Annotated in this window: 54 protein-coding genes (1 of these 54 cut by a window edge); 26 read left to right on the plus strand and 28 right to left on the minus strand. The window is 71.3% G+C overall.

Features of this window, described 5'->3' with window-relative positions:
* Nucleotides 1-146 precede the first annotated feature (146 nt).
* From fliP to MFF13_RS06825, 3 genes are all read left to right on the plus strand, one after another.
* The gene (gene fliP, locus MFF13_RS06815) at nt 147-908 is read left to right on the plus strand and encodes a flagellar type III secretion system pore protein FliP (RefSeq protein WP_238271576.1); all 762 of its coding nucleotides are present in this window, start codon (nt 147-149) and stop codon (nt 906-908) included.
* Nucleotides 909-976: 68 nt separating this feature from the next.
* Nucleotides 977-1,228 carry a DUF4926 domain-containing protein gene (locus MFF13_RS06820; RefSeq protein ID WP_147828269.1) on the plus strand — a complete coding sequence of 84 codons (252 nt, stop codon included), beginning with the start codon at nt 977-979 and terminating at the stop codon, nt 1,226-1,228.
* Nucleotides 1,225-1,572 (plus strand): DUF6883 domain-containing protein, encoded by a 348-nt coding sequence (locus MFF13_RS06825; protein ID WP_147815716.1) that lies wholly within the window; start codon nt 1,225-1,227, stop codon nt 1,570-1,572. The genes MFF13_RS06820 and MFF13_RS06825 overlap by 4 nt, the downstream gene beginning before the upstream one ends.
* Nucleotides 1,573-1,671: 99 nt before the next feature.
* On the opposite strand, the gene MFF13_RS06830 is transcribed toward MFF13_RS06825, so the two are convergent.
* The 4 genes from MFF13_RS06830 to MFF13_RS06845 all read right to left on the minus strand — a co-directional run bounded on the left by MFF13_RS06830 (nt 1,672) and on the right by MFF13_RS06845 (nt 6,734).
* The gene (locus tag MFF13_RS06830; protein ID WP_238271578.1) at nt 1,672-5,088 is read right to left on the minus strand and encodes a tetratricopeptide repeat protein; all 3,417 of its coding nucleotides are present in this window, start codon (nt 5,086-5,088) and stop codon (nt 1,672-1,674) included.
* 198 nt (nt 5,089-5,286) lie between these two features.
* A complete protein-coding gene (locus tag MFF13_RS06835) occupies nt 5,287-5,676 on the minus strand; it encodes a hypothetical protein (protein ID WP_238271580.1) in 390 nt (129 codons plus the stop codon).
* 79 nt (nt 5,677-5,755) lie between these two features.
* A complete protein-coding gene (locus tag MFF13_RS06840; protein WP_147828271.1) occupies nt 5,756-6,457 on the minus strand; it encodes an invasion associated locus B family protein in 702 nt (233 codons plus the stop codon).
* A gap of 106 nt (nt 6,458-6,563) precedes the next feature.
* Nucleotides 6,564-6,734, minus strand: a complete 171-nt coding sequence (locus MFF13_RS06845) for a hypothetical protein (RefSeq protein ID WP_187273585.1) — start codon at nt 6,732-6,734, stop codon at nt 6,564-6,566.
* 380 nt (nt 6,735-7,114) lie between these two features.
* Here MFF13_RS06845 and MFF13_RS06850 point away from each other — a divergent pair, with 380 nt between their 5' ends.
* The 8 genes from MFF13_RS06850 (at nt 7,115) to MFF13_RS06885 (ending at nt 13,946) form a co-directional block, all read left to right on the plus strand.
* Nucleotides 7,115-8,572 (plus strand): homospermidine synthase, encoded by a 1,458-nt coding sequence (locus MFF13_RS06850; protein WP_147828272.1) that lies wholly within the window; start codon nt 7,115-7,117, stop codon nt 8,570-8,572.
* A gap of 72 nt (nt 8,573-8,644) precedes the next feature.
* Nucleotides 8,645-9,205 carry a Uma2 family endonuclease gene (locus MFF13_RS06855; protein ID WP_147828273.1) on the plus strand — a complete coding sequence of 187 codons (561 nt, stop codon included), beginning with the start codon at nt 8,645-8,647 and terminating at the stop codon, nt 9,203-9,205.
* Nucleotides 9,206-9,278: 73 nt separating this feature from the next.
* Entirely contained in the window at nt 9,279-9,845 is a 567-nt protein-coding gene (locus MFF13_RS06860) for a Uma2 family endonuclease (RefSeq protein WP_147828274.1), read from the plus strand.
* Nucleotides 9,846-9,919: 74 nt separating this feature from the next.
* Entirely contained in the window at nt 9,920-10,261 is a 342-nt protein-coding gene (locus MFF13_RS06865) for a hypothetical protein (RefSeq protein ID WP_147751003.1), read from the plus strand.
* A complete protein-coding gene (locus MFF13_RS06870; RefSeq protein WP_238271582.1) occupies nt 10,258-11,130 on the plus strand; it encodes a DUF1206 domain-containing protein in 873 nt (290 codons plus the stop codon). The genes MFF13_RS06865 and MFF13_RS06870 overlap by 4 nt, the downstream gene beginning before the upstream one ends.
* A 50-nt stretch (nt 11,131-11,180) precedes the next feature.
* Nucleotides 11,181-13,172, plus strand: a complete 1,992-nt coding sequence (locus MFF13_RS06875) for an SDR family NAD(P)-dependent oxidoreductase (protein WP_147828275.1) — start codon at nt 11,181-11,183, stop codon at nt 13,170-13,172.
* Between the two features lie 107 nt (nt 13,173-13,279).
* Nucleotides 13,280-13,609 carry a PepSY domain-containing protein gene (locus tag MFF13_RS06880; RefSeq protein WP_238271584.1) on the plus strand — a complete coding sequence of 110 codons (330 nt, stop codon included), beginning with the start codon at nt 13,280-13,282 and terminating at the stop codon, nt 13,607-13,609.
* Nucleotides 13,610-13,682: 73 nt separating this feature from the next.
* Nucleotides 13,683-13,946 carry a hypothetical protein gene (locus MFF13_RS06885; protein WP_147751001.1) on the plus strand — a complete coding sequence of 88 codons (264 nt, stop codon included), beginning with the start codon at nt 13,683-13,685 and terminating at the stop codon, nt 13,944-13,946.
* Here the strand turns inward: MFF13_RS06885 and MFF13_RS06890 are convergent.
* From MFF13_RS06890 to MFF13_RS06900, 3 genes are all read right to left on the minus strand, one after another.
* Nucleotides 13,940-14,875 (minus strand): NAD-dependent epimerase/dehydratase family protein, encoded by a 936-nt coding sequence (locus MFF13_RS06890; protein ID WP_238271594.1) that lies wholly within the window; start codon nt 14,873-14,875, stop codon nt 13,940-13,942. The two genes, MFF13_RS06885 and MFF13_RS06890, sit on opposite strands and share 7 nt — an antisense overlap.
* Nucleotides 14,872-15,879, minus strand: a complete 1,008-nt coding sequence (locus MFF13_RS06895) for an MraY family glycosyltransferase (RefSeq protein WP_238271597.1) — start codon at nt 15,877-15,879, stop codon at nt 14,872-14,874. Before MFF13_RS06895 ends, MFF13_RS06890 begins: the two co-directional genes overlap by 4 nt.
* 77 nt (nt 15,880-15,956) lie before the next feature.
* A complete protein-coding gene (locus tag MFF13_RS06900; RefSeq protein ID WP_147750998.1) occupies nt 15,957-18,008 on the minus strand; it encodes an ethylmalonyl-CoA mutase in 2,052 nt (683 codons plus the stop codon).
* A 519-nt stretch (nt 18,009-18,527) separates the two neighbouring features.
* Here MFF13_RS06900 and ccrA point away from each other — a divergent pair.
* Both ccrA and MFF13_RS06910 read left to right on the plus strand, forming a co-directional pair.
* Complete coding sequence (ccrA, locus tag MFF13_RS06905) at nt 18,528-19,826, plus strand: crotonyl-CoA carboxylase/reductase (RefSeq protein ID WP_147750996.1); 1,299 nt, start codon at nt 18,528-18,530, stop codon at nt 19,824-19,826.
* Nucleotides 19,827-19,965: 139 nt separating this feature from the next.
* A complete protein-coding gene (locus MFF13_RS06910) occupies nt 19,966-20,265 on the plus strand; it encodes an alkylphosphonate utilization protein (RefSeq protein ID WP_147828278.1) in 300 nt (99 codons plus the stop codon).
* Nucleotides 20,266-20,278: 13 nt separating this feature from the next.
* Here MFF13_RS06910 and MFF13_RS06915 read toward each other — a convergent pair whose 3' ends face one another.
* From MFF13_RS06915 to MFF13_RS06950, 8 genes are all read right to left on the minus strand, one after another.
* Nucleotides 20,279-20,452, minus strand: a complete 174-nt coding sequence (locus MFF13_RS06915; RefSeq protein WP_187273586.1) for a hypothetical protein — start codon at nt 20,450-20,452, stop codon at nt 20,279-20,281.
* A 216-nt stretch (nt 20,453-20,668) separates the two neighbouring features.
* Nucleotides 20,669-21,181 (minus strand): 5,6,7,8-tetrahydromethanopterin hydro-lyase, encoded by a 513-nt coding sequence (gene fae, locus MFF13_RS06920; RefSeq protein WP_147750994.1) that lies wholly within the window; start codon nt 21,179-21,181, stop codon nt 20,669-20,671.
* Between the two features lie 222 nt (nt 21,182-21,403).
* Nucleotides 21,404-22,252, minus strand: coding sequence for a triphosphoribosyl-dephospho-CoA synthase (locus tag MFF13_RS06925; RefSeq protein ID WP_147750993.1), 849 nt, complete (start codon nt 22,250-22,252; stop codon nt 21,404-21,406).
* Entirely contained in the window at nt 22,252-23,160 is a 909-nt protein-coding gene (locus tag MFF13_RS06930) for an ATP-grasp domain-containing protein (RefSeq protein ID WP_147828280.1), read from the minus strand. The genes MFF13_RS06925 and MFF13_RS06930 overlap by 1 nt, the downstream gene beginning before the upstream one ends.
* Nucleotides 23,161-23,413: 253 nt before the next feature.
* Nucleotides 23,414-24,382 (minus strand): methenyltetrahydromethanopterin cyclohydrolase, encoded by a 969-nt coding sequence (gene mch / locus MFF13_RS06935; RefSeq protein WP_147828281.1) that lies wholly within the window; start codon nt 24,380-24,382, stop codon nt 23,414-23,416.
* Complete coding sequence (locus MFF13_RS06940) at nt 24,318-25,517, minus strand: ATP-grasp domain-containing protein (RefSeq protein WP_147828282.1); 1,200 nt, start codon at nt 25,515-25,517, stop codon at nt 24,318-24,320. Before MFF13_RS06940 ends, mch begins: the two co-directional genes overlap by 65 nt.
* Nucleotides 25,518-25,524: 7 nt before the next feature.
* Nucleotides 25,525-26,418, minus strand: a complete 894-nt coding sequence (locus MFF13_RS06945) for an NAD(P)-dependent methylenetetrahydromethanopterin dehydrogenase (RefSeq protein WP_147828283.1) — start codon at nt 26,416-26,418, stop codon at nt 25,525-25,527.
* A gap of 95 nt (nt 26,419-26,513) precedes the next feature.
* Nucleotides 26,514-27,491, minus strand: a complete 978-nt coding sequence (locus MFF13_RS06950) for a beta-ribofuranosylaminobenzene 5'-phosphate synthase family protein (protein ID WP_238271655.1) — start codon at nt 27,489-27,491, stop codon at nt 26,514-26,516.
* 356 nt (nt 27,492-27,847) lie between these two features.
* Here MFF13_RS06950 and MFF13_RS06955 point away from each other — a divergent pair, with 356 nt between their 5' ends.
* The 6 genes from MFF13_RS06955 to MFF13_RS06980 all read left to right on the plus strand — a co-directional run bounded on the left by MFF13_RS06955 (nt 27,848) and on the right by MFF13_RS06980 (nt 33,325).
* Nucleotides 27,848-28,876 carry a molybdopterin-binding domain-containing protein gene (locus MFF13_RS06955; RefSeq protein WP_147828284.1) on the plus strand — a complete coding sequence of 343 codons (1,029 nt, stop codon included), beginning with the start codon at nt 27,848-27,850 and terminating at the stop codon, nt 28,874-28,876.
* On the plus strand, nt 28,876-30,519 hold the full coding sequence (locus MFF13_RS06960) for a formylmethanofuran dehydrogenase subunit A (protein WP_147828285.1): 1,644 nt from the start codon (nt 28,876-28,878) through the stop codon (nt 30,517-30,519). Before MFF13_RS06955 ends, MFF13_RS06960 begins: the two co-directional genes overlap by 1 nt.
* Before the next feature lie 33 nt (nt 30,520-30,552).
* On the plus strand, nt 30,553-31,506 hold the full coding sequence (gene fhcD / locus MFF13_RS06965) for a formylmethanofuran--tetrahydromethanopterin N-formyltransferase (RefSeq protein ID WP_147750987.1): 954 nt from the start codon (nt 30,553-30,555) through the stop codon (nt 31,504-31,506).
* Entirely contained in the window at nt 31,503-32,297 is a 795-nt protein-coding gene (locus MFF13_RS06970) for a formylmethanofuran dehydrogenase subunit C (protein ID WP_147828286.1), read from the plus strand. The genes fhcD and MFF13_RS06970 overlap by 4 nt, the downstream gene beginning before the upstream one ends.
* A gap of 308 nt (nt 32,298-32,605) precedes the next feature.
* Nucleotides 32,606-32,812, plus strand: coding sequence for a hypothetical protein (locus MFF13_RS06975; RefSeq protein ID WP_147750985.1), 207 nt, complete (start codon nt 32,606-32,608; stop codon nt 32,810-32,812).
* 117 nt (nt 32,813-32,929) lie between these two features.
* Nucleotides 32,930-33,325 carry a hypothetical protein gene (locus tag MFF13_RS06980; protein ID WP_147828288.1) on the plus strand — a complete coding sequence of 132 codons (396 nt, stop codon included), beginning with the start codon at nt 32,930-32,932 and terminating at the stop codon, nt 33,323-33,325.
* 7 nt (nt 33,326-33,332) lie between these two features.
* Here the strand turns inward: MFF13_RS06980 and MFF13_RS06985 are convergent, their stop codons facing one another.
* The 11 genes from MFF13_RS06985 to MFF13_RS07035 all read right to left on the minus strand — a co-directional run bounded on the left by MFF13_RS06985 (nt 33,333) and on the right by MFF13_RS07035 (nt 45,547).
* A complete protein-coding gene (locus MFF13_RS06985) occupies nt 33,333-33,509 on the minus strand; it encodes a hypothetical protein (protein ID WP_187273587.1) in 177 nt (58 codons plus the stop codon).
* Nucleotides 33,510-33,601: 92 nt separating this feature from the next.
* Nucleotides 33,602-34,318 (minus strand): cache domain-containing protein, encoded by a 717-nt coding sequence (locus MFF13_RS06990; protein WP_147828289.1) that lies wholly within the window; start codon nt 34,316-34,318, stop codon nt 33,602-33,604.
* A 266-nt stretch (nt 34,319-34,584) separates the two neighbouring features.
* Complete coding sequence (locus tag MFF13_RS06995) at nt 34,585-35,019, minus strand: GlcG/HbpS family heme-binding protein (protein ID WP_147750982.1); 435 nt, start codon at nt 35,017-35,019, stop codon at nt 34,585-34,587.
* A 163-nt stretch (nt 35,020-35,182) separates the two neighbouring features.
* A complete protein-coding gene (locus MFF13_RS07000; protein WP_147763488.1) occupies nt 35,183-36,157 on the minus strand; it encodes an HpcH/HpaI aldolase/citrate lyase family protein in 975 nt (324 codons plus the stop codon).
* A gap of 114 nt (nt 36,158-36,271) precedes the next feature.
* Nucleotides 36,272-39,031: a phosphoenolpyruvate carboxylase gene (locus MFF13_RS07005; RefSeq protein WP_147828291.1), complete on the minus strand. Its 2,760-nt coding sequence runs from the start codon at nt 39,029-39,031 to the stop codon at nt 36,272-36,274.
* A gap of 180 nt (nt 39,032-39,211) precedes the next feature.
* Nucleotides 39,212-40,102, minus strand: coding sequence for a succinate--CoA ligase subunit alpha (gene sucD / locus MFF13_RS07010; protein ID WP_147750979.1), 891 nt, complete (start codon nt 40,100-40,102; stop codon nt 39,212-39,214).
* Nucleotides 40,103-40,131: 29 nt separating this feature from the next.
* Nucleotides 40,132-41,304 (minus strand): malate--CoA ligase subunit beta, encoded by a 1,173-nt coding sequence (locus MFF13_RS07015; RefSeq protein WP_147750978.1) that lies wholly within the window; start codon nt 41,302-41,304, stop codon nt 40,132-40,134.
* Between the two features lie 233 nt (nt 41,305-41,537).
* On the minus strand, nt 41,538-42,164 hold the full coding sequence (gene fchA / locus MFF13_RS07020) for a methenyltetrahydrofolate cyclohydrolase (RefSeq protein WP_147828292.1): 627 nt from the start codon (nt 42,162-42,164) through the stop codon (nt 41,538-41,540).
* An 18-nt stretch (nt 42,165-42,182) separates the two neighbouring features.
* Nucleotides 42,183-43,043: an NADP-dependent methylenetetrahydromethanopterin/methylenetetrahydrofolate dehydrogenase gene (locus MFF13_RS07025; protein ID WP_147750976.1), complete on the minus strand. Its 861-nt coding sequence runs from the start codon at nt 43,041-43,043 to the stop codon at nt 42,183-42,185.
* A 211-nt stretch (nt 43,044-43,254) separates the two neighbouring features.
* Entirely contained in the window at nt 43,255-44,193 is a 939-nt protein-coding gene (locus MFF13_RS07030; RefSeq protein WP_147750975.1) for a D-2-hydroxyacid dehydrogenase, read from the minus strand.
* Nucleotides 44,194-44,335: 142 nt separating this feature from the next.
* Entirely contained in the window at nt 44,336-45,547 is a 1,212-nt protein-coding gene (locus MFF13_RS07035; protein ID WP_147763491.1) for an aminotransferase class V-fold PLP-dependent enzyme, read from the minus strand.
* Nucleotides 45,548-46,243: 696 nt separating this feature from the next.
* Between MFF13_RS07035 and MFF13_RS07040 the strand changes: the two genes are divergently transcribed.
* The 3 genes from MFF13_RS07040 (at nt 46,244) to rnhB (ending at nt 48,852) form a co-directional block, all read left to right on the plus strand.
* Complete coding sequence (locus tag MFF13_RS07040; protein ID WP_238271599.1) at nt 46,244-47,065, plus strand: UDP-2,3-diacylglucosamine diphosphatase; 822 nt, start codon at nt 46,244-46,246, stop codon at nt 47,063-47,065.
* On the plus strand, nt 47,062-48,132 hold the full coding sequence (locus MFF13_RS07045) for a glycosyltransferase family 4 protein (protein WP_147828295.1): 1,071 nt from the start codon (nt 47,062-47,064) through the stop codon (nt 48,130-48,132). The genes MFF13_RS07040 and MFF13_RS07045 overlap by 4 nt, the downstream gene beginning before the upstream one ends.
* Before the next feature lie 63 nt (nt 48,133-48,195).
* A complete protein-coding gene (rnhB, locus tag MFF13_RS07050; RefSeq protein WP_238271602.1) occupies nt 48,196-48,852 on the plus strand; it encodes a ribonuclease HII in 657 nt (218 codons plus the stop codon).
* 306 nt (nt 48,853-49,158) lie between these two features.
* Here the strand turns inward: rnhB and MFF13_RS07055 are convergent, their stop codons facing one another.
* Nucleotides 49,159-50,277 carry a PA0069 family radical SAM protein gene (locus MFF13_RS07055; RefSeq protein WP_147832371.1) on the minus strand — a complete coding sequence of 373 codons (1,119 nt, stop codon included), beginning with the start codon at nt 50,275-50,277 and terminating at the stop codon, nt 49,159-49,161.
* Between the two features lie 176 nt (nt 50,278-50,453).
* Here MFF13_RS07055 and MFF13_RS07060 point away from each other — a divergent pair, with 176 nt between their 5' ends.
* Nucleotides 50,454-50,972, plus strand: coding sequence for a hypothetical protein (locus MFF13_RS07060; RefSeq protein ID WP_147832372.1), 519 nt, complete (start codon nt 50,454-50,456; stop codon nt 50,970-50,972).
* Between the two features lie 3 nt (nt 50,973-50,975).
* Here the strand turns inward: MFF13_RS07060 and moaB are convergent, their stop codons facing one another.
* Nucleotides 50,976-51,530 carry a molybdenum cofactor biosynthesis protein B gene (gene moaB / locus MFF13_RS07065; RefSeq protein ID WP_147832373.1) on the minus strand — a complete coding sequence of 185 codons (555 nt, stop codon included), beginning with the start codon at nt 51,528-51,530 and terminating at the stop codon, nt 50,976-50,978.
* A gap of 143 nt (nt 51,531-51,673) precedes the next feature.
* On the opposite strand from moaB, the gene selD reads away from it, so the two are divergent.
* From selD to MFF13_RS07080, 3 genes are all read left to right on the plus strand, one after another.
* On the plus strand, nt 51,674-52,723 hold the full coding sequence (gene selD, locus MFF13_RS07070) for a selenide, water dikinase SelD (RefSeq protein WP_238271604.1): 1,050 nt from the start codon (nt 51,674-51,676) through the stop codon (nt 52,721-52,723).
* Nucleotides 52,724-52,808: 85 nt separating this feature from the next.
* Nucleotides 52,809-54,923, plus strand: a complete 2,115-nt coding sequence (locus MFF13_RS07075) for a glycosyltransferase (protein WP_238271606.1) — start codon at nt 52,809-52,811, stop codon at nt 54,921-54,923.
* On the plus strand, nt 54,920-55,933 hold the 5' portion of the coding sequence (locus tag MFF13_RS07080) for a glycosyltransferase (RefSeq protein WP_147831921.1). The gene runs 72 nt beyond the window's last position; 1,014 of the gene's 1,086 nt are visible here — the first part of the coding sequence; the start codon lies at nt 54,920-54,922; its stop codon lies off the right edge, out of view. Before MFF13_RS07075 ends, MFF13_RS07080 begins: the two co-directional genes overlap by 4 nt.

Raw genomic sequence — 55,933 nt, forward strand, 5'->3', positions numbered from 1 at the left:
ATGAGCCCGCAAGAGACGCGATGAGCCCGCAAGAGACGCGATGAGCCCGCAAGAGACGCGATGAGCCCGCAAGAGACGCCGTGAACCTGCTCGGGCCGCCGGGAAGGCTTGCACGGTCGCCGAACCCGCCCCAGGGTGCCGGCGCCATGACCCCTGCCCGCCCCCACCCTCAGCTTCGGACCCTGCGCCGCCTCGCCCTGGCCGCCCTCGCGTTCGGGCTCGGGGCGGGTCCGGCCGCGGCCCAGAGCCTCACCGTCGACCTCGGGACGGGCGGCGCGAGCGAGCGCGCGCTGCAGCTCGTCGCGCTTATCACCGTGCTGGCGCTGGCGCCTTCGGTGCTGATCATGGCGACCTCGTTCACGCGGATCGTGGTGGTCCTGTCGATCCTGCGCTCGGCGCTCGGCACCCAGACCGCGCCGCCGACGACGGTGATCGTCAGCCTCGCCCTGTTCCTCACCGCCTTCGTGATGGCGCCGACCGGCCGCGAGGCCTACCGCGCCGGCATCGAGCCGCTGCTCGCCAACCAGATCACGCAGGTGCAGGCCTTCGAGCGGGCCTCGGCGCCGTTCAAGACCTTCATGCTGAAGAACGTCCGCGAGAAGGACCTGAAGCTCTTCCTCGACATGGCCAAGGTGCCGGTGCCGTCGGGCCCCGAGGCGGTGGGCCTCGAGATCGTCACCCCCGCGTTCTTGATCTCGGAGCTGCGCCGCGCCTTCGAGATCGGCTTCCTGCTGTTCATCCCCTTCCTGATCATCGACCTCGTGGTCGCCTCGGTGCTGATGGCGGTGGGCATGATGATGGTGCCGCCGGCGACCGTCGCCCTCCCCTTCAAGCTGATCTTCTTCGTGCTCGTCGACGGCTGGACCCTGGTCGCCGCGTCGCTGGTGCAGAGCTACGGCGGGAGCTGACGCGCGTCGCCCCTGCGTTTCCCGCCCGACGCGATTTGACGACCCGGCCGGCCCGGCCCATCCTCGCCATGTCGGTCGACACCATCCATCTCATGCGGCGGACCGATCCTAGCGCTCCGCTGCGGGATCTCGACGACGTGCGCGTGCTGGCCAGCGTCGTGACCCTGGACGGCGACACGATCCCGGCGGGCACCGAGGGAACCGTGGTCGCGGTCTGGGGAGCGGGCGAAGCCTCCGAGGTCGAGTTCTCCGAACCGCTCGGCCCACTCGCCACCGTCGGCGCTGCTCAGCTCGCTCGCACGGAGCGCGCGATTCCGTGATCGACGAGGGCTGGTGGCCGGTCCTGGAAATCCCGGACCGCAAGCTGGTCGATTATCTTCTGAACCTCGCTCATCCGATCGGCGGACCCAAAGCGCGCTTCTTCCTGTCCTTCGGGTTCGATCGGGCCAAGCCTGACGAGATTGGCCGTGCCTCGCTGGCACAGGCCGACGCGCTGTTCGGCACGGATGCGCTCCGTTTCGTTGAAATCGACGGACGGATGCGCCTCGTCGTCGAGGGGCCGGTCGTTGCCCCGGACGGGCGGCGGCCGCACGTCCGCGTCGTCTGGCAGCGACAGGCGACGATCGCTTGGCGCCTCATCACCGCGGTGCCGCTGACGCGCTGAGATCGCCGGCCATGCAACGGGGCGACCGATCAGCGGGGAACGCTCGCGGCAACCGCATTCATCCCGACACGGATCAGAGTTCGATCGGTCGCGTGATGCTCAGCCCGGCGGAGTCCCCTGCCCGTCGGCGCGCTTCTCGGCTTCGCCGCGGGGGGGAAGCGCGGTGTCCGGGTAGCGCTTGCGGTATTCGGCCAGGAAGGCCGCCAGCGTCTCGGCGTTCGTCGCCTTCTGCGCGATCTCGCGAAAGCCGGGCTTTCTGGTCGCGTCGGCGCTCGTCAGCAGCGCGAAGGTGCGGGCGTCCGCGCTCTCGGCCATGGCGCCGGCGAACTTGGCCTTCAGCCGCTCCAGCCCGATCGGCTCGCCCGCGAGGTCGTAGGCGATGCCGGCGCGGATCACGTCGGAGCGGGTGGCGTCGTCGAGCGCCTTGCCGGTCCGCCACGCGTCGCCGAGCAGGGCCTCGTGCGCCTCCCCGGCCTCGCGCCAGCGCCGGGCCGACCACAGGATGTCGGCCCGCAGCCGCACCGCATCGGGGCCGGCCTCCCCCTCGATCGTCTCCAGCGCCAGATCGGTCCGCGACAGGTCGGAGAGCGCGCGCGCGCGCAGCAGCGCCCGTGCGCGCCGCAGGTCGCGCGGGAGCTCGGGCAGGTAGGTCCCCTCGATCGCCTCCAGCGCCTTCAGCGGCTTCCCGTCCATCAGGCGGATCGTGGCGAGCTGGGTCGCGACGCTCGACCGGGCCGGGCCGGTGAGGCGGTGGTCGAGCTGGTATTGCAGCAGCTCGGCCGCCGGATCGAGCAGGTCGAGGCCGACGAGCCGTTCGGAGAGGCGCCGCACGATCGCGTCGCCGCGCCGCCCGATCGGGGCGAACTCCTTGAAGTCGAAGTACAAAGCCACCGCGTCCACGCCGCCCAGGGCATCGCCGCGCGGCGAGAGGTACAGGTCGTCGAACAGGGACGCCGCCTCGTCGTGCAGGGCCCGGTTCGACGCGGCGTCCGGCGCGATGGCGTCGATCGCGCGGACGGCGGTGAAGGCCTCGCGATAGCGCCCGGCCGCCATATAGAGGCGGGCCAGGCCCGCGGTGATCGCGTCCTCGATCTCCCCGCCGTGCCAGGTGATCGCTTGGCGTTCGAGGCGATCGATCGCCTCCGCGGGTGTGAGGTTGCCGGCGTCGCGGCCGAGCAGCGTGCCGCGCAGGGCCGCCGCCGCAGCCACCGGGCGCTCGCCCGATTCGGCCAGGCTGTCGTAGGCCTCGAGCGCCGCCTTGGTCCGGTCGGTCGCCTCGTCGATGCGCGCGCGGACCAGGGCGACGCGGTCGCGATCCAGGTGCGACAGGTCGGACGTCGTGAGCAGTACGATCCGCCGCGACGCGGCGTCGATGTCGCCGGTCTCGATCGCCGCTTCCGCCGCAAGCGTGCGGAGCGTCGCCTGGAGGGCGAGCGGGTAGCGCTCGAGCAGCGGCATCGCTTGGGAGAGCCCCTCCTCGGCCTCGCGCCAGCGGCCCGCCTGCCCGTCGGCGACGGCGCGCCACAGCACGGCTTCCGGGTCGCGCGCCAGCGTCCCGGCTGCCAGCGCCTTCCGCACTTCGGCGTTGCGGCCCATGCCGGCGAGCGATGCGGCGCGCAGGATCGCGGCCTCGCGGCTGCTCGCCACCACCGGGTCGTCGGCGCAGGCCAACTCCAGAGTCGTCAGGGCCTCGGCGGCGAGGCCGTTGGCGAGCAGCGTGCGCGCCAGCATCACGCGCATCGGGCCGAGCGTACCGGCCGAGGCCGCGATCGAGGCCGCGAACTGCGTCCGGATCGTCTCGCGCACGTCGCCGAGCCGCGCCTGCTCCCAGGGCTCGCGCTGGATCGCCAAATCCGACACCTCGGCGAGCGGTGCGTCGGGCGGGCGTGCCACGGCCGAGATCGCGAGGCCGCCGTCGCGCCCGACGACGACGCCGTCGAGGTCGGGGCGGACGGTGAGGTCGTCGGCCTGGGCCAGCACGGCGACGCCGAAGCGGCTCGGCAGCAGCTCGAAGTCGACGAAGCGCTGCCGCTTGGCGATGCCCGCGGGCTTCCAACCCCGCGCCGTCACGACGGCGACGCGTTCGCCGTCGAGGTCGAGCCAGGCGGCGCCCCCCGGCTGCGGCAGGCCGATCGCGACGCGGGAGCGCCCGGCGGCATCGGGGAGGCGCGTCGGGGCCAGGGTGTCGCTCGGGCCGAGGTTGTCGCCCGCGATCAGCTCCCAGGCGCCGGCGGCGGCGCCGGCCCTCACCGGCACGAGGTCGAGCAGGGCGCCGGCGGGCACCGCGAAGCGAAGCACCGTCTGCCCTCCCATCCGCAGCGGCTCGCCGACGGCGCGCAGGGTGCCCGTTCCGGCAGCCGGGAGGGCGACCGGCTCGGCGGTCTCGAAGACGAGGTTGGCGATGCCGCCGCGCTCGAAAAGGGCGACCGGCGGGCGCTTGGCGAAGGGGAAGACCAGGCCGGAGCCGGCCTGACGCTCGGGCGGCTCGGCCAGGGGCGGACGGGCGGCGGCCTCCGAGGCGCCGGAGCGGGAACCGGGCGCCGGAAGGTCGGCCTTGGTGGGGCTCTTGGCTCCCTCACCCTTGCCTCCGTCACCCTTGCCTCCGTCACCCTTGCCTCCGTCACCCTTGCCTCCGTCACCCTTGGACGCTTCGCTTTTCGCCGCTTCCTTGGGCTCGGCCTTGCCGGCGCCCTCGGCCCTGGCGGCGGCGAGCTTTACGACCTCGAACGCGGTCGCGTCGGCCTTGGCCGGGTCCTTCTTCGCGACGATGTCGAACACCACGGCGCCGTCGTCGCGGTCGGTGGAGACCGTGAACCCGTCGGCGACCGCGACCGCGAGGCCGGCCGAGGCGTCGTCCGCGGTCGCGGTGAGGCGCGCCATGTCCGGCCGCAGGCGGCCTCGGGTCTCGGACAGGTCGAAGCTGTAGGCGCCGGGCACGCGCAGGCGAGTGGCGCCGCCCTCCGGGTCGATCGTCGCCGCGACGCCCTCGGGCAGGCGCACCGTCAGGCGGGTGAGCGTCGGCAGCTTCGCGACCTCGACGCCGAGCGGGCGGCGCACGGGGGCGGGGTTGCGCGCCTTCAGGATCGCCTCGGCGGCCCGGGCGCGGCGGGCGAGGTCGGCGACGACGTCCGGCGGCAGGGGCGGCGGCAGGGCGGTCCAGTTCTCGGGCAGCAGGTCGACGAAGACCTTCTCGCCGGCCTCCTGCACGTTGACGCGGATCGGCCGCTGCAGGGCCAGCCGCAGCCCGCTGCCGTCGGGATCGCGCCGGACGGCGGCGAGGTAGCCGGGCAGCTCGGAGACCAGCCGCTCCGGTCCGGCCTCCGTCCGCTCGTCGTAGTTAAGCACCAGCACGCCGCCGGAGAGCCGCGCCTTGATCGAGACCGCGCCGTCGAACGTGAAGGCGATGCGGGCGTAGCCCTGCGCCTCGGTGCCGGAGACGGCGAGGAGCTTGGCGGCCTCGGCCGGAAGCCCGAGGCCTGCCAGCATCGCGAGCGCGAGGCCCGCGCGGCGGGGCATGCGGCGGACCCTTGGTCCCGTCTCGAGCCACCCGCCCATCGATACGCCGCACCCGGGGGCGGCGGGCGCCCCGGACAAGGGACGCAACGCTCCGACGCCGCTGAGGGCCGACACTGCCGGATCGCGGCTAACGCACGCTTAATCGTGGTTTCGGACGCCGTCCCGCGCCGTCCCCGCGCGCCTCAGTCGAGACGAGGGTCAGCGTTTCACGATGAGGTTCGGGACGATCCGGCTCGACGGGCCGAACGTCTCGATCGCGCGCCTGCAGTTCGCCGGCACGTCCTTCTGGTAGGTCTCGGAGAACGAGCGCGCGACCATCGCCAGCTCGCCCTGCTCCAGGTCCTTGGGGTCGATCCCGAGGCGCTCGACGGCGCCCTTCAGGAGGACCGGATCGCCCTGCAGGTCCGGGCATGAGCTGTTCGTAAAGCCGACCAGCCCGGTGAGGCGCGCGGCCATGACGCGCTTCTTGTCCATCGGAGGGGCGTCCGGCATCGAATCGGGCGGGCCGCCGGAGGGAGCGGCCTCCTGCGCGACGAGGGGGGTGGCGAGGCAGGCCAGCAGCCCCGCCAGGATCATCGTGTCGCGCATGCTCGGCCCTCTCGTCGTCTCGCCTGCCCGGGTCGGCGGCCTTGCCGGCCGCTCTCGGTGTCTGCCGTCCGTCGTCGGATCAGTTGGTGAAGGCGATCGCCCGGTCCCAGACCGCCGCGAACCCGCCGAGCGGCACCGCGATCGGCTGGGGCTCCTCGTTGCTCGGTTTCACGCCGATCACTTGGAGGGTCTTGGCGGTCCGCATCGCGTCGGTGGCAAGCGTCGGGAAGCTGATCGGCACGAGGCAGCCTTCCGCGCTGCACGAGATGTAGGGCGCGCCCTTGCCCAGCACCACGTCGTCGAGCTTGAACGTGACGCCCGGGTCGATCGAGAGACCGAACGGCATCAGGATCAGGCCCTCCGCCCGCCCGTCCTTCGGCGTCCGCAACTCGAAGGCGAACAGGCGCTTGCCGGTCTTGTTGTCCCCTTGCGACTGCATCAGCATGCAGGCCGTATTCGTCTCGGGCCGGGTGCAGGTGAGGGTCCACTCGCCGTAATTCTCGGTGATCGAGAGCGCGCCTGCGGGCCAGACCGGTGCCGGCTTGGCGGCGGCTTTGGCGTCGGCCGCCGACGCGGGCGTCGCGGCCGGACTCGCCTTCGGTGCCGGCTTCGGGGCGGGCGGGCGCGGCTTCGGCTTGACCTTGGGGGGCGCTGCAGGCGCGGCGTCCGGCGCTTCTTCCTGCGCGGCGGACGGGACGGCGCCCACGGACAGCGCGATCAGGGAGGCCGCGAGGAGCGCGGCGAGGCGCGCAGAATGGCGAGATGCGCGGATCGGCGACATGCGAGACTAGGCCCCCTCGGCCGACATGGCTTCGAGGAAGGCGCCTAAAGCCCGGGGCGGGGCGGCGCAATCCGGCGCCGCCGGATTTTCCGGCGCGGCGGTCGGATCAGGCGTGCGGAAGCGTCTCGGCGGCGCGGGCGCAGCGACGCTCGAACGCGTTGCGGCCTTCGCGACGGAGGGCGCGGACCACCGTGAAGGCGAGGGTCAGGAAACCGGGATCGCGATCCTGGGGCTCGTCGGCGGGGGCCGGGACGTGCGCGGTGAGGACGGACAGCATGGGCGACTCCGTGCGACCTGCGACCCGGGACGGGTCTTCGATCGATCTTGCGATGCAGCATGCGATCGTTGTGCGGTGCACGCAACGCACCGGTTCGAAGGTCTCGCATGCAGAGGTCGCATGCATGCGCAACACTTCGTCAACACCTCTGCGGTTCGCGCGGGCGCCGTGCGGTTGACCCTTGCGGCATGAGGCGGCACTAGGTCCGGCATCCACGCGGCGCCCTGCGACGGCCGAGAGCCCGGAACGGCAGCGCCGCCGGGCGGCCTGAGGGGACGTCGCGTTCGCGGACGGGCCCGGCCTGTCGCCCCATCGTCACATCGGCCGCCTAACCCGAGCCGCCTCTGCGCGCCGCGCACATCCGAAGGACCGCCCCCGCCATGACCGATACGCCGCAGCCAGGTTCGAACAAGGCGCCCGTCCACGGCCGCATCAGCGGGCCCATCGTGATGATCGGGTTCGGATCGATCGGCCGCGGCACGCTGCCCCTCATCGAGCGCCACTTCGAATACGACCACGCCCGCTTCACCGTGATCGACCCCGACGATTCGCATCGCGCGCTCGCCGACAAGCACGGCCTGCGCTTCGAGACGGTGGCCCTCACCCGCGAGAACTACCGCGACGTGCTCACCCCGCTCCTCACCGAGGGCGGCGGCCAGGGGTTCTGCGTGAACCTGTCGGTCGACACCTCGTCGCGCGCGATCCTGGAGCTGTGCCGCGAGCTCGGCGCCCTCTACATCGACACCGTCGCCGAGCCGTGGCCGGGCTTCTACTTCGACAAGGACAAGAGCCAGGGCGACCGCACCAACTACGCCCTGCGCCAGGACATCCTCGACGCCCGCGCCGCCAGCCCCGGCGGCACCACCGCGGTCTCGTGCTGCGGCGCCAACCCCGGCATGGTGTCGTGGTTCGTGAAGCAGGCGGTGCTCAACATTGCGAAGGATACCGGCGTCACGACCCCCGAGCCGAAGTCCCGTGAGGAATGGGCCGCGCTGATGCGCGAGGTCGGCGTCAAGGGCGTGCACATCGCCGAGCGCGACACGCAGCGGGCCAAGCACCCCAAGCCGCAGGGCGTGTTCGTCAACACCTGGTCGGTCGAGGGCTTCGTCTCCGAGGGCAACCAGCCGGCCGAGCTCGGCTGGGGCACGCACGAGACCTGGATGCCCGCGAACGCGCGCGAGCAGGAGAAGGGCTCGCGCTGCGCGATCTACCTGCTGCAGCCCGGCGCCGACACCCGCGTACGCTCGTGGACGCCGACGGCGCAGTCGCAGTTCGGCTTCCTCGTCACCCACAACGAGGCGATCTCGATCTCGGACTACTACACGGTCCGCGAGGGCGATCGGGCCGCCTACCGCCCGACCTGCCACTACGCCTACCACCCGGCCAACGACGCCGTGCTCTCGCTCCACGAGATGTTCGGCAACGCCGGCAAGGTGCAGGAGAAGCACCACATCCTCGACGAGGACGAGATCGAGGACGGCATCGACGAGCTCGGCGTGCTGCTCTACGGCCACAAGAAGAACGCCTACTGGTACGGCTCGCAGCTCTCCATCGAGGAGACCCGCCGGATCGCGCCCTACCAGAACGCCACCGGCCTGCAGGTGACCTCGGCCGTGCTCGCCGGCATGGTCTGGGCGCTGGAGAACCCGGAGGCCGGCATCGTCGAGGCCGACGAGATGGACTTCCGCCGCTGCCTCGAGGTCCAGACCCCGTATCTCGGGCCCGTCGTCGGCGTCTACACCGACTGGACCCCGCTCGCCGGCCGCCCCGGCCTGTTCCCGGAGGACATCGACGCGAGCGACCCCTGGCAGTTCCGCAACGTGCTCGTGCACGGCTGAAGCCGGCCGTCCGCGATCGTTGCGGACGCCCCCCGGAATGCTACCATCGCGGCCTCACCGGAGGAGGCCGCGATGGCTGTTGCCCGACGGCGCGACACGCGCATGGGCGTCGCCGAGTACCGGGACTGGGTCGAAGCCAAGCCGGATGGCGAGCGCTGGGGACTGCTCGACGGCGTGCCGGTGCTGATGTCGCCGACGAGCGGGCGGCACCAGCGCATCGTCGCGAATCACGCCCGGCGCCTCGACGACCTCGCCGAGCGGAGGGACGCGCACGCCCTCCCCGGCCTCGCCGTCCTCAGCGAAGCGATGGACGACTTCGCGCCGATTCCCGACATCGTCGTGCAGTGCGGGCCGCTGCCGCGGGACGGCTACACGCGGGACCCGCTCGTCGTCGCGGAGGTGCTCTCGCCGTCGACGATGAGCATGGATCGAGGCCGCAAGACCGACTTCTTCCGGACGGTCGCATCGATCCGGACGTTTCTGATCGTCTACCAGGACGCGCATCGCGTGGAGGTCTTGCAGCGGGACGCCGGCTGGGCGATGCGGATGCTCGGCCAGGGCGAGGCCGTCGACCTTCCCGAACTCGGCGGCACGCTCGCGGTCTCCGACATCTATGCCCGGGTGGAATTCTGATCGTTCGCGGATGACGTCGGTCGCACGCCGACCCATCTCGTGACATTCTCGCCCACGTGGTTCGGAGGCTCGCATGGCAGTCGCGGCAAAGCGGGACGACCGCATGGGCGTCGCCGAGTACCAGGACTGGGTCGCTGGCCGCCCGGACGACGAGCGCTGGGAACTGCTCGACGGCGAGCCGGTCCTGATGCCGCCGCCGAGCGAGCGGCACCAGACCATCGTTTTCACCTTGTCACGAAGGCTCGCCGAACTCGTGGAGCCGAAGGGCTGCCGCGTCGTCCCCGGCATCGCCATCGTGAGCCGGCACATGCACGACTTCGCACCGATCCCCGACGTGGTGGTGCGTTGCGGTCCGATCCTCCCGGACGGCTACGCTTCCGATCCGGTCCTCGTCGCCGAGGTGCTGTCGCCCTCGACCATGAGCGCCGACCGCGGCCGCAAGACCGACTTCTACCGCGCCGTCGAAAGCCTTCAGGTCTTCCTGATCGTGTACCAGGACGAACCGCGGGTGGAGGTCTGGCGGCGCCAGGAGGGAAACGCCTGGCGCAAGCAGGCGCTCGACCTCGACGGCGCGATCGAGCTGCCCGAGTTCGGCGGCGCCCTGCCCGTCGCAACCGTCTTCGCCGGTCTGTCGTTCTAGAGCATCCTCCTCACGCGAGCCGGCATCCACCGCGTTCGCCAGTACTTTGACAAACTCCCAGCAGGTCGTCGCCCTTGCCCCATTTCGAAGACTTCTACGCCGACAAGCTGCGCGGCGGCCTCGGCCTCACCGATGCGGAATCGGTGATGGACCTGCGCGGCGCCAACCGGGCCACGGCGGAGGCGTCGCTCAACGAGATGCTGGAACGCAGCCGCTTCGCCAAGGGCAAGACCGTGGCGATCCGCCTCGACCCGCCGCCCGAGGGGGGCGGGGAGACGCTGTTCCAGCCGGCCGGACGCCTGCTGCTGGACGCCAAGCGCCGCGGCTTGGTCGACCGCCTGCAGACGCTGCCGGCCGGCGACGGCCTCGGGTTCTACGTGGCATTGTCCGGGAAGCCGCAGCGCGATCCGGCGTGAGCGGCCCTTCCGGTCGCTCGTCCACCCGCTTTGCTGGGCGCAACACGATCGAGCGCCTGGCCCGCTTCGGCTTCTGCGCCCGCGGCGCCGTCTACTGCGTCGTCGGCATGCTGGCGGTGCTCGCGGCCGTCGGCGCCGGCGGCAAGGCCGGCGACAGTGCGGGTGCGCTGCGCTTCGTGCTGCTCGGCCCGCTCGGCCCCTGGATCGTCGGCCTGATCGCGCTTGGGCTCTGGGGCTTCGCCGCCTGGCGGCTGGTCGAGGCCGTGACCGACGCCGACCGGCGCGGCACTTCCCCCAAGGGTCTCGCGGTGCGGGGCGCTCACCTGATCAGCGCCGGCATCTACGCCGGCCTCGGCTTGACCGCGGCGAGCCTCGCCCTCGGTCTCGGGCTGCAATCGGACGGCGATGGCCTGCAGGACTGGACCGCCTGGCTGCTGGCGAAACCCTATGGCCGGGTCGCGGTGGCGCTGATCGGCCTCGGCGTCGTCGGGGGCGGCGTCGGCTTCCTGGTGAAGGCGGCGCGGGGCGACGTCACCGAACGGCTCGCCCTCGACGCGGCGCGGCAGGCCTGGGCTGAGCCGGTCGGCCGGTTCGGCTACGCCGCCCGCGGCATCGCGTTCCTGATCATCGGCGGCTTCGTCGTCGTCGCGGCCTGGTACCAGGCCTCCTCGGAGGTGAAGGGCCTGTCGGGGGCGTTCCAGGCGCTGCGCGCCCAGCCCTACGGACGTGTCCTGCTGGCGATCGTGGCGGCCGGCCACGTGGCGTTCGGCGCCTTCGGCCTGATCCAGGCGCGCTACCGGCGGATCGACGCACCCGACATCGACCAGGCCGACGACGCGGTGGCGCGGGTGGTGCGCCCGGGGGCCTGACGCCCGCGTTGACACCGCCCGAGGCGGAGCCGATACCGCCGCGGAACATCATGCAGCAGCGTACCTACAAGACCGCGGTGATGGTGGTCCACGACCTCGTGGCGACCGCGCTGGCCGTGGTCCTCACCTTCGTGTTCCGCTTCACCGGCGACGCCCTCGCCGAGCGCCTTCACGCGCTTCCGGTCCTGCTGCCGCCGTTCCTCGTCGTGGCCGGCCTCGTCTACCGGCAGTTCCGGCTCTACCGCACCAAGTGGCGCTTCGCCTCGCTGCCAGACCTCGCGGGCATCGTCCGCGCCGCGAGCGTGCTCGCCTTCGGGCTGCTGGTGCTCGACTACGTGCTGGTCTCGTCGGACCTGTACGGGTTCTACTTCTTCGGCAAGATCGCCATCGTCCTGTACTGGGTCTTGCAGATCTTCCTGCTCGGCGGCACGCGGCTCGCGTTCCGCTACCTGAAATACGCCCGCTCCAAGCAGTCGAGCGCCCGGTCCGCTACGGTGCCGACCTTGCTGCTCGGCCGCGGCGCCGACATCGAGACCCTGCTGCGCGCCATCGAATCCGGCTCGGTGCGCAAGCTCGTCCCGCGCGGCATCCTCTCGCCGCGCGCCGACGAGGCCGGGCAGACCATGCGCGACGTGACCGTGCTCGGCGGCTTCGCCGACCTGGAGCGGGTGGTCGGAGAGCTGGCCGCCCGCGGCCAGCCGGTGCGCCGCCTCGTCGCGACGCCGAGCGCCCTGGCGCCGGAGGCCGAGCCCGACGACCTGATCGCCCGCGCCCGGCGCCTCGGCTTGCCGCTTGCGCGGGTCGTCAGCCTCGGCGAGGGCATGCGCGACGCCGAGCTGGCGCCGCTGGAGATCGAGGACCTGTTGCTGCGCCCGACCGTCGCGATCGACCGGCCGCGGCTCGAACGGTTCCTCGCCGGCAAGCGCGTCCTCGTCACCGGCGGCGGCGGCTCGATCGGCTCGGAAATCTGCGCCCGGGCGCTCGCCTTCGGCGCCTCGGCGCTGATGGTGGTGGAAAGCTCGGAGCCCGCACTCCACGGCATCCTGAGCCAGCCGGCCCTGCTCAACGCCCAGGCCGAGGTTGCCGGCTCGCTCGCCGACATCCGCGACCGCGAGCGCCTGCACGCGGTCTTCACCGAATTCCGCCCCGACTACGTCTTCCACGCCGCCGCCCTGAAGCAGGTGCCCTACCTGGAGCGCGATTGGAGCGAGGGCGTCAAGACCAACGTGTTCGGCTCGATCAACGTCGCCGACGCGTCGGTGGCGGCCGGCGCCCGCGCCCTGGTGATGATCTCCACCGATAAGGCGATCGAGCCGGTCTCGCAGCTCGGCGTCACCAAGCGCTTCGCCGAGATGGTGGCGCAGGCCCGCGACGCCGAGCAGGCGGCGATCCCCGGCCACCCGACCCGGCTGATCGCCGTGCGCTTCGGCAACGTGCTCGGCTCGGTCGGCTCGGTTGTGCCGGTGTTCAAGGCTCAGATCGCTCGCGGCGGCCCCGTCACCGTCACCCATCCCGACATGGTCCGCTACTTCATGACCGTGCGGGAAGCCGCCGACCTCGTCCTCACCGCAGCCTCGCATGCCGACGGCGAGGCGCGCAGCCTCGTGCCCGGCGCTGCCGACCAGCGCGCGGCCGTCTACGTCCTCAAGATGGGCCAGCCGGTGAAGATCGCCGAGCTCGCCGAGCGCATGATCCGGTTGGCCGGCTTCGAGCCCGGCGCGGAGATCGAGCTGGTGTTCTCCGGCGCCCGGCCCGGGGAACGCCTGAACGAGATCCTGTTCGCCCGCGAGGAGCCCCGCGTCAGCCTCGACGGCATCGACGGGGTGATGGCGGCCAAGCCCGTCTTCGCCGACCGCGCCCGCCTCGACGTCTGGACGGCATCCCTGCGCGAGGCGGTGGCGCGCGGCGACCGGGCCGCCGCCGAGGCGGTGTTCGAGGCGGCGATCCCGCATTTCCGCGAGCGCTTCGACAAGCCGGTCGAAGCCGCCCCGGCGAGCCCGGACCAGCGCGCGACCGGAACAGTCCACGCCGAGCCCTGTTGATTCGCGAACGTCCCGGTCGGGAACTATTCCTCGCCCCGCAGATTGAGGCGACGACCGAACCGAGCGCAGTTTCCGAACAGGGAGCGTGCCGAGAGAAGGACGAAGCAATGCGGACGAAGACGGTACTCGCTGGCCTGATGATGGTTGCCGGACTGGGAGTCGCCGGGCTCGCCGCCCCCGCCTCGGCTCAGGGCATCCAGATCGGACCCGGCGGCGTCCGCGTCGACCCCGGCTATCGCGAGCGCGGCCCGCGCGACGACGTCGACCTCAGCCGCGGCGAGGCGATCCGCATCGCGCGCCGCCAGGGTCTCACCGACGTCGACAACGTCGATCGTCGCGGTCCGCGCATCATCGTCCGCGGTTCGGACCGGCGAGGCGACGACATCACCGTGGTGGTGGACAGCCGCTCGGGCGACGTGATCGACGTCCGCCGCTGACATCGGCGCCTCGGCATCGTAACAAAGACCCCGGCCGCGAGGCCGGGGTTTTCTTTTGGCCGAGGCCTGATCGATGATGTCGTCCCGCGCCGGTGCATTCGTCGTCGCCGTCTCGGTGGTGACCTTCGGGTCCGTCGCCGCCCGGGCCGAGAGCTGCCGCGCCAGCGTCGGCGAACGCGACTCCGCCCGCCTCGTCGAACGCTGCCTCGCCGTTTCGCCGGCGACGCATCCGCCCTGCAACGCGTCAAACGCTTGCGCGCTGATCGAATCCGAGATCGTCCGCAGCTGCCGCCTGTTCGACGACGGCACCGCACCCGCATTCTGCCGGGACTACTGATTTGCGGACGCGTGTCCCCGCGCGAGCCGGGCGAGGCCGTCGCGGGTCGTGCCGGCCGGCGCCCAGCCCAGCGCCGACAATCCGTCGCTGCGCGCGACCAGGTTCTCGGCCAGCCGCGAGAACAGGGCCTCGCGCCCGGTGAGCCGGCAGGCGAGCCCGATCGCGGCGGAGGGCAGCGGAACGAGGCCGGGCCTCCGGCCGAGTCCGGCGCGCAGGGCCGTCAGCATCTCGGGCAACGTCTGGGCATCCGGGTCGGCGACGACCAGCGGCCGGTTCGGCGACGTGTCCGTTCGCAGCACCGCGTCGATCGCGGCCGACAGGCTCTCCACCGAGACCAGCGATCGGCGCCCGGCGAGCGATGCGAGCGGCAGCGGATACGGCGAGCGGGCGAGCCGCACCAAGGCGGCCATGTTGCCCTTCACCCCCGCGCCGTAGACGAGGACGGGCCGCAGCGCGACCCAATCGATGCCGATGGCGGCGAGCGCCCGCTCGGCGTCGAGCTTGGACCGGCCGTAGGCGTCGGTCGGGGCCGGGTCGTCGGCCTCCGTCACCATGCCGGGCGCGGTCGGGCCGGCTTGCGCGCGGATCGAGGACAGGAACACGAAGCGGCGCACCCGCGCGCGCGCGGCGGCCTCGGCCAGGCGCTGCGTCGCCTCGGTGTTCAGCGTGCGGTAATCGTCCTCCGGCGCGCCCGACATGGCGTGCGCGAGCCCGGCCGAATGGACCACCGCGTCGACGCCGGCCAGCGCCGCCGCCATGTTCATCGGCCGGGTCAGGTCGCCGACGACGGCGCTCGAAGCGCCCTCCGGCATCGCGTCGACCGGGCGGCGCAGGAGCAGGCGGACGCGGTAGCCCCGCGCGGTCAGGTCCCGCAGGACATGCCGACCGATGAAGCCGGTCGCCCCGGTCAGCGCGATCAGTTGGCTCAAGGCACCCTCGTTCCGTCCGCCGTCGGCGCCCGCGAGAACCGGATCAGCAGGGCCGCGACCAGCCCGCATCCGGCCGCCAGCGCACCGAGCGTGACGACCGGCGACGGCCAAAGCAAGGTCGCGGCCGCGAGGGCGGCGAGGGCGAGGTTGAGCGCGAACACCCGTCCGACCACGCCGCCGACCGTGAGGCCGTTCGTGGTGGCCCGCTGGTAGAAGTGGCTGCGATGGGCCTGCCACACCGGCTCCCGCCGGGCCGCGCGCCGGATCAGCGTCAGGGTGGCGTCGGCGAGATAGTAAAGCGGCAGCAGGATCGCCGCGGCGAGCCCGCCTTCCAGGGCGAGCCGGTACAGCAGCCAGGCGAGGATCAACCCGAGCGGCAGCGAGCCGACGTCGCCGAGGAAGAGTTTTGCCACCGGGCGGTTGAACGGCGCGAAGCCGAGCATCGCTCCGAGCAGGGCGGCGGCGACCAGGATCGCGGCCGGCGGCAAGGCGCCGAACCTGCCGAACAGGGCCAGGGCGGCGGCGACGGGCACCGTCTCGGCCACGCTCATCCAGTCGAGCCCGTCCATGAAGTTGACGAGGTTCACGAACCAGATGCCGGCGAGCACCGCCAGCGTGCGCTCCACCGCCGGCGGCAGGGCCGGAACCAGCCGCCCGTCGACGCCGGCCACCACCCCGCCGACCACGACGGCCTGCAGCATCAGCCGCGCCCAAGCCGGCAGCGGCCGGATATCGTCGACGGCGCCGACGAGCGCCAGCACCACGGCGCCGAACCCCAGCACCAGCACGTCCCGGCTCGCTTCCGGCGCGGCGATTAGCAACCCGGTGACGGCCAGCGTCGCCGCGACGACGGCGATCCCCCCGCCCTGGGGCGTCGGCTCGGTGTGGCTGGAACGGGCGTTGGGCCGGGCCAACGCGTAGCGCACCAGCAGCGGTCGCAGCCGGACGATCAGGCCGGCACTGAGGGCCGCCGCCATAGGAACTGCGATGAGGGGAGCGAGCATGACGCCGCTCTACGCCGGCCGGCCCGACGGGTGAAGCCGCCGGGCGCGCATGGCCTCGCCCCGGCGGCGTCGCCGCCTCAATAGACCTGCGCGGCCTCGTCCTTGGCGGCGCCGGCGGTGCGGTTGGTCTTGTCGATCGAGCGCTCGACCACCTTGCAGAGGCCGATCATGATCGTGTCGATGACGTAGTCCTTCGGGGTGTAGACCGCCGAGACGCCCATGTTCTTGAGCACGAGCTCGTCGTCGGGCGAGATGATGCCGCCGACGACGAGGGGGATGTGGTCGAGGCCGGCCTCGCGCATCTTCGCCTTCACGTCGCGCACCAGGGGCACGTGGCTGCCCGAAAGGATCGAGAGCCCGACCACGTGGGCGGCGGTCTCCTTCGCCTTCGCGACGATCTCGGCCGGGGTCTGGCGGATGCCGTCGTAGGTCACGTCGAAGCCGACGTCGCGGGCGCGGAGCGCGATCTGCTCGGCGCCGTTCGAGTGGCCGTCGAGGCCGGGCTTGCCGACGACGAGGCGCGGCTGCTCGCCGAGGCGCTCGCCGAGGTCGGCGATCAGGAGCTTCGCCTCCTCCGCCGCGCCGGACGAGACGGTCTGCAGGGTGACGCCGGTCGGCGCGCGGTACTCGCCGAACACTTCGCGCAGACGCTGCCCCCATTCGCCGGTGGTGACGCCGGCCTTCGCGGCGGCGATCGAGACCGGCATGATGTTGGCTCCCGAGCGCGCGGCGGCTTCCAGCTCCTCGAGCGCCTTGCCGACGGCGGCGTCGTCGCGCTTGGTGCGCCATTCGCGGATGCGGGCCTCGGCCTCCATCTCGACGGTCTCGGACACGGTGAAGATCGCGCCCTCGCCCGCGGTCAGCGGCGAAGGCTCGCCCTGCTGCCACTTGTTGACGCCGACGACGATCTGGTCGCCGGCCTCGATCGCCGAGATGCGGCGAGCGTTGGATTCGACGAGCGAGCGCTTGAGTGCGCCGGTTTCGACCGCGGCGACCGCGCCGCCGATGCCGCCGATGCGCTCCAGCTCGGCCCGGGTCTCGACCTTCAAGGCCTCGACCTTGGCGTCGATCACCTTCGAGCCGTCGAAGATGTCGTCGTATTCGAGGAGGTCCGTCTCGAAGGCGAGGATCTGCTGCATCCGCATCGACCATTGCTGGTCCCACGGGCGCGGCAGGCCGAGCGCCTCGTTCCAGGCCGGAAGCTGCACGGCGCGGGCGCGGGCCCGCTTCGACAGCGTCACCGCCAGCATCTCGATCAGGATGCGGTGGACGTTGTTCTCAGGCTGCTGTTCCGTGAGTCCGAGACTGTTGACCTGCACGCCGTAGCGGAAGATGCGCTTCTTCGGGTCGTCGATGCCGTAGCGCTCCTGGGCGATCTCGTCCCAGAGTTCCGAGAACGCCCGCATCTTGCAGATCTCGGTGACGAAGCGCAGGCCCGCGTTCACGAAGAACGAGATCCGGCCGAACACCTCGGGGAAGCTCTCGGGATCGAAATCGGGGTCGTCCCGCACCGTGTCCAGCACCGCGATGGCGATGGCGAGCGCGTAGGACAGCTCCTGCACCGGCGTCGCCCCGGCCTCCTGCAGATGGTAGGAGCAGACGTTCATCGGGTTCCACTTCGGCACTTCCTTGGTCGTGAACAGGATCACGTCCTTGGTCAGCCGCAGGCTCGGCGCGGGCGGGAACACGTAGGTGCCGCGCGAGAGGTATTCCTTGATGATGTCGTTCTGCGTGGTGCCCTGCAGCCCCGAGAACGGCGCGCCCTGCTCCTCGGCCACCGCGAGGTAGAGCGACAACAGCCACGGCGCCGTGGCGTTGATCGTCATCGAGGTGTTCATCTGCTGCAGCGGGATCTGGTCGAACAGGGTCCGCATGTCGCCGAGATGCGCGATCGAGACGCCGACCTTGCCGACCTCGCCGCGGGCGAGCTCGTGGTCGGGGTCGTAGCCGGTCTGGGTCGGCAGGTCGAAGGCCACCGACAGGCCGGTCTGCCCCTTGGCCAGGTTGCCGCGGTAGAGCGCGTTCGACTCCTTGGCGTTCGAATGGCCCGCATAGGTGCGGATGATCCAGGGCTTGTCGCGCTGAGGCTTGTCGCGCTTCACCTCGTCGACGCTCGCGCTCGCGCTCATGTCACCCGTCTCCGCTGATTTGTTCGTCGCGCGGCCCGCTCGCCCCGCCCCTTGCGGCGCACCGTAGCGAAGCGGCCGCGAGCCGTCATCACATGCCGGGCGTCGGCTTTCGTTCCCGTGGCGCGCTGGATGCGCAAAATTCTGAGGGCGGCCGCTAAGGAAATTTGAGGACGTGCGCGTCCCGGAATCGGTGCGCGCTGCTGGACAAGGGCCGGCCTGTCCAGGGTTCGGTGATCGGCTACAGGTACCAGGTGCAAGCCGAATTCTTTCACCGAGGTCTTGAGCGTTCAGACGAAGTGCACGGTCCGCGAATAGTTTTTGGTCGGCAACCAAGTTAATTTTGTATCCAGCGCGCCTCGGCCTAAGCCGGCGCCATTTTTCTTGTCGGTCGCCGGGTTCCTGGCCTTTTGGACGACTTGCAGACCCTTGGACGCCCTCTGCTTCGTCGTTATAGCGCTAAGCCGGAACCGCGGCGTCGTCAGAACCGCGCGTGGACACGAAACGATCAGGAGAGCGACGATGGCTGCCAGCGCGGCATTGCAACCGGCCGGTGCCGGGACGGGCGAGGTCAAGGACCTCTACGAGATGGGCGAGATCCCGCCGCTGGGCCACGTGCCCGCCAAGATGTACGCTTGGGCGATCCGCCGTGAGCGGCACGGGCCGCCGGAGCAGTCGCACCAGCTCGAAATCCTGCCGGTCTGGGACATCGGCGACGACGAGGTGCTGGTCTACGTCATGGCCGCCGGCGTGAACTACAACGGCGTCTGGGCCGGCCTCGGCGAGCCGATCTCGCCCTTCGACGTGCACAAGGGCGAGTACCACATCGCGGGCTCGGACGCCTCCGGCATCGTTTGGAAGGTCGGCGCCAAGGTGAAGCGCTGGAAGGTCGGCGACGAGGTCATCGTCCACTGCAACCGCGACGACGGCGACGACGAGGAGTGCAACGGCGGCGACCCGATGTTCTCGCCCTCGCAGCGTATCTGGGGTTACGAGACCGGTGACGGCTCCTTCGCCCAGTACTGCCGGGTGCAGTCGCGCCAGCTCATGGTCCGCCCGAAGCACCTCACCTGGGAGGAGGCGGCCTGCTACACGCTGACGCTCGCCACCGCTTACCGCATGCTGTTCGGCCACGCGCCGCACACCGTGCGCCCGGGCCAGAACGTCCTCGTCTGGGGCGCGTCCGGCGGCCTCGGCGTGTTCGCGGTGCAGCTTTGCGCGGCGTCCGGCGCCAACGCCATCGCGGTGATCTCCGACGACACCAAGCGCGACTACGTCATGAGCCTCGGCGCCAAGGGCGTGATCAATCGCAAGGAGTTCGATTGTTGGGGCCAGCTGCCGAAGGTCAACTCGCCTGAGTACAACACCTGGCTCAAGGAAGCCCGCAAGTTCGGCAAGGCGATCTGGGACATCACCGGCAAGGGCAACGACGTCGACATCGTGTTCGAGCACCCGGGCGAGTCGACCTTCCCGGTCTCGACGCTGGTCGCCAAGCGCGGCGGCATGATCGTGTTCTGCGCCGGCACCACCGGCTTCAACATCACCTTCGACGCCCGCTACGTCTGGATGCGCCAGAAGCGGATCCAGGGTTCGCACTTCGCCCACCTCAAGCAGGCGTCGGCCGCGAACCAGTTCGTCCTCGACCAGCGCATCGACCCGTGCATGAGCGAGGTCTTCCCCTGGGATAAGATCCCCCAGGCCCACACCAAGATGTGGAAGAACCAGCACGCCCCCGGCAACATGGCCTGCCTCGTCAACGCTCCGCGCGCCGGCCTGCGCACGGTCGAGGACGTGATCGAGGCGGGACCGCTCAAGCGCTGAGCCCCCGCGCGGGCCGGCCGAGCGGCCGGCCCGCTCCCAATATCTCTCATCGGTCGCATGGCCGGAACGCGTCTCGCACCTCTTGTCTCCGCCCGGTCCGGCATCGAGAAGGGCCGAGCTTGGGCGGGAGGGTACGGACGTGGCTGGCGACGACGAGTCTTACGTATACGACGAGGCCACCGGCGAGTGGCTGGCCCCGGGCGCGGCTGCCGCGACCTCCGCGCGGGCGGAGGTGCGCGACGCCTCCGGCAACCTGCTGACTGATGGCGACTCGGTCACGCTGATCAAGGACCTGAAGGTCAAGGGCGCCAACCAGACCCTGAAGCAGGGAACGGTGATCCGCGCGATCCGGCTGACGGACGATCCCGAAGAGATCGACTGCCGCCACGACGCGATCAAGGGGCTCGTCCTGCGCACCGAGTTCGTGCGCAAGCGATAGCCTGCCGACGGCGCTACCGCTTCGTCTCGGTCCCCGGCAGGTGGCGCCCGTAGCTTTCCTGCTTGGTCGCCTTCTCGGTGATCAGGTCGGCATAGGCCTGCCGCATCTCCGGGGAGACCGAGACCGTGCGCGCCTTCTCGGCCTTGCGCTTGGGCGCCTTCTTGAAGGTGTTGTTCGTCTCGCTCATGCCCGGCCTCGCTTCGGGATCGTTGGGATCGGCGTGCCCGGGTCGGGATCGCCCGCGGCAGGCCCATCGCAAGGGAACGCGACAGACGAAAGAAGGCGGGGCGGCTTTCGCCGTCCCGCCTTCGTGTTTCTATCGTCCGAGGAAGATAGAGGCCAGTCGCTGGAGCAGGCCCCGCGGTGCGGGCGGAGGCGCGCTCTGCCCAGGACTGTCCCCGATCTAAGCGTTCGCGGCGAAGGGGTGGGTCGCGGACTTGCGCTGTTCGGTGACCGTGGCGGCCTTCGGCTCGCCGGAGACGGCGCGCTGGATCGACAGCTTGGTGGCCTCGTAGTTGTACTTCTGGATCTTGGCGTCGTCGGCCGCCTCCCAGTGGATGAACACGCCGACCAGGATGAACAGGTCGTCGGCCTCGTCGGCGGGGATGATGCCCTCGGCGACGGCGTCCTGCACGGCCATGGCGACGCCATGCTGCGCGGGGCCGAACATCTGGACGGCCTGGCGGGCGTCGTTGATGGTCACCTTGTTGAACATCAGGGTGTTGGGCTTGCACGGCAGGTTCGGCGCGATGACCGCGAGCAGGCTGGTGAAGCCGTGCTTGTTGTTCACGAGGCCGTTGCAGAAGGCCGTCTCGGCCGGCGAACCGCGCGGTCCGATGATCAGGTCGATGTGGGCGACCTCGTTGCCGTCGCCGACGAGGGCTTCGCCGACCTGGACCTTGGTGATCTTTGCCATTCGGGTTTTCTCCCTGGATTCCAAACTCGAGGACCGCGGCCCGTCGTGTCGGGCGCGGCCGGAAGCCATCCTTGTTCGCGACGCCCGGCCTTGGAAAAGCCGGGCCGGTTAGCCCGGATAGCGGCGCGGACCCTACAGCGCGGTCCGGCCCGTCACAACCCATGGCAACGCGCTGGAATCGATATTAAAAGTGCGGCCCGGCGCTTGACGCGGGGAACTTTTTCAGGCGACGCGCGCCGCGTCCGCCAACCGGGCGCCGGCGGATGCCAGCGCGTCGGCGAAGAGCGTCGCCACCGTGAAATCCGCGCTGGTGCCGGGATTGATTCCGGCTGCCTTCCAGGCCGCGTCGAGGGCGAGCAGCGGCGCGACCGGCCGGGTGCGCAGATCGAGCCCACCCAAGGCCGCCACGGCCTGCGCACGAACGGATTCAGCCCGCTCCGCCCCGTGCTTGCGCGCTACGTGGCTGTCGGGAAAGGCCTGCAGGTAGGCCAGATGCACGGCGGTGGTGCACCAGGCCGGATCGAGCCCCTGCCCGCGTGCGCCCGCCAGCGCCGGAAGCCCGACCGCGAACAGGTCGCCGAATCCGTCGACGTAGGCGCGGGCGATGCGGTCGCGCGGCGCCGCCTCTTCCATCGCCGCTCGCAACGAATCCGGGGCCGGCGCGGCCACGTCGTGCCGGGCGGCCTGGCCTAGCCCGCCGGGGTTGGCGAGGCGGATCGCCTCGAAGACGCCCTGCGCATCTGCCGGTTCGAGCCCGGCCAGCACCGCGGCCACGGTGCTCGCGCGCTCGGCGGCCACCGCAAGCGGCGCGCAGAGCAGGAGGATGCCGAGGTTCGTGTTCTGGCCGACCGCGGCAAACGTCGCCGCAACCGCATCGCGGACCCGTGCGCCGACGCCGGTCCCGGCACCCGCGAGTGCCGGTGCCGAGGCGGCGGCGCTGGCGACGAAGTCCGACACCGCCATCCGGTGCCCGGCCGCGTAGGCATGGACGTTGCCGGGCTTCAGGGCGTCGAGCTCGGCCAGGCACGCCGCCTGGTACAGAGCCGCGATCGTCGCCGGCGCGAGGCGCATCAGGCGACCACGAGGCGCGGCCGGTGCGCGGCGCGGACGGCGGCGACGAAGCCGCGCACGACGGCGCCGGCGATGTCGACCTCGCAGACCTTCTGCAGGCCCGACCACGCCGGCATCGAGTTCACCTCGAGCACGAGGAAGCCGCCCTCACCGTCCTCCACCAGGTCGATGCCGGTGTAGTCGACGCCCACCGCGGCGGCGGCGGCCTCGGCGAGCTCGGCGGCGCGCGGCGGCATCGCCCAGGACAGGGGCCGGCCCCCAAGGTGGACGTTGGTGATCCAGCCGTCGCCCTCGCGGATCATCCCGGCGATGGCGCGGCCTTCGCACACGAAGACCCGGTAGTCGCGCCACAGCCCGTCGCTGCGGGGGACGTAGCGCTGGAGGTAGTAGACCCGCGAGACCGCATCCTCCGGCGGCAGGTCGTCGGGCCGCTCGATGAGCTGCAAGCCCTCCCCTTGCGAGCCGAACAGCGGCTTCAGCACCAAGGGACGGCCGGGACCGGCCTCGCGCGCGACCACTTCGGCGGCGGCGGCGCGCTTGGAGAGCACGAAGGTGTCGGGCGTCGGCAGGCCGGCGCGGGCGATCATCAGGCTGGTCGCCGCCTTGTCGACGGAGCGCTCGATCGCGACGGGGCCGTTCCAGACGGTGACGCCGGACGCGACGAGCGCATGCAGCACGCCGAGACGCATCGTCGTGGCCTCGAAGGTGCCGCCGGCGATCGTCCGCAGCAACACGCCGTCGGGCAGGGTCTCCGGGAAGCCCGGTACCCGCAGCGGTTCGCCGCCGCCGGTGACGATCGCCACGTCGGCGAGCGAGAACAGCACCGGCTCGACCCCCTGGGCGCGAAGCGCCGTCAGGAGCCGGGCCTTGTGCCAATTGCCGTTGTCGGCCGCGAGCGCGATGCGCATGCTGTCGTTCACCCTAACGATGGTTCAGGCCGCCGGCTCCGCCGACCCGCAGCGCCCTCACGCTCCACGCCGTCATCCCGGGGCCGCGAAGCGGAGCCCGGAATCCAAAGCCGCCGACGGCGCCCGAGCTTGCCGCCTCGGCGGATCTGGATTCCGGGCTCGCCTGCGGCGCCCCGGAATGACGGTGGCGGGGAAACCCAGGGAGAGCCGTAGGCAAGGGCCACCGTTTCGAGAAAGCCGGCCTCGTCCGATGCTACGAGAACGACGCCTCGACCAGCTCCGGCATCAGCTTGCCGCCGCGGAAGGTGGCGCCGGTGCGGATCGAGGTGACGATCGCCTCGGCCGGCGAGAACAGCGCGCCGTCGATCTTGTAGAAGTCGCCGTTCACCCGCGAGAAGATCTCGGCGAAGGGCGCGCCGTGGTCGCTCGACGTGGTCGAGGGCAGCTGCTCGGCGAGCTGCTTGGCCTCCGCGTCGTCGGCGTCGACGTAAAGCTGGACGCGGCCGCCGTAGATGATCGCGTCGTTGGTGCGGCCCATCGCCTTGATGAAGTCCGGGTGCTGCGGCGAGAGCGGGGCCGAGCCGATGCCGTCGACGATCCGGTGCAGGTCGAACCCGACCGTGTGCGCCTTGTGCAGGGCGACCTCGAGAACGCGGGCGACGACCTGGGTCGCGCCGGCGAGGCTCTGGGTCGGCGCGAAGATGAAGGTCAGGTCCTCCGGCCGCAGGGAGCACGCTTCGGCGACTTTTGCGACGACGCTCGCGGGCGGGCCGCCGGCGGCTTCGAGCACCAGGGCCGTCTTCTCGGCGGTGTCGCGATAGCCGAGCTCCTTGTAGAGGTCCTCGACCACGGCGACGGCGCGGCCCGGGCCGGAGCCCAGGGCGAAGAAGCCGGAATCGCCGTCCTCGTCGGCCAGCGACCAGCCGGCATACTGGCTGCCGAGGCAGGCGAGCACCGGGTCGGTCGCGTGCACCACCACCGAGTACGGCCAGGACGGGATCGGGCCCGACGGGCTGATCGAGACGGTGCCGAGGCCGCCGAGGCAGATCTCGGCGATACGGCGCCCGGCCTCGATCGAGCCGCGGGCCGAGGCGCCGGCGTCGACCATGCGCGCGCCGCCGGGCTCTTGCGTGACCGACAGGCGCAGCACGCCGGCGTCAGCGACGAAGCGCTCCACCAGGGGTGTCGCGAGGGCGTTCAGGCTCGGCTGTTTGGTGCTCATGTGTTTCCTCCTCGGACAGCCGGTCGCGCAAGCTGGCGATCCGGGTCCACAATTCTTGTCGTGCCGCCGGCCCGTCCGGCCCCCCCGCCAGGACGGTGCAGAGCGGTGCGTCCCGCGTCACGCGTGTCCCGGCGCGGGGCCGGTCCCGCACGTGGTCCGGCCAGGCGACCGCCGGGATGACGGCGTGATCCCGCGCCGCGTAACAGATCTGGGACGCCGCCGCATCCTCCGGGGCGGGTCCGAGGGCGGGCGCCTCGCCGAGGCAGGCCGCGACGTGGGCGCCAAGCAGCGGCACGCCGCGGCGGTCGAGGACGTCGAGGGTGGCGCCGGGGCGCGGGTTGATCTCGGTCAGCCGCCAGCTCGTGCCGTCGGACAGGACGTCGGCGCTGGCGAGCCCGCGCAGGCCGGTCGCGCGGACGAGGCGCCCGGCCGCCTCCACGATCGCCGAGACGATCGCAGGGGCGAGCGGCGACGCCTCGTTCCGCCCCGGCGCCAGCGCGCCGGCGTAGCGGTAGGGGCGCAGGGGCGAGGCTGCGCTCCACTGTTCGGTGAGCGCGAGCACGTGGACCTCGGACGCGTCGGCGAGAAAATTCAGGGCGAAGGCCCGCCCCGGCACCCGCGCCTGGAAATACGCGCCCGGCGGGGCCGGCCCGCGGGTCGCGGCCCGGATGTGGCCCCCGCCCGAACCGCCGGCGCGCTTGAGCAGCCACGCCTTCGGTTCGTCGAGCCGCGCCAGCGTCACGGCCGGATGGGGGATGTCGAGACTTCGGCAGAGGGCCGCGAAGCGCAGCGGGTCCTTCAGGGCCGAGACGGCGGCGGCGCCCGCGCCGAGCAGGCGATGACGCGCGCCGATCGCGTCGATCAGAGCCGGCGCCGCCTCGAACCCGCTTCCCAGGATCACGCCGAGCGGTCGCCCGCCGGCCACCGCCGACAGCTCGTCGAGGCGCGCAAGGACCGCTTCCCCGAGGCGCCCTGTCCCGAATCGGCCCTCCAGCGGGCGATGCGCCTCCGCCAGCTCCAGCGTGTCCGAATCGGCGAACAGGTCGGCGACGAAGGGGCGGAACCCGGCGCGGCGCGCGGCCTCGGCCAGCGCGCGGCCGGATTGCGCCGCGATCAGGACCGCGTCGCCGGCCATGCCAAGGTCAGCCGGCGACCTCGACCGCCAGGGTGTAGGCGTCGCGGAAATCGAGGCAGAGCGGCGTCTCCGAGGCGAGCATCCGCCCGAACAGCTGCTTCTGCGTCTGGTACTTCACGTTGCCGACCGCGAGCGCGCCGATGCCGACGCCCTTGCCGACCGGTAGCGCCACGTCCACCGCGTTGACGTCGATACCGGCGATCCCGGCCGGGGGCACGGCGTTGACATCGGAGGCGACGAGCAGGTTCGGCGCGAAGCTCAGGTCTTCGGCCGAGAGGATCGGGATGCCGGCGGGGCCGGCCGACAGGATCACGTCGGCGTCGGCGATCCCCCTGCGGCGGTCGTCCGGGGTGGTGCCGTCGACGGCGCCGACCTCGATGCCGAAGCGCCACTTCATGGTGAAGGCGATCTTCGAGACGCGCTCCTCGCCATCGTGCCCGACGATCACCGTCTTCGCGCCTTCGAGCGCGCCGATCACCGCGGCGACGTAGGCCACGACGCCGGCGCCGCCGAAGATGACGATGCGCTTGTCCTTCAGGCCGGTGCCGAATTTTTCGCGCAGCGCCCGCGAGACCTGCGCCACCATCGCCGCACCGGTGGTGAAGGATCCGGCCGGGTCGGCGAACAGGTGGTTGGCGAAGGGCGGCACGAAGGCCTTCTTGGCCCGGTCCATCATGTCGAGGGCGTCCTCGGCGTTCTTGCCGCCGATGAAGATGCCGGTGCGGGCGCCGTCGCCGGGCGCGCGCGAGAAGATCGAGTCCTGGGTCAGCGAGACCACGTCGGGCAGCGTCACGTCGGTGTAGGTGACGATGGTCTCGAACCCGGCATCCACGGCCATGTTCACGTCGAACGGGCTCATGTGCTTGAGCGGCGTCAGCATGTGCAGGATCGAGCGGGCCATGGCGTTTCCCTGTCTGGTGCGAGGAGCGTCGTTCGACGTCGGTGTGAGTCGCAATCGCGGCTCGTGGTCAAGCGTAACGGTTCAGGCGTGACGAATCATGCGTCCGCGATCTCGGCGCCCGCGTTCCGGCCGCGTGCGATCAGGAAGCGCAGCGGGCCCGGCCGCGCCAGCCCGGCGACGAGGGCGTTCGCCTCGGCCTCCGAGGGCATCAGCGCGAAGCCGGTCGGGCCCCAGGAGCTCTGGCCGTAGCCGGCCACGCCCTGGTCCGCGATCGTCCGCAGCGCCTCGGCGACGGCGGGGCTCGCGTAGCGGCCGCCCTGGTGCGGGGCGAAGTGGTCGCCGATCAGCCGCTGGATCTGGGTGATGCCGGCGCCGAAGCCCTGGTGCTCGGCGAGCACCGCGGCCGGCATCACCTGCATCAGCACGATCCGGCAGATTTCCGCGGCCTGGCGCTCGGGGAAGCGCGGCAGCTCGGCGAAGGCGCGCTGCTCGCGCGAGCCGTGGATCCCGGTGGCGCTCTCGTCCAGGATCAGCACCACGCGCCACGCCTCAGGATAGGAGAGCCGCGCGATCACCGGTGGTGGCGCACCGGTGGCGTCGCGTCCGCCGTCGACGATGAGGCCGCCCTCGGTGAAGGCCGACAGGCCGACGCCGGAGCGGTTGCCCCGATCGAGCGCGTTCGAGAAGTCTTCCGCCGAGAACGGCTTGCCGGAGAGCTTCGCCAGGGCCGCGGCGACGCTGAGCGCGAGCTGGGTGCCGGAGCCGAAGCCGGCATGGGCGGGGATCGCCTCCTCCACCCGGATCGCCACCGCCTCCGGCACGCCGAGATGGCTCGCCGCCGCCTGGACGTAGCCGCGCACGCGCGCCTCCTCCGGCCCGGTGACGCTCAGCGTCTCGGCCGCGGTCGCGGTCAGGCGCACGGCGGGGGCGTCGATCGCCAGGCCGATGCTGCCGAAGCGACGGCCGAGGCCGCCATGCAGGTCGAGGAACCCGAAATGCAAACGCGCCGGCGCGTGGACGCGAACGGAACGCGACGCGGCGGCCCAGGATGGGCTGCGGTCGGATTCCGACATGTCGATGCCTTCCGCGATGCCTTCCGCGATGCCTGCCGCCTTCGCCACGCCGCCTCGCCCTGTCGTCGCTCCGAACCTCCAGGAATGGTCCGCGCGGAAGCCGGCTTCTCCCATGGAGGCGCCCCGCCGGGCAACCGCCTGACGGAGCCGGGCGCCCGCAAATCGCGGGCAAAGGGTTGCCTGCGGCGTGCGAGCGATGCAAACGTGCCTTCCAGCGCAGGCATTCCGAGTGCCGCCTGGGCGGGATCGCATCCCGTTCGGGCAGGCCATTCCGGCTTCGACGGCTTTTCCGCCGTCCTCCCCGGTCTTACGGCGACGATCTGCGACGCCTCCAGAAACGGTTCGGGTGAGGACGCATGACAGCCTGGGTGAAGGGTGACGCGACCGATGCGGAGGGCGCCATCGCGGCCGCCGCCGCTTTGCTCGCCGCCGCGCACGCACCGGTCTTCGCCGGCCTGAACGCCGACGTCGCCGCGATTCGCGCAGCCTACCGCCTCGCCGGCACGATCGGCGCCTCCCTCGACACGCAAGGGGCCGCCGGCACCTATGCCGACCTCGGCGCGCTCGCCCGCGTCGGTGCGATGACGACGACCCCGGCCGAGGCGCGCGGGCGCGCCGACGTGGCGCTCGTCGTCGGCGCGAAGCCCGAAGCCTCCGCCCTCGTTGCCGCCCTGCGCGGCGGCAAGCCGGTGCGCGGCCGGGCGGCCGGAGCCGACCGCCAGGTGCTCTCCGTCGGGGGCGCCTCCGCTGAGACCCTGCCCTCCGACCTCGCCCTGCTCCGCGCCTACGCGAAGGGCCACCTGAAGGACGAGTCGCCGCTCAACGGGATCGCCCGCGCCCTCTACGCCGCACAGTACGGCGTGGTCCTGTACGACCCGGCCGAGCTGGGCGAGCTCGGCGTCGAGATGTTGCAGGGTCTGGTGCGGGACGTGAACGAGGTCACGCGCTGCTTCGCGCTCTCGCTCGGTGATTCCGACCAGGACCGCGCGGTCGTCCAGGTCTCGGCCTGGACCACGGGTCAGGCCCCGCGCACGGGCTTCGGCCGCAAGGTGCCCGAGCACGATCCCTGGCGCTTCGACGCCGTGCGCCAGGTCTCGGCCGGGGAGGCCGACGCCGCGCTCTGGCTCTCGTCGCTCCCGGCCGCGCGCCCCGATTGGCTCGGCGCCCTGCCCTCGATCGCCATCGTCGGCGAAGGCAGCCCCGAGGCCGTGCCCGGCACCGCCGAGATCGTCATCGCGGTGGGCGTGCCCGGCGCAAGCGCGGGCGGCGTCCTCTGGAACGAGGGCCGCGCGGCCCTCACCTACCGGCCCGGCGCGGGCGGCGGCCCGTCCGCCGCCGACGTGCTGGCGCGCATCGAACACCATATCGCTGGGAAGGATTCCTGATGCTGATCCGGATCCAGGGCGGCCGGGTGGTCGACCCCACGGCCGGCCGCGACGGCGTCGGCGACGTCTGGGTCGAGGACGGTCGCGTCGTCGCCCCCTCCGAGCGGACGCCCGACCGCACCGTCGACGCGACGGGCTGCGTGGTGATGGCCGGCGGCGTCGAGGTGCACTCGCACATCGCCGGCGGCAACGTCATCACCTCGCGGCTGCTGCTGCCGGACCTCTACGTCAGCGAGACGGCGCCGAACGGCCACCCCTTCGCCCATGCCGGCGGGGCGGCGGCCTGGATCGGCGCCGCCTACGCCAAGATGGGCTACACCACCGCCGTCGAGCCGGCGATGCCGCCGACCCACGCGCTGGCGACTCAGCTCGAGCTCGCCGACATCCCGCTCCTCGACCGAGGCGCGCTCGCGGTGATGGGCAACGACGACCAGCTGCTGCAACTCTTGCGCGACGGCGAGAGCAAGGACGCGATCCGCGACCTCGTGGCGCTCAACGTGGCACAGAGCCGGGCGCTCGGCGTCAAGTGCATCAACGCTGGCGGCGCCTCCGCCTTCAAGGACGGCGTGCTGAAGCTCAGCCTCGACGACGAGATCCCGGTCTACGGGCTCTCGACGCGCAAGATCATGGGCTCGCTTCTCGACGCGGTCGAGGAGATCGGCGTGCCGCACCCGCTGCACGTCCACTGCAACAACCTCGGCCTGCCGGGCGCCGACGACAGCTTCGTCGAGACGCTGGAGGCGGCGGAAGGCCGGCGCATCCACTTCGCCCACGCGCAGTTCTACGCCTACGGCGCCGCGGACCCGGCGAACCCCGGCACCGGCGGCTTCCGCTCAGCCGCCCGCCGCATCGTCGATGCGATGCACGCGAACCCGCACGCGACGCTCGACATCGGGCAGGTGGTGTTCGGCCAGACCGTCACCGTCTCGATGGACATCCTGCGCCAGTTCGGCGGCCGCAAGGGCGCCAACCCGAAGAAGTGGGTGCTGAACGCGGGCGACGCCGAGGGCGGCGGCGTGGTGCCGTTCCTCTACAAGCCGCGCGGGCCCACGAGCTCGCTGCAATGGGCGATCGGCCTGGAGATCATGCTGCTCTCGAACGAGCCCGAGCGCACGATCCTGACCACCGACCACCCGAACGGCGGCCCGTTCACCGCCTACCCGCGCATCATCCACCTGCTGATGGACAAGGAGGAGCGCGACCGCGAGATCGCGACCTTGCCCAAGGTGGTGCACGAGCGCTCCTCGCTGCCCGAGATCGAGCGCGAGTATTCCTTCTCCGAGATCGCCGAGCTGACGCGCTCCGGGCCGGCCAAGCTGCTGGGCCTCGCCGACCGCGGGCACCTGCGCGACGGCGCGCGCGCCGACATCGCGGTCTACCGCGAGGACAAGAACCGCACCGCGATGTTCGCGAGCGCCAAGCTCGTGCTCAAGGACGGGGTGGCGATCGTCGAGGACGGCGAAATCGTGAACTGGCATGTCGGCCGTTCGCTCTCGCTCGTCGTCGAGTCCGACAAGGCGATGGAGCGCCGCACCGACGCCTACCTGCAGGACCGGTTCGGCCAGGGCCTCGACAGCTTCACTGTCCCGGATGCGGCCTTCCCCGAGGCCGAGGTGTTCGAGGACGTGGCATGCCGGGCATGAACGAGCGGCTTCGCGTGAGGGACCTGAACCCGAATGTCTGACCTCACCCTCAACGGCATCCGCGTCGAGGACACCTTCGCGGAGGCGTTCGACGTCGCCGGCACCGCGATCGTCGTCACCAACGACACCGCGAAATGGGCGATGATCGCCGCCACCACGATGACGGGCTTCGCCACCTCGGTGATCGGCTGCGGCGCCGAGGCCGGGATCGACGCCGAGCTCTCGCCCGAGGAGACGCCGGACGGTCGCCCGGGCGTGCGCATCCTGCTGTTCGGCTTCGAGCCGAACGGGCTGAAGGAGCAGCTCCTGAAGCGCGTCGGGCAGTGCATCCTCACCTGCCCCGGCACCGCATGCTTCGCCGGCGTCGAGGGGCCGACCAAGATCAAGCTCGGCGGCGCGATCCGCTACTTTGGCGACGGTTTCGCCATCGCCAAGCGCCTGCCCGACCACACCGGCAAGATGCGCCGCTACTGGCGCATCCCGGTGATGGACGGCGAGTTCCTGTGCGAGGATTCGGTGCGCGCGGTCGACGGCGCGGTCGGCGGCGGCAACCTGCTGTTCCTCGGCCGCAACCACGCCGAGACCCTGAAGGTGGCCGAGGTCGCCGTGGAGGCCGCGAAGGCGATCCCCGGGGCGATCCTGCCCTTCCCCGGCGGCATCGTCCGCTCCGGCTCGAAGGTCGGCGCCCGCACCAAGGGCATGATGGCCTCGACCAACGACGCCTACTGCCCGACGCTGAAGGGCCGGGCCGGCTCGGCGCTGCCGGCCGAATGCGGCGTGGTGCTGGAGATCGTCATCGACGCGCTGACCTCTCAGGGCGTTTCCGATTCGATGCGGGCGGCGCTGCACGCGGCGACCGAGGTCGGCGCGCAGCACGGACTCGTGGCGATCACCGCGGGCAATTACGGCGGCAACCTCGGGCGGCACCATTATCGCCTTCGCGATCTGCTTGAAAAGAATCCTGCCGTGAAGGAGACCGAAGCGTGAGCGTCCTCTCCCTGCGGCAGGCCCCCCCGGAGCGCCTCGACTTCCTCAATATCGCCCCCGCGACCCTGGCCGCGCTGTCGCAAGGCGAGGCCGAGCGCCTGCCGATCGGCACCACCCGGCGCGGCCTCGTCCTCGGCGACTGCTTCCAGGTGTCGCTCGACGGTGGCGACAGCCTCACCATCGAGGGCGGTCACGAGCGCCTCGACCGCGTCGGGGCCGCGCTCGGCCAGGGCACGATCCGCGTCGTCGGCGATGTCGGGCAGCGCCTCGGCGAAGGCATGGCCGGCGGCACGCTCACCGTCACCGGTAACGCCGGCCCGTATGCGGGCACCGGCGCGACCGGCGGCACCATCACGATCGAAGGCGATGCCGGCGACCATGCCGGCGGCGCGGTCTACGCGGCCAAGGCCGGGCTCGACGGCGCGACGCTGATCGTCAAGGGCACGGCCGGCCGCCACCTCGGCGACCGCATGCGGCGCGGGCTGATCCTCGTCGAGCGGGCCGGCGACCACGCCGGCTCGCGGATGATCGCCGGAACGATCGCGGCGGGCTCCGTCGGCGACCACCCCGGCTTCGGCATGCGCCGCGGCACCCTCCTTCTCGGCAGCCACGGCCGCCTGACGCCGACCTTCGTCGAGACCGGCACCCACGACCTCGTCTTCCTCCGCCTCCTGGCGCGCTCGCTGCAGCGCCTAAGTCCACGCCACGCCGAGATCGCCGCCGGCCCGCTCCGCCGCTACTCCGGCGACCTCGCGACGATCGCCAAGGGCGAGATCTGGGCGGCGGCTTGAAGCGCGGCCCCTCACATGGAGGGGCATGCCGCATTCACACCGCGTCGAACGCGTCCGCCGAGGCGACTGGATCGCAGGTCACTTATCGCGGTCCCCTCTCCCCGAACGGGAGAGGGGACCCACGTTCGATCAGGCGACGCATTGGGATACGTGAAGGCGAGCCTCCGAATGGGCGGATGAGCCGCGCTGGACATGCGGTGATTCGCGTCGGCGCGCCGCGAGATATCTCCGTTTGCCGTGCCGCGGCGGCGCCTTAAGGTCGGCGCAACCCGGCCACGGAGCCGGGACGATGCGAGGACGCCCCGCCGATGCTGATCCTGCTGTCCGCCTGCCTGCTGTCGCAACCGACGCAGTGCCACGACGACCAGATCCCGATGTCCTACCAGGGCACCAACCCGTTCATCTGCCTGCGGCACGCCCAGAGCGTGCTGGCCGAATGGCAGGCGGCCCACCCCGAGCTCCACGTCGCGAAGTGGCGCTGCGCGGTGCGCGGAACGGTGCCGAGGGACCTGTGACCGGCGTCCGCCGAAGCTGAACGGTTGCCGACCCACGCGCTCGCGCACGGTTCAGACTCGGGCGATCATCCTCCGGACTTCGATGGCCGCCGGCCACGCACTCCGCGAGGACATGTCGTGTCGCTTCTCCGTTTTCGTCTGGCCGGGCTCTGCGCCTTGGCGCTTGCCGGCCAGGGCCTCGCCACCGCCGCGCGGGCCGCGGACTTCGACGGCCCCTACCCGCCGCGCCCGCCGGAATACGCCGAGCCCGCGTATCGCGAGCCGCCTCCCCCGCCGACGTTCCGCCGCCCGCACTTCACGGTCGGGCCGGACTTCGAGCCGCCCGAACGCTGCCGCAGCTTCGTGAAGCGCCGAATCTACGCGTACGGCGAGGAGGTTTTGCGCCGGGTTCGCGTCTGCGACGAGCCCGGCGGTTACGACGAGGGTCCACGGCGGCGGCCGGTGTTCTACGACCATCCGCCGCGTCCGCCGGCCGACATCCCGGATCGCGAATGGGGCGGTCCGCGCTGGTAGCCGGGCGTCAGGCGCGGATCGGCGCCTTCTTCAGCGCTGCGGCGAAGGCCTTGAGCTGGCGGTTCAGGTCCGCCAGCTCGTTCAAAGCGATGGTCTTGTGGCCGTCCTTGACGGCGCGCTCGATGTCCTCGACCTGCGAGGCGGCGAGGCGCCGGAGTGCGGTGGCGACTTGGTCACGGGTCAACGGCGCCTCTCCCGGCACGACGCTTGGGGGAGGTTCGGTGATAGGTCGACAGGCTTAACCGTTGGTGTGCGAGCCGCCTGCCGAGGCGCGGATCAGTCGTCCGGCGTCGTCGTGGGCGGCGCCAGGGCGGCCTGCGCCGCCTGCAGCCCGGCGCGCGCCTTCTCCATCGCCGCCGCCTTCGCGCCGGCCTCGGCGTTCAGCGCTTCGAGGAAGGCCCTCCAGTCCGCACGCAGCGCCGGCGGCATCGCGCCGTCCAGCCGGTCGCGTAGGTGGGCGGCGCGAGCGCCGGGGCTGTCCGTCGGCGCGGCCGCATCCGACTCGTAGATCCCGACGCCGCAGACCTGGTCGCCGGCGCGGGTGTAGTAGGTGGTCTTCGGAAGCGCGACGGTGCTGCCCGGCTTCGGAAAAAGGTAGCGGATCGCTGAGACCTGTCCCGGCGCCGCCGTCTCCATCATCGTGCGGATGAAGTAGGTGCCGTCGCTGTCGTGCAGGTCGCGCACGTTCTGGCCCTGCAGGACCGGGTTGGGGTGGGCGCTCATCACCCCGTCCGGCCCGACGCAGAACACGTAGGTGTCCGCGGTGCGAAATCCCGCCTCGCCCTTGGTAAAATGCGCGAGCGCCGCCGGCTTGTCGGCCGCGAGCGCCGCGACCACGTGCTTTAGCATCCATTTGGCGCTCGCTTCCGCGCCGACGTCGCCACAGGACGTCGGCGCCTCGCCGTCGCCGCAGGCGCGGGCGCCCTGGGGCGAAGCCGCCAGCCCAAGGGCGACGAGGAGGGTCAAGGCGAAGGTCGAACGGAACGGTCCCATCGGTCGCGCCTCGACGGTCGAGCGGAGGCACCTGCGCGGCGAAGGCACCATCGCAAGGGATCCTCGCGCAAAGGAGCCTCACGCAAGGGAGCCTCGATTTGTCCGGCCGACGACTGTTCGCCGTCGGCCTGGACCTGACGATCGACAGCATCCATCGATTTTTTCAAATCTTCAAGCTCGAAATGCAGGCATCGCGCGGCCGAAAAACAATGCATCGTCTTCGACGGCGCCACCCTTCTTAAGAAGGGCGGCGCCGCCTGCTGGGATCAGGTCCGCCAGGGGTGGGCCGGAAGCGCGGTCTTGCCGATCGCGCTGGCGCCGGCCTCGGCCACCGCGTGGTCGTCTTCGACGGTCGAGCCGCTGACGCCGATGGCGCCCGACATTTCGCCGTCCGCGTCGACGATCGGGATGCCGCCGGGGAAGGTGATCAGCCCCTCGTTCGAGTGCTCGATGCCGTAGAGGGGCTTGCCCGGCTGCGACAGCGCGCCGATCTGGCCGGTCATCATGCCGAAGAACACCGAGGTCTTGGCCTTCTTCTGGGCGATGTCGATCGAGCCGACCCAGGCGCCGTCCATCCGGTAGAACGCCTTCAGGTTTCCGCCGGAATCAACGACCGCGATGCACATCTGGGTGCCGAGCTCGGTCGCCTTGGCCTTCGCGGCAGTGATCGCGGTTTCCGCCTGCTCGATGGTGACGTGCATGGTGTTCACTCCCTGTTGGCGCCGCCAGGCCGGGGCGCGTCGTCCCCGCGGGGTCGGCGGGGATACCAATCGACAACGGCCGGGTTTGCGCCCGGTGCCGAAAACGAGGACGGCCGCCCCGGATGGTCCGGAGCGGCCGCGGATTGATCGACGTCTGCGGTCCTTACTTGGCCGACATCGCGTTGGCCTTCTCGATCAGCGCCTCGGCCATGCGGATCGAGGCGATGTCGATCAGGCGGCCGTCCAGCGAGACGGCGCCGCGACCGGCCTTGGCGGCCTCTTCCATGGCCACGAGGATACGGCGGGCCTTGGTCACCTCGGCCTCGGACGGGGTGAACACCTCGTTGGCAAGGTCGATCTGCGAGGGGTGGATCGCCCACTTGCCCTCGTAGCCGGCCGACGCGCAGCGGCGGGCAGCGGAGGTGTAGCCGTCGGGATCGGAGAAGTCGCCGAACGGGCCGTCGATCGGGCGCAGGCCGTAGGCGCGGCAGGCGACCAGCATGCGCTGCTGGGCGAACAGCCACGGGTCCTGCCAATGGGTCTCGCGCTTGCCGCTCTCGTCCTTGTCCGTGAGCACGCTGTAATCGGGGTTCACGCCGCCGATGACTTGGGCGCGGGCGCGACAGGAGGCGGCGTAGTCGGCCACGCCGAAGGACATCGCCTCGAGGCGCTTGGAGGAGGTCGCGATCGCCTCGACGTTGGCCATGCCGAGCGCGGTCTCGATCAGCACCTCGAAGCCGAGCTTCTTCTCGCGCTTCTTGGCCTGCTCGATCTGCGTCACCAGCACGTCGATCGCGTAGACGTCGGCCGGCACGCCGACCTTGGGAATCAGGATCATGTCGAGGCGCGGGCAGGCTTCGACGATGTCGACGACGTCGCGGTACATGTAGTGGGTGTCGAGACCGTTGATGCGGATCATCATGGTCTTCGTGCCCCAATCGATGTCGTTGAGGGCTGCGATGATGTTGGTGCGGGCCTTCTCCTTGTCGTCCGGCGCGACCGCATCCTCGAGGTCGAGGAAGATCACGTCGGCGTTCGAGGTGGCCGACTTCTCCATGAAGGTCGGGTTCGAGCCGGGCACGGCGAGCTCGGAACGGTGGAGCCGCGGGGTGGCCTGCTGGACGAGGGTGAAGCTCATGGGTCTCTCCTGATGGGGTGGATGTCGTCGGAGCGCGGGCGCAGCTAAGGGGCCCGCGCGTCGTGTTTCAACATGGGCCGCGTCGCACCGCGCGACAGGCCCGGCGGAACGTTTTCAGCCGGTGGCGCCGAAGCCGACGGCGATGCAGTTGATCGAGAGCAGCAGGGCGGACTTCACCGCCTCGCGCTTGTCTTCGTCGGCCTCGGCGCGGAAGCGGCGCAGCAGTTCGACCTGCTCGCGGCCGACCTGGTTGATCGTCGGCAGGCGTCCGGTGAGCCTGTCGCGGAACAGCGGCGCGCGCTCGGCCAGCTCCCGGCCGCCGGTGATCCGCAGCACCATCTCGCGCGTCAGCGCGTACTCGGCGTCGATCATCCCGAAGATGCGCTCGCGGATCTCGGGGTCGGCGACGAGGCCGGCGTAGTCGCGGGCGATGCCGAGGTCGACCATCAGCAGCGTCTTCTCGACCTCGTCGAGGATCAGCCGGAACAGCCGGCATTCCTGGAACAGGCGCTTGAGCAGCGCCTCGCCCGGGTCGCCGCGCACGTCGAGGAAGCTGCGGATGCCCGAGCCGACGCCGTACCAACCGGTGACCACGTGCCGGTTCTGCGCCCAGGCGAACACCCAGGGGATCGCGCGCAGGTCGCTCAGCGACTTCGCGCCGAAGCGGCGCGCCGGTCGCGACCCGATGTTGAGCAGCGCGATCTCGTCCAGCGGGCTCGCCGACTGGAAGTAGTCGACGAGGCCGTCGGCCTGGAGAAGGTTGACGTAGGCCGCGCGCGAGGCGCCCGACAGCGCCTCGAGGGCGTCGTCGAACTCGTGGCGGGGCTGGTTCGCCCGCTGCCGCTCGGATTGCAGCGCGTGCTCGAACACCGAGGCGGCGAGCAGCTCCATCTGGTAGGCGGCGGTGCCGCGGTTGGCGTACTTGAACGAGACCACCTCGCCCTGCTCGGTGGTGCGGAAGCGGCCGTTGATCGAGCCAGGCGGCTGCGCGTCGATCCCGCGCTGGGTCGGCACGCCGCCGCGGCTTACCGAGCCCCCGCGTCCGTGGAAGAAGGCGATCGGCACGCCGGCTTCCTTGCCGAGCGCCGTCAGCTTGGACTGCGCCTTGTACAGCTCCCAGTTCGAGGCGACGAAGCCGCCGTCCTTGTTCGAATCCGAGTAGCCGATCATCACTTCCTGCACGCCGCCCTGCCAGCGGGTCGAGCGGCGCACCACCGGGACGGCGATCAGCTCCTTCATGATCGCAGGCGCCGCGCGCAGATCCTCGATGGTCTCGAACAGCGGCACGATCGGCAGCGGGCAGATCTCGGTGCCGGCCGCGTCGAGGTAGAGCCCGGCCTCCTTGGCCAGCAGGTACGCGCCGAGGATGTCGGGGACGGAGCGGGTCATCGACAGGACGAAGGCGCCGAAGGCCTCGCGGTCGAGGGTGTCGCGCATCTCGCCGACCAGCGCGAAGGTGGCTAGGGTCTCGCGGGCGTCGTCCGGCAGGCCCTCGAACGAGGTCTCGCCGGTCCGCGGTCGCGCCAGCTCGGCGACGAGCCAGGCCTTCCATTCCGGCGCGTCGAGGTCCGGCGGCGCCTTGCCGCCGTTCTGGCGGGCATAGAGCGCGTGCAGGGTCTTGGTGGTGCGGGTGGTGTTCTCGCGCAGGTCGAGCCGGACGGTGGAGAATCGGAAGATTTCCACCATCCGCCGCACCGGCCGCACCAGGTCGGTGGCGAGCGAGGTGCACTTGGCGTCCGAGAGTCCCTGCTCCAGGGTGCGCAGGTCGTTGATCAGGCCGTCGGCGCTCGGGTAGTCCGGACCGTTCGCGCGGCCGCCCTCGTTGCGCCGGATCGTCGCCTCGAGCTTGCGCAGGATGCAGGACAGGTATTGGCGATAAGCCTCGCCCGGGTTGCGGCCGGCGATCGCCTTGGCGTCGCCGCTCTCGGACAAAGCCCGCGCGAGCTCGGCCCGGAAGGTCTCGGGGACGGGCATCGAGCGCTCGGTGAGCGAGAGCACACGGCCGAGATGCAGCACGCCGTCGCGGTAGCGCTTGAGCGAGGCGAGGGCGTTCCACTTCAGCGTCTCGCGGGTGACGCTCGCGGTGACGTAGGGGTTGCCGTCGCGGTCGCCGCCGATCCAAGAGCCGAACTGGAAGAAGGCCGGCACCTCGAACTTCTCGTCCGGGTAGTACTGCGCCAGCGACTCCTCGAGCGAGTAGACCACCTCCGGCAGCATCTCGAACAGGGTCTCGTCGAAGAAGTGCAGGCCCCAGGAGACCTCGCGCTCGACGGTGGCCTTCTCCAGGTGCAGCTCGCCGGTCATCCAGACGAGCTCGATCTGGTCGCGCAGCTCGTTCATCAGGCCGTTGCGCTCCCGCGTGGTCCAGCGCGGCAGTTCGAGCTCGCGCAGCACGAGGTAGATCCGCCGGAACTTCTCCAGCACGGTCACGCGCTTGCCCTCGGTGGGGTGGGCGGTGATCGTCGGGCGGATGCGCAGGTCCTTCAGCAGCGCATGGATTTGATGCGCGGGGATGCCGCTCGCCGAGGCCTCGGCCAGCACCTTGGCGAACGAACCGCCGAGGGCCGAGCGGCCTTCCGTGCGCTCGACGTGCCGGCGCCGGCGCATGGCGACGTTCTGCTCGGCGATCGACAGCAGCTGGAACCAGATGCCCTGCACCTGGAGGGCGCGGGCCAGCATCTCGGGCGTGAAGGTCGAGATGTCGGCGGTTCCGTGCAGCACCGCCTCGAGTTCGGGCTCGTGCCGGCGCGCCACGTCGAGCAGCGCGTGGAACAGGATGTCGAGCGCCTCCTTCGACGAGGTGCCGGTGATCACCGGCGGCGCGAAGGCGTTCTCTTCGGCATGGCTGAGGGACGCGTGGAGGGTCTTTGGCATCGGATCAAGCCACCTGGGGCGGATGTCGTTCTGGCGGGGGTGGCACCGCGCGGCCCCCTCTCCCGTGCGGGAAAGGGTTGGGGTGAGGGATGCAGGTCCATCCGGAGAGGGCATCCCCCTCATCCTGTCCCTCACCGGACGGGTGAGGGAACTCGCGCTTTCAGGTTCGCGCGTCGAGCGTTACGCCGCCCGGCGCATCACCTCGGCCACGGTGTCGCCGAACGAGCCCGGGTCCGGCGCCACGGTGAGGCCGTAGGAGCGCATGATCTCGGCCTTCTCGGCGGCGCTGTCTCCGGTGGCGGAGATGATCGCGCCGGCATGCCCCATGCGGCGGCCCTTCGGCGCGGTGAGGCCGGCGACGAACCCGATCACGGGCTTGGAGAAGTTCGCCTTGATCCAGGCCGCGGCCTCGGCCTCCTGCGGGCCGCCGATCTCGCCGATCATCAGCACGGCCTCGGTCTCGGGGTCCTGCTCGAACAGGGCGAGGTGGTCGAGGAAGGACGATCCGTTGATCGGGTCGCCGCCGATGCCGACCGAGGTCGAGATGCCGATGCCGTGCGCCTTCATCTGCGAGGCGGCCTCGTAGCCCAGCGTCCCCGAGCGCGAGATCACGCCGACGTTGCCCTTCAGGTAGATGTGGGGCGGCATGATGCCGAGCATCGACTTGCCGGGCGAGATGATGCCGGCGCAGTTCGGGCCGACCACCATGGTGCGGCGCTCCTTGGGGTAGCGCATCAGGTAGCGCTTCACCCGCATCATGTCCTGGGCCGGGATGCCGTCGGTGATCGAGCAGACCAGCTTCAGCCCGGCGTCGGCCGCCTCCATGATCGCGTCCGCGGCGAAGGGCGGGGCGACGAAGGTGATCGAGGTGGTGGCGCCGGTGGCCTCGACCGCGTCCTTCACGGTGTTGAACACCGGCAGGCCGAGATGGGTCTTGCCGCCCTTGCCGGGGGTGACGCCGCCGACGACGTTGGCGCCGTACTCCTTCATCTCCTTGGCGTGGAAGGTGCCCTTGTCGCCGGTGATGCCCTGGACGATGATCGGGGTGGTCTCGTCGATGAGAATGCTCATGGCGGGTTCCTTCGCTTATCTCACGGACGTCAGTGCTTGGTGCCGTCGCAGGCCTCGACGGCCTTGCGCGCGGCGTCCGACAGGGTCTCGGCGGTGATCAGGTCGAGCCCGCTCTCGGCGAGGATGCGTTGCCCGGCCTCGACGTTGGTGCCGGCCAGCCGCACGATCAGGGGCACCTCGATCTTCACCTCGCGGGCCGCCTGGACCACGCCCTCCGCGACCCAGTCGCAGCGGTTGATGCCGGCGAAGATGTTGACGAGGATCGCCTTCACGTTCTTGTCCGAGAGGACGAGGCGGAAGGCGGTGGCGACGCGCTCAGGCGAGGCGCCGCCGCCGACGTCGAGGAAGTTCGCCGGCTCGCCGCCCGCGTGCTTGATCATATCCATCGTCGCCATGGCCAAGCCCGCGCCGTTGACGATGCAGCCGATCTCGCCCTCGAGCCCGATGTAGCTGAGGTTGTGCTCGGCGGCCTGGGCCTCGCGCGGGTCGCCCTGGGACGGGTCGTGCATGTCGGCGATGTTGCGACGCCGGAACATCGCGTTGTCGTCGAACGACATCTTGGCGTCGAGCGCCAGCACGCGGTCGTCCTTGGTGACGACGAGCGGGTTGATCTCCAGCATCGTGCCGTCGCAATCGCGGAACGCCCGGTAGGCGTTCATGATCGTCTTCACCGCGGCCGAGACCTGCTTGATGTTGAGCCCGAGCTGGAACGCGATCTCGCGCGCCTGGAACTGCTGCAGGCCGACGGCCGGCTCGACCACCACCTGGATCAGCGCCTCGGGCTCGTTCGCCGCGATCTCCTCGATATCCATGCCGCCGCGCTGCGAGGCGATGACGCGGACGCGCTCGGCCTTCCGGTCGAGGACGTAGCCGAGGTAGAGCTCGCGCTCGAACGGGTCGGCGGTCTCGACGTAGACCCGTTGCACCGGCTTACCCTCAGGGCCGGTCTGCAGGGTGACGAGGCGCTTGCCGAGAAGCTCGCGGGCTGCGTCGCGGACCTCGTTGTAGGTCCGGCACAGCTTGATTCCACCGGCCTTGCCGCGGGCGCCGGCATGGATCTGCGCCTTCACCGCCCAGAACGAGCCGCCGAGCTCGGTCGCCGCGTAGACGGCCTGGTCGGCACTGAAGGCGACGGCACCCTTGGGAACCGCGACGCCGAAGCTCGCGAGCAGTTCCTTGGCCTGGTACTCGTGCACGTCCATCGGGCGCCTCCTTCCGTATTGTTCTTCGATACGGTTCTACGCCCTCATTTTACTTTGGGGGAGGCCGATGCCGCATCAAATTTTTTTGCATTCTCGTTGAGTTCGCCTTGATCGGCGAAGGAATGCTTGGATTGTGCTTGCTGCGACGCAGCATATCGCGGCCGAGACGGGTCGCGAACCACGCGGCATCGGATCGACGGCTTCCGTGAGAACGCCGCCGACCCGGACGCGCCTCAGTTCACCTTGGCCTTGACCACGTCGTAGACCTTCTCGTTGAGGTCGCCGGCGTCGCCGAGCAGCCCTTCGAGTTCCTTCAGGCGCGCGTCCGCGAAGTCGCGGTCGTCGAGGCCCTTCGCGTTGACGTAGACGTTGAGGGCGGCGCTGCGCAGGCCGGCATGGGCCGTGAGCACGGCCACGCCCGCATCCGAGATGACGTTGAGGTTGCCCTTGTCGGCCACCACCTCGGCGAGGTCGATCACCGCGCGGCAGGCGCGGCAGCAGGCGAGCGGAACGTCGGTGGCGACCTTGAGCGCCGCCTGGATCTTCTCCGCCCGGGCGGCCTTCTCCTCGTCGGTCGCCTTCGGGAGCCCGTAGGCGCCCATCACCGCGTCGAAGGCGGCGACGTCCTCGGCGATCATGCCGGTGAGCTGCGCCCGCAGTGCCTCGGACTGCGCGAGCATGTCCTCGAGCTCGGCCTCGACCTCGACGTACTTCTTCTTGCCGATGGTGAGGTTGCACACCATCGAGACCAGGGCTGCGCCCATGGCGCCGGAGATGGCGGCGGCACCGCCGCCGCCGGGGGTCGGGGCGGCGCTGGCCAGCCCGTCGAGGAAGGTGGCGATCGTATCGTGCTCGGCCATGCGCCCCACTCCCTTTGTTCAGGCCATCTTCTTGGCGAGGGCGTAGATCTCCTCGGCGTCCAGCACCTGCTCGGTGCTGTCGAAGAGCTGCCCGACGCAGGCGCGGTGGAGCTTCAGCTTGAGGCCGCCGATCCCCAACGCGCCGAACGACTTCTTGCCGTGGCGATCCTTGCCCTTGTCCATGGCGTCGATGCCGCCGAAGCCGAGCGGCGGCTGGGCGTTGTAGTCGGCCACGAACTCGATCGAGGCCTCGTCCTTCCAGGCCGATTCGGGCAGCAGCTCGATGCCGATGGCGCCGGCCGAGAACACGAGGTTCTTGCCCTTGACGATCTCGGCGCGCGAGGCCTCGTCGGGGGTGGCGGCCGCGGTCACGGCGACGCCGAAGCGCTTGTTGACGGCGTCGGCCGCGGCCTGTGCCCGGTCGAACTGCCGGGCGGCGATGACGACCTCGGCGCCTTCCTTGGCCAGCAGCGCGGCCGAGCGCATGCCGACGGGGCCGGTGCCGGCGAGCACGACGGCCTTCTTGCCTTCGAGCGAGCCTGCGGCCTTCGCCACCAATGCGACGCCGGCTGCGGCGGTGGTGTTCGAGCCGTTCGAATCGAGCATGGTCGAGACGCGGAACGGGCCGAAGAAGCGTTTCTTCACCGCGGCGAGGACGGCCTCGCCGGCCGCCATGTTGCCGCCGCCGACGAAGATCGCCGTCGACTTCTTCTCGGAGCCGCCGCGGGTGTAGATCGTGCCGTCGACCAGCGCCCCGACGTTCTCCGGGGTCACGCCTCCGTAGCCGGTGATGTGGTCGGCGCCGCCGTCGTACCCGACGACCGTGTCGAACACGGACGGCATCGCATCGGTGTCGAACAGGAACAGAAGCTTCTTCATGGTGCGTCCTCTCGTCCGCGTCTCGGCGCGGCTGGCGTTTGGTGTTGAATTCGAGGTTCGGGCGCCCTCCCCCGCGACGTCACTCCGGGGCGCCGAAGGCGAGTCCAGAATCCAGAGCCGCGGATGCGGACGGTTGGAACAATCCCTGCGTGTCTAGCTTCCGGGCTCCGCTTTGCGGCCCCGCGGTGAGACTTCCGACGCGCTTCGGGGCCTAGACCACGTTCTGCGGCGTGCCGGCGACGTAGGCCTCGACGTTGTCGACGAGCTGGTCGGCCAGGATCTGCATCGCCTCCTTGCTCGCCCAGGCCACGTGCGGCGTGACGATGAGGTTCGGCAGGTCGAGGTCGCACAGGATGTTGCCGTCCTTGGGCGGCTCCTGCACCACCACGTCGAAGCCGGCGCCGCCGATCGTGCCGGCCTTGAGCGCTTCGGCGAGCGCCGCCTCGTCCACGAGGCCGCCGCGAGCGGTGTTGATGAGGATGGCGTGCTTCTTCATCTTCGCCAGCTGCTCGGCGCCGATCATGTTCCGGGTCTCGGGCGTGAGCGGCGCGTGCAGCGTGATCACGTCGGACTGGGTCAGGATCGTCTCGAAGTCGACGAGGCCCTCCTGCGGGAAGACGTCGTAGGCGATGACCTTCATGCCGAGCGCCTCGGCCCGCTGGCCGATTGACTTGCCGAGCGCGCCGTAGCCGACGATGCCGAGCGTCGAGCCGGCGATGTCGTGGATCGGGTAGTCGAAGTAGCAGAACTGGGTGGACTTGTTCCAATCGCCCCGGCGCACCGAGTTGGCGTACGGCACGATCGCCCGCCGCAGGGCGAAGATCAGCGCGATGACGTGCTCGGGCACGGTGTTGAAGGCGTAGTTGCGGATGTTGACGACGGTGATGCCCTGAGCCTTGGCCTGGGCCTTGTCGACCACGTCGGTGCCGGTGGCGGCGACCGCGATGAGCTTGAGGTCGGGGAGCTGCTTCAACGTGTCGGCGCGCATCGGCACCTTGTTGATCAGCGCGATCTCGGCGCCGGCCAGCCGGGAGACGATCTCCTCCGGCGTCCAGGTCGAATCGTATTCCTTGTAGTCGTGCGGGAAGTTGAACGGCCGGACCGTGGCGTCGAGGGACTCGCGGTCGAGGAATACGATCTTCTTCGTCATGGAACGCCTTTCATGCGACGGCCGGATCGAGTCTCAAGCCCGCGACGCGTCGGCCGCGGCGATCCCGATCCAGTTCGAGATGATCCCCTCTCGTCCGGGTGTGCGCGGGGGCGTCGCCGCCCCCGCGCGATGGCCTTCGTCGTCAGCCGCGGGAGAGCGGGTTTTCGCGCAGGTAGCTCGACGCCGCCGCGACGCCCGAGCCCGGCGTGACGTGCACGCCGCAATCGATCATCGCCATCTCGGCGCCGGCGATCGCGCCCAGCAGCGACAGCTCGTTCAGGTCGCCGAGGTGGCCGATGCGGAACACCTTGCCCGCGACCTGGCTGAGGCCTGCGCCCAGCGAGAGGTTGTAGCGGTCGTAGGCGTGCTTGATGATCTTGGCCGCGTCGACGCCCTCGGGCGCCAGGATCGCCGTCACCGTGTCGGAGTTCCACTTGGGCTCCTTGGCGCAGGTCTTCAGGCCCCACGCCGCCACGGCCTGACGGGTCGCCTCGGCGAGCACGTGGTGGCGGTGGTAGACGTTGTCGATGCCCTCTTCGCGGATGCACGTCAGAGCTTCGCGCAGGCCGTAGAGCAGCGGCAGCGGCGGGGTGTAGGGGAAGTAGCCGGTGGGGTTCTGCTTCAGCTGGTCCGACCAGGCGAAGTAGACGTGGCCGAGACGGTCGTTGCCGCCCGCGCCGCCGCCCTCGGAGATCTTGATCGCCTTGGCGCTGGCGCAGAGCACGCCGAGGCCGGCCGGCAGCATGAAGCCCTTCTGCGAGCCGGCGATGGCGCAGTCGACCTTCCATTCGTCCATCTTGAACGGCAGCGAGCCGATCGACGAGATGCCGTCGACGAACAGCAGCGCCGGGTGGCCGGCGGCGTCGATCGCCTTGCGGACGGCGCCGATGTCGCTGGTGACGCCGGTCGCCGTCTCGTTGTGGACGACCATCACGGCCTTGATCTTGTGGTCGGTGTCGGCGCGCAGGGCCTCACCGATCTTCTCCGGGTCCGCGCCGGTGCCCCAGGCCTCGTCCTGCACGATCACGTCGAGCCCGAGGCGCTGGGCCATGTCGACCCAGAGGTGGCTGAACTGGCCGTAGCGGGCCGTCAGGACCTTGTCGCCGCGGCAGAGGGTGTTGGCGAGCGCCGATTCCCAGATGCCGGTGCCGGAGGACGGATAGAAGATGATCGTGCCGGCCTCGGAGCCGAACACGATCTTGGCGTCCTGGAACAGGGGCTTCACCAGCGCCGGGAAGTCCGGCGAGCGGTGGTCCTCCGAGGGGACGTGCATCGCGCGCAGCACGCGGTCCGGGATGTTGGTCGGGCCGGGAATGAAAAGGTGGTTGCGTCCGGGGCGCCGCGTTGCAGCCATGGGTGTGTCCTCCGATTACCAAGATACGTTGGCCGGCAAGCCGGCGTCAGGAACGATGCGCCGGCAGGCGGCGCATGGGCGTGTGGTGATCCGTGGGCGTTCTGGCGAGCGGTGTGCCGAACCGGCGCGGCCGGAAGCGCGCGGGATGGCTGTCCCGCGCGGAACTTCCGCGTCGTCGGTCGGTCGCATCGCCGGGCGATGCGGAGCGGCGGAACGGTCTTGCACCGCTCGCGGTCGCGGCATGGATCCATGCCGGTCGCCTCCGATAGCCTTCGTCTTCCTTGCGTCGGCCGTGCCCGGCGCGCAAGCCGCTCGACGCGGATCCTGCACGCCGGAATTCCGACGACCTTCGGCACTGTCCTCCCCGTCGTCCCGCCCCGGGCCACGATTCAAGTCGACCCATCCGGCCGCCCCGCCACGAAGGCAAGGCCGGCCGCCCGGGTCGGCGATCCCTTGGCCGTCTCCGGCGCCCGCCTTTCGGCAGGTGATCGCTTTGCGTCCATTATGGACACCGAAGCCTCACAAGCAAAACTGGAAAAACTTCCCGGATGGCGAAAAAAAATTGTCGTGCACTGCAACAATCGCGCGAAGGACCTTCGTGTTGCTTGCTGCATCGCAGCATCGAACGGACGCCACCGTCATCAAACTGAGACGCGTTTCCGGTTTGGCTCGGCCGAAGACCGCCGGGAGATGCTCGTGGCCGACGACACGGAAGGGACGACCCGCGTCCGCAGCCTGTTCCTCTCAGACCTGCACCTCGGCACCCGTGGCTGCCAGGCCGGGCTGCTGCTGGACTTCCTGAAGGACTACGACGCCGACACGCTCTACCTCGTCGGCGACATCGTCGATGGCTGGCAGCTCCGCTCGGGCTGGTACTGGCCGCAGGGGCACAACGACGTGGTGCAGAAGCTGCTGCGCAAGGTGCGCAAGGGCTCGAGCCTGGTCTACGTGCCGGGCAACCACGACGAGTTCCTGCGCGACTACATCGGCACCACCTTCGGCGGCATCGAGATCGCCGAGAGCCGCATCCACGAGGCGGCCGACGGGCGGCGCTACCTCGTGATCCACGGCGACCAGTTCGACATGGTGGTGCGCCACGCCCGCTGGCTCGCCCACCTGGGCGACGGCGCCTACACCGTCGCGCTGTTCGTCAACACCGGCCTGAACAAGCTGCGCCGGCGCCTGGGCCTGTCCTACTGGTCGCTCTCGGCCTGGGCGAAACTGAAGGTGAAGAACGCGGTCAACTTCATTGGCGCGTTCGAGACCTTCCTCGCCGACGAGGCCCGGCGCCAGGGCGCCGACGGGGTGATCTGTGGCCACATCCACCACGCTGCCGACCGGCACATCGACGGGTTGCGCTATCTCAACACCGGCGACTGGGTCGAATCCTGCACCGCCCTCGTCGAGCATTACGACGGCCGCATGGAGGTGCTGCACTATCCGACCATCCTCCGAGCCCGCGCGGCGGAGGCCGAGCGTGCGGCGCTTCCGGCGCCGGACCGCCGGGCCGTCGCGTGAGGCTGCTCGTCGCGACCGACGCCTGGGCGCCGCAGGTCAACGGCGTGGTGCGCTCGCTGGAGCGCATGGCCGAGGCCGCCCCCGCGCGCGGCTTCGAGCCGTTCTTCCTGACCCCGCGCGACTTCCGCTCGCTGCCGATGCCGGGCTATTCCGAGATCCGCCTCGCCCTCGCCGGCGCCCGCGGCATCGGCGTGGCCTGGGAGCGGATCGACCCGACCCACGTGCACATCGCCACCGAGGGCACCATCGGCCACGCGGTGCGCCGGCTCTGCATCGCCAAGGGCCGGCCCTTCACCACCAGCTACCACACCCGTTTTCCCGAATACCTCGCCGCCCGCGCGCCGATCCCGGAGGCGTGGAGCTACGCCTGGCTGCGGCGCTTCCACCGAGCCGCCAGCGGCACGATGGTCAGCACCGCCTCCCTCGAACACGAACTCGCCGGCCGCGGCTTCCGCAACCTGATGCGCTGGACGCGGGGCGTCGACACCGAGCTGTTCCGCCCGGCCGAGCCGGAGGCGCCGCCGCCCAAGGCGCTCGACGGGTTGCCGCGCCCGATCTTCCTGTTCGTCGGCCGCGTGGCGGTGGAGAAGAACGTCGCCGCCTTCCTCGGCCTGGACTTGGCCGGCAGCAAAGTGGTGGTCGGCGACGGGCCGGACCGCGCCCGGCTCGCGGCCGCCCACCCGCAGGCGCGCTTCCTCGGCACCCGCACCGGCGCGGAACTCTCCGCCCTCTACGCCGCCGCCGACGTGTTCGTGTTCCCGAGCCTCACCGACACCTTCGGCATCGTGCTGCTCGAAGCGATGGCCTGCGGCCTGCCGGTGGCGGCCTACCCGGTGACCGGCCCCCTCGACGTCGTCGCCGGGACCGGCGCCGGCGTGCTCGACGCCGACCTGCGGACGGCGTGCTTGGCCGCCCTACGCATCCCGCGCTCCCAATGCCGCGCCGAGGCGCTGCGGCGGACATGGGCCGAGAGCGCCCGCCAGTTCTTCGGCAACATCGAGAGCGCGCACGCCCACGCCGCCGACCTCGCCCTGCCGGCAGGCGCCGAGGCGGCGCTGCTCGGCTGACGGGGTGACGGGCCGAACGAGGAATGCGAAGGGTCGCGGCCCCGTGGAGACGCGACCCGCCCCGTGCCCCCCTTCGATCCCGCCCGCGCCGCCGAATATCCCGCCGTCATCGGCTGCGACGAGGTCGGGCGCGGGGCCCTGTGCGGCCCGGTGGTGGTCGCAGCGGTGTGGTTCGACCCCGTCACGATCCCACCGGACCTGCTCGCCCGCCTCGACGACAGCAAGCGCCTCAAGGAGCCTTTGCGCGAGGCGCTGACGCCGCTGATCCGAGCGCATGCGCGCGTCGCGGTGGCTGCCGGCTCGCGGGCGCTGATCGACCGCGTCAACGTTCGCGTCGCGACCCTCGACGCCATGCGCCGGGCGGTGCTGAAGCTGTCCCTCGACGCGCCGGTGCTGGTCGACGGGCGGGACGCCGTCCCGGGCCTGTCGCAGCCCTGCCGCGCCATCGTCGGGGGCGACGGCGCGGTGCCGCAGATCGCCGCCGCCTCGATCGTCGCCAAGACGTTCCGCGATGGGCTGATGCGGGTGCTCGCCCGGCGCCATCCGCATTACGGCTGGGAGCGCAACGTCGGCTACGGCGCCCCCGTGCACCTCGCCGGCCTGAAAGCTCACGGCCGCAGCCCGCACCACCGGCTCAGTTTTACGCGGGGGTACGGCGAGGGCGGCAGTGGGACGGGGCTTGCGAAGGATGTCGCAGCGGTGCCCGTCCCCTCTCCGTGAGACTTCGGCGATGCCGAACCTGGCACGGGTTCCCCTCTCCCCGCGTGCGGGGAGAGGCCCGGCTGCACCTTGTCGTGCAGCCGGGTAGCGCAGGCGCAGGCGAAGCGGCGGTGATGGGGGCGACGGATAGGGTTCCTCCGTTGCAGCCCCCTCACCGTCGGCTGCCGCCTCGCTTTGCCGACGACGAGGTCGGCAAAGCCCTTTCCCGCGCGCGGGGAGAGGAGATGCGCGCAAGGCGAGCGCCAGAAGCGGAAGCGTGCGAATCCTGTGCCCGAATGGGGGAAAACGCGGCCCCCTCGCCTCCCGTCACAACAGCGAAAACTGCTCCCCCGGCTTGGCGAAAGCTGAGGCGTCGAGGGTGATGCGCGCCTTCGCGTAGCCGAGCCGCGTTTTCGCCAGGCGCATCCGCGTCGCGATCAGGTCGGCGTAGGCGCCCTCCCCGGTCATGCGCTTGCCGAAGGTGGCGTCGTATTCGCGGCCGCCGCGGGCCTGTGCGATCAGGGAGAAGACGTGACGTTGTCGCCCGGGATAGTGCTCGGCGAACCAGTCGGCGACGAGGTCCTTCAGTTCGTGTGGCAGGCGCAGCAGCACGTGGTTGGCCTCCCGCGCCCCGCAGGCGCGCGCCTCGGTCAGGATCGCCTCGATCTCGTGGTCGTTGAGCGAGGGGATGATCGGCGCGACGATCACCATCACCGGGATGCCGGCTTGGCTGAGCGCACGAATCGCCTCGAGGCGCTTGCGCGGATGCGGCGCGCGGGGCTCCATCTTCCGGGACAGCACCGGATCGAGGGTCGTCACCGAGACCGCGACCTTCACGAGGTTCCGCTCGGCCATCCCGGCGAGGATGTCGATGTCGCGGGTGACGAGGTTGGATTTCGTCACGATCCCGACGGGATGGCGCAGGCGTGCCAGCACCTCCAGCACGGCCCTTGTGATGCGGTGCTCGCGCTCGATCGGCTGGTACGGGTCGGTCGCCGTGCCGAGCGCGATGGTCTGCGCCTCGTAGCCCGGCGCCGACAGCTCGCGCTCCAGCAGGCGCGCCGCGTCCGGCTTGGCGAAGAGCTTTGTCTCGAAGTCGAGCCCGGGCGACAATCCGGTATAGGCGTGGTTCGGCCGCGCGAAGCAGTAGACGCAGCCGTGCTCGCAGCCGCGATAGGGGTTGATCGAGCGATCGAACGGGATGTCGGGCGAGGTGTTGCGCGTGATGATCCCGCGCGCCCGCTCCAGCGTCACCTCGGTCCGTCGCACCGGCCCGGGCTCGTCGGAAGGCCAGCCGTCGTCCAGGCTTTCGCGCCGGATCGCCTCGAACCGACCGTCCGGGTTGGCGGTGGCGCCCCGTCCGCGCACCGAGTCCTGCGCCGGCGTCGTTGCGGCGAGCCGGCGTGGGCTCGATTCGAGTTCGGACACATGGCGGGGTGCGGACATCGTGATGGGGGCGCCCCGGCGTGAAAGCTGTCTACAATAGAACATAGCAGGAACGAAATCGACGGGATACGCCTCGATTTTAGGCAAGTTCTCAGCGTTTGTGGCAACCGCGCAACGCAAGCGCGTCGCGTCGCGGCCGAGCGTCCTCGCTGGCCGAAAATACGTTATGCGCGACCATGATCTCCGCCCTGGTTCTCGTCGCCGACCCCGGCGACGCCGACGCGCTCGACCGTCTGGCCGACTCCCTGGGGGCGCTCGTGGCGGGCGTCGCCGCCGGTCTCGTGGGCGATGCGGTGATCGTGGCGGCGGCGATGGACCCCGGCGTCGACACCATCGCCGACGCCACAGGTGCCAGCCTCGTGGTGATGCCGCCCGGAGCGAACCCCTGGGTCGCGGGGGCGGCTTTGGCGCGCCGCGACTGGGTCTTGTGCCTCGAGGCCGGCGACGTGCCGGGGGATGGCTGGATCCGCACCCTCGACCGGTTCGTCGGCACCGCGGGCGCCGACTCCCTCGGACGGCTGTCGCGTCCGCATGCGAGCCTCGCGACGCGGCTCGCGGTCTGGGCCGAGGCGATGGTCGGCGCCGGGGTGGCGCGGCCCGGCGACGTGGTCCGGCGCGACCGCCTCACCGAGGCCGGCACGTTCGCGCCTCGGCTGACGCCGCGCCGGCTCATCGCCCGGATCGACCGGGCGTGAGGGTCACGCGGTGACGGAGGCGCCCCGGCGCAGGTGCTCGTCGAGGCGCGGCATGATCTCGACGAAGTTGCAGGGGCGGTGCCGGTAATCGAGCTGGCTCGCGAGGATGCCGTCCCAGGCGTCGCGGCAGGCGCCGGGCGACCCCGGGAGCACGAAGACGTAGGTCGCGTTGGCGACCCCCGCCGTCGCCCGCGACTGCAGCGTCGAGGTGCCGATCTTGTCGTAGGAGATGCGGTGGAACACCGCCGAGAAGCCGTCCATCCGTTTCTCGAACAGCGGCTCCAGCGCCTCCGGCGTCACGTCGCGCCCGGTGAATCCGGTGCCGCCGGTGGTGATCACCACGTCGACGCCGGGATCGCGGGTCCAGCCCTCGACCGTCTCGCGGATCGCCGAGACCTCGTCGGGCACGATGGCGCGGGCGGCGAGCGCGTGGCCGGCTGCGGTCAGCCGCTCCGCAAGGGTGTCGCCGGAGCGGTCGTCCTCCGGCCCGCGCGTGTCCGAGACGGTGAGCACCGCGATCGACAGGGGGACGAAGCTGCGGGCAGGCGTGTCGGGCATCGAACGGTCTCCGAGATGTTCGCCCGGAATATGGGCCGTCGGCGCCGATTGTCCCATCCGTCGCCGCCGTGGCGGATCGCGGGCGCGATCCGTGGTATCGGCCCGACGACATGACCGATCCCATCGAACTTCGCGGTGCTCCCATGGATGCGTCCCCCGTCCGCCTCACCAGCCTCGCCCATGGCGGCGGATGCGGCTGCAAGCTCGATCCCGCGATCCTCCGGTCGCTGCTGGCCGACCAGCCGATCGCCGGGCCGTTCGAGCGCCTGCTCGTCGGCAACGAGACCGCCGACGACGCCGCCGTGTGGGCGCTCGACGACGGCACATGCGTCATCGCCACCACCGACTTCTTCACGCCGATGGTCGACGACCCGCGCGACTTCGGACGGATCGCCGCCACCAACGCGATCTCCGACGTCTACGCCATGGGCGGCCGCCCGATCATGGCGCTCGCCATCCTCGGGATGCCCGTCGGCAAGATCGCGCCCGAGGTCGTCGCCGAGATCCTGAAGGGCGGCGCCGCGACCTGCGCCGAGGCCGGCATCCCGATCGCCGGCGGCCACTCGATCGACACGCCCGAGCCGATCTACGGGCTCGCGGTGATCGGCATCTGCCGCCGCGAGGACGTGCGCCGCAACGCCGACGCGCGGGTCGGCGACGTGCTGATCCTGACCAAGCCGCTTGGCGTCGGCGTCTACTCCGCCGCGATCAAGCGCGACGCCCTACCGGCGGGCGGCTACGCGGACTTCGTCGCGACGACGACGCTGCTGAACAAGGTCGGCGCCGAGCTCAGTCCCGATCCGGACGTCCACGCCATCACCGACGTGACCGGCTTCGGCCTGCTCGGGCACGGGCTCGAGTTCGCCCGCGGCGCCGGCTGCCGCCTCGCGATCGACTGGGCGGCGGTGCCGCTGCTGCCCGCGGCCGAAGCGCTCGCGCGGGACGGCTTCGTCACCGGCGCGTCCCACCGCAACTGGACCGCCTTCGGCGCCGACGTCGCGCTGCCCGACGGTTTTCCCGAATGGGCGCGGCACCTGCTCACCGATCCGCAGACCTCCGGCGGCCTGCTCGTCGCCTGCGCGCCCGAGCGCGCCGACGAGATCCTCGCCCGCATCCGCGCCGCCGGGCATCCGGCCGCGGCGATCGTCGGGCGGGCGGAGGCGGGTGCGGCCGGCATCCGCGTCGCGCTCTGAGGCTGCACGCGGAAGGCGATCTTCACCAATCGCCGGGCATGGTCGCGGCCCCGCGACGCGTCGCGCAGAGCCGCCCGCCCCCGTCGTGACCGCCCGTTCCCCCGATCCGAACCGCAGCGCCACCTACGGTATCGCGGACTGGCCCTACGGCCGGTCCGAGGGCCTGCTTGCCCGACCCGGCAGCCTGCCGGCCGGGCGACCGTGGCCGCGCCTGCGCGTGCTCACGATCGCGTCCGGCGACGAGCCGCGGCTCGCGGACGGCGTCGCCTCGGTCGCCCGGCAGGATTACCCGGAGTGCCGGCACGACGTGGTGCCCGCCGGATCGGCGCCTTCCGCCGCGATCCTCGCGGACGAAGCGGTCGACTACGTCCTGGTCCTTCCCGCCGGCGACCTGCTGGCACCCGGCGCCCTCGCGGCGCTCGCCCTGGAGGCGGCGCTGAGCGGCGCCGGCGCGGTGGCCGGCCTACGCGTGCTGTTCGACGGCGCCGTGACAAGCCTCGACGTGCCTTCGCTGTCGGGGGAGGACACGAGCGAAATCCCGTTCACCGGCGGCGAGGTGCTGTGGCGTCGCGATGCGCTCGCGGCGTTGCCGGGCCTCGACCTCTCCGACGCCGGCTGGGCCGCGCACGCCTGGGCGGCGGTCGGCCGAACAGCGCGCGGTTTGGCTCGCATCGGCCGGCCGGTGCTGCTGCAGTTCGATCGGTTGGGCGAACGAGAGACCGATTCGACCCTGAGTACAGATGCATTCCAGCCGGCGCCTCTCCCTCCTCCCTATGCGGGGGGAGGGAAAGCGTTACGGCTTTCCCAGGATTCGTCGCAGTCCCCAACCCTCTCGATCGCCTCCCTCACCGGCACCGGCCATGCCGGTGGGGCGGGCATCGCCCATCGGCGGCTCGGTGAGGCGTTGCGGCTGGCCGGGCATCGCGTCGTGGACGTCGTGCTCGCCGACGAATCGCCGCCGGTCGCCGCGGAATGGACGGACGCGTTTCCCGTCGCCGAGGCGGCGATCGGCGCGGGCGGCCACGACCTCGTGCTTGCCGGCAACCTGCACGGGGCGACCCGGAGCCTCGCGATAGCCGGCCGCCTCGCCGCCGACCGGCCGGTCGCGCTCGTGCTGCACGACCTGTTTCCGCTGACCGGGCGCTGCGCCCATCCGCGCGGCTGCCTCCGAATCGAAACCGTCGGCTGCGACGCCGCCTGCCCGACGCCCGATGAATACCCGCAGCTCGCACGGCGGCGCATCGCCGGCACGCACGCGGCCAAGCGGGCGGTGCTCTCCCTGCGGGACGGGCCGATCCTCCTCGCCAACTCCGCCTGGACAGCCGCGCGCGCCGCGGCGCTCGCGCCGCCCGGCACCGTGGTCGCGCCCCTGGCGCTGGCGTTTCCGACCAACGTCTTCCGCCCAGGCGACAGGACTGCTTTGCGTCGCGCCCTCGGCCTGCCCGCCGACGACCTGCTGATCCTGGTCTCGGCGGTGGTCCTCGACGGGCCGGACAAGAACGTCGGCGACCTCGCCGAGGCCCTGCGCCGCGTCGCCGGCCCCGGCATCGGCTTCGTCGCGATCGGGCGCCTCGACCACCCGGCCCGCCTCGCCCTGCCGAACCTGTTCGCGCCGGGGCTCGTCGCCGACGAGGCGCAACTCGCCGTCTGGTACGGCGCCTGCGACCTCCACGTCACCGCGAGCCGGCTCGAGACCTTGGGCCAGACGCCGATCGAAGCGGGCCTGTGCGGCACGCCGACGCTCGCCTACCGCACCGCCGGCCTGACCACCTCGGTGATCGACGGCGTGTCCGGACGGCTGGTTCCAGTGGAGCCCGGCGCGCTCGGCGACGCCCTGGTCGAGCTGGTCGCCGACCGCGCAGACCTCGCCCGCCTCGGCGCCTTCGCGCGAATCGCCCTGGAGAGCCGGTTCAGTCCCGCGGCCTGCGCGATGTCGCTCGACCGGGTCTTTCGCGAGCGGGGGATGGTGCCGAGCCACGGCCACCGCGTGCGGTTCGCACCGGAGATGCTCGGCCAGTTTCCCTTCGCCGCGATGCCGGCGGTCGCCGCCACCGGCCTCGTCGCGGCGCAATCCGGCCCATTCGTCCGCGGCCTGCGCCGCGCCAAGCAGCGCCTGCTCGGCCGCAGGTTGCCGCCCTGGGCGCGGCGCGGCCTGTACTGGGCCGCCCGCCTTCGATCCCTGCGCGGAGGCCGTCGATGAACGGCCCGATCTACCTCGACCAGACCCATGTCCGCGGCCACGTCACCGGCATCGAGCGGGTCGCGCTCGACCAGTTCACGCCGGCGATGCTCGGCCGCGAGGTTAGGCCGTTTCGCAGCCGCGGCCTCCCCGGGATGATCCTCGCGCAGCAGGTCGGCCTGCCGCTGCGGGCGGCGCGCGAGCCCGACGCGCAGTTCCTGATGGCAGGCTTTCCTCCCGGCCCGCTGATGGCGCCGTTCTCGAAGCGCTGCATCCTCTGCGTCTACGACACCTTCCTCCTCGACCGGCCGCAGGACTTGGCCTGGAAGAGCCGGCTCTACATGGCCCCGGCCTTCCGCTTCGCGATGCGCTGGGGCCGGCGCTTCCTCGTGATCTCGCGCAAGACCGGCGCGGACCTGCGTCGCCACTGCGCAGACGACGCGCTGGTGGCGCTGCTGCGGCCCGGCGTGCGCGACGTGTTCGGCCTCGCCGGCCTGCCCGGCCCAGCCACCTTCCACCCCGGCGCGCCCCTGCGCCTGCTGGCGATCGGCACGATCGAGCCGCGCAAGGACTACCCGGCCGCGATCGCGCTCACGGCCGCCCTGAACCGTGCGGGCGTGTCCGCCGAGCTGCACGTCGTCGGCCGCCTCGGCTGGGGCCGCCACGCCTTCCTCGACGACCCGCCGCCGTTCCTGACCTGGCACGGCTATGTCGGCGACGAAGCCCTGCGGGCGCTCGCCGGAAGCGCCCACCTCCTGCTCTCGACCTCGAAGGCGGAAGGGCTCGGCCTGCCGTTGCTGGAAATCCAGCACGGCGGCCTGCCGGTGGTCGCGCCCGACGACGCGGTGTTCCGCGAGGTGCTCGGCGAATCCGGCCTGTTCATCCACCCGTCCGACCCGGAGGGCTCCGCAGCCACGCTGATCGAGGCTATGCGCTCCGGCCGGCTCGGCCAGGCCGCGACGGATGCGCGCGCGAACGTCGCGCGCTGGAATCGCCTCGCATCGCGCGATGCGGACGCCTTCCGCGCCTAC

The organism is Methylobacterium cerastii (genome assembly GCF_022179125.1).
In the GTDB taxonomy this organism is placed as follows: Bacteria; Pseudomonadota; Alphaproteobacteria; order Rhizobiales; family Beijerinckiaceae; genus Methylobacterium; species Methylobacterium cerastii.

Bases quoted from the DNA above. Each gene is read 5' to 3' on its own strand.
- fliP (WP_238271576.1), top strand. From the start codon at position 147: ATGACCCCTGCCCGCCCCCACCCTCAGCTTCGGACCCTGCGCCGCCTC.
- MFF13_RS06820 (WP_147828269.1), top strand. From the start codon at position 977: ATGTCGGTCGACACCATCCATCTCATGCGGCGGACCGATCCTAGCGCT.
- MFF13_RS06830 (WP_238271578.1), bottom strand. From the start codon at position 5,088: ATGCCCCGCCGCGCGGGCCTCGCGCTCGCGATGCTGGCAGGCCTCGGG.
- MFF13_RS06835 (WP_238271580.1), bottom strand. From the start codon at position 5,676: ATGCGCGACACGATGATCCTGGCGGGGCTGCTGGCCTGCCTCGCCACC.
- MFF13_RS06840 (WP_147828271.1), bottom strand. From the start codon at position 6,457: ATGTCGCCGATCCGCGCATCTCGCCATTCTGCGCGCCTCGCCGCGCTC.
- MFF13_RS06845 (WP_187273585.1), bottom strand. From the start codon at position 6,734: ATGCTGTCCGTCCTCACCGCGCACGTCCCGGCCCCCGCCGACGAGCCC.
- MFF13_RS06850 (WP_147828272.1), top strand. From the start codon at position 7,115: ATGACCGATACGCCGCAGCCAGGTTCGAACAAGGCGCCCGTCCACGGC.
- MFF13_RS06855 (WP_147828273.1), top strand. From the start codon at position 8,645: ATGGCTGTTGCCCGACGGCGCGACACGCGCATGGGCGTCGCCGAGTAC.
- MFF13_RS06860 (WP_147828274.1), top strand. From the start codon at position 9,279: ATGGCAGTCGCGGCAAAGCGGGACGACCGCATGGGCGTCGCCGAGTAC.
- MFF13_RS06875 (WP_147828275.1), top strand. From the start codon at position 11,181: ATGCAGCAGCGTACCTACAAGACCGCGGTGATGGTGGTCCACGACCTC.
- MFF13_RS06880 (WP_238271584.1), top strand. From the start codon at position 13,280: ATGCGGACGAAGACGGTACTCGCTGGCCTGATGATGGTTGCCGGACTG.
- MFF13_RS06885 (WP_147751001.1), top strand. From the start codon at position 13,683: ATGATGTCGTCCCGCGCCGGTGCATTCGTCGTCGCCGTCTCGGTGGTG.
- MFF13_RS06895 (WP_238271597.1), bottom strand. From the start codon at position 15,879: ATGCTCGCTCCCCTCATCGCAGTTCCTATGGCGGCGGCCCTCAGTGCC.
- MFF13_RS06900 (WP_147750998.1), bottom strand. From the start codon at position 18,008: ATGAGCGCGAGCGCGAGCGTCGACGAGGTGAAGCGCGACAAGCCTCAG.
- ccrA (WP_147750996.1), top strand. From the start codon at position 18,528: ATGGCTGCCAGCGCGGCATTGCAACCGGCCGGTGCCGGGACGGGCGAG.
- MFF13_RS06915 (WP_187273586.1), bottom strand. From the start codon at position 20,452: ATGAGCGAGACGAACAACACCTTCAAGAAGGCGCCCAAGCGCAAGGCC.
- fae (WP_147750994.1), bottom strand. From the start codon at position 21,181: ATGGCAAAGATCACCAAGGTCCAGGTCGGCGAAGCCCTCGTCGGCGAC.
- MFF13_RS06925 (WP_147750993.1), bottom strand. From the start codon at position 22,252: ATGCGCCTCGCGCCGGCGACGATCGCGGCTCTGTACCAGGCGGCGTGC.
- MFF13_RS06930 (WP_147828280.1), bottom strand. From the start codon at position 23,160: ATGCGCATCGCGCTCGCGGCCGACAACGGCAATTGGCACAAGGCCCGG.
- mch (WP_147828281.1), bottom strand. From the start codon at position 24,382: ATGAGCACCAAACAGCCGAGCCTGAACGCCCTCGCGACACCCCTGGTG.
- MFF13_RS06940 (WP_147828282.1), bottom strand. From the start codon at position 25,517: ATGGCCGGCGACGCGGTCCTGATCGCGGCGCAATCCGGCCGCGCGCTG.
- MFF13_RS06945 (WP_147828283.1), bottom strand. From the start codon at position 26,418: ATGGCCCGCTCGATCCTGCACATGCTGACGCCGCTCAAGCACATGAGC.
- MFF13_RS06950 (WP_238271655.1), bottom strand. From the start codon at position 27,491: ATGTCGGAATCCGACCGCAGCCCATCCTGGGCCGCCGCGTCGCGTTCC.
- MFF13_RS06955 (WP_147828284.1), top strand. From the start codon at position 27,848: ATGACAGCCTGGGTGAAGGGTGACGCGACCGATGCGGAGGGCGCCATC.
- MFF13_RS06960 (WP_147828285.1), top strand. From the start codon at position 28,876: ATGCTGATCCGGATCCAGGGCGGCCGGGTGGTCGACCCCACGGCCGGC.
- fhcD (WP_147750987.1), top strand. From the start codon at position 30,553: ATGTCTGACCTCACCCTCAACGGCATCCGCGTCGAGGACACCTTCGCG.
- MFF13_RS06975 (WP_147750985.1), top strand. From the start codon at position 32,606: ATGCTGATCCTGCTGTCCGCCTGCCTGCTGTCGCAACCGACGCAGTGC.
- MFF13_RS06990 (WP_147828289.1), bottom strand. From the start codon at position 34,318: ATGGGACCGTTCCGTTCGACCTTCGCCTTGACCCTCCTCGTCGCCCTT.
- MFF13_RS06995 (WP_147750982.1), bottom strand. From the start codon at position 35,019: ATGCACGTCACCATCGAGCAGGCGGAAACCGCGATCACTGCCGCGAAG.
- MFF13_RS07000 (WP_147763488.1), bottom strand. From the start codon at position 36,157: ATGAGCTTCACCCTCGTCCAGCAGGCCACCCCGCGGCTCCACCGTTCC.
- MFF13_RS07005 (WP_147828291.1), bottom strand. From the start codon at position 39,031: ATGCCAAAGACCCTCCACGCGTCCCTCAGCCATGCCGAAGAGAACGCC.
- sucD (WP_147750979.1), bottom strand. From the start codon at position 40,102: ATGAGCATTCTCATCGACGAGACCACCCCGATCATCGTCCAGGGCATC.
- MFF13_RS07015 (WP_147750978.1), bottom strand. From the start codon at position 41,304: ATGGACGTGCACGAGTACCAGGCCAAGGAACTGCTCGCGAGCTTCGGC.
- fchA (WP_147828292.1), bottom strand. From the start codon at position 42,164: ATGGCCGAGCACGATACGATCGCCACCTTCCTCGACGGGCTGGCCAGC.
- MFF13_RS07025 (WP_147750976.1), bottom strand. From the start codon at position 43,043: ATGAAGAAGCTTCTGTTCCTGTTCGACACCGATGCGATGCCGTCCGTG.
- MFF13_RS07030 (WP_147750975.1), bottom strand. From the start codon at position 44,193: ATGACGAAGAAGATCGTATTCCTCGACCGCGAGTCCCTCGACGCCACG.
- MFF13_RS07035 (WP_147763491.1), bottom strand. From the start codon at position 45,547: ATGGCTGCAACGCGGCGCCCCGGACGCAACCACCTTTTCATTCCCGGC.
- MFF13_RS07055 (WP_147832371.1), bottom strand. From the start codon at position 50,277: ATGTCCGCACCCCGCCATGTGTCCGAACTCGAATCGAGCCCACGCCGG.
- MFF13_RS07060 (WP_147832372.1), top strand. From the start codon at position 50,454: ATGATCTCCGCCCTGGTTCTCGTCGCCGACCCCGGCGACGCCGACGCG.
- moaB (WP_147832373.1), bottom strand. From the start codon at position 51,530: ATGCCCGACACGCCTGCCCGCAGCTTCGTCCCCCTGTCGATCGCGGTG.
- selD (WP_238271604.1), top strand. From the start codon at position 51,674: ATGGATGCGTCCCCCGTCCGCCTCACCAGCCTCGCCCATGGCGGCGGA.